Origin of the sequence: Mesorhizobium sp. M0217 (genome assembly GCF_040321955.1) — a bacterium.
GTDB lineage: Bacteria > Pseudomonadota > Alphaproteobacteria > Rhizobiales > Rhizobiaceae > Mesorhizobium.
Genome location: NZ_JAMYSN010000005.1, coordinates 110,663 through 167,351, shown reverse-complemented (window position 1 = coordinate 167,351; position 56,689 = coordinate 110,663). Strand labels below are relative to the sequence as shown.

Annotated in this window: 53 protein-coding genes (1 of these 53 only partly in view); 18 read left to right on the top strand and 35 right to left on the bottom strand. The window is 62.3% G+C overall.

All coding sequences use genetic code 11. The features are described 5' to 3' along the window. Positions 1–37: 37 nt before the first annotated feature. A complete protein-coding gene (locus NKJ18_RS11735; RefSeq protein ID WP_352758268.1) occupies positions 38–868 on the top strand; it encodes a hormone-sensitive lipase in 831 nt (276 codons plus the stop codon). Between the two features lie 46 nt (positions 869–914). Here the strand turns inward: NKJ18_RS11735 and NKJ18_RS11730 are convergent, their stop codons facing one another. From NKJ18_RS11730 to NKJ18_RS11710, 5 genes are read right to left on the bottom strand one after another with little or no spacing between them, the layout of a single operon-like run. After that, a complete protein-coding gene (locus NKJ18_RS11730; protein ID WP_352758267.1) occupies positions 915–2,120 on the bottom strand; it encodes a molybdopterin molybdotransferase MoeA in 1,206 nt (401 codons plus the stop codon). Beyond that, positions 2,121–2,603, bottom strand: coding sequence for a cyclic pyranopterin monophosphate synthase MoaC (gene moaC, locus NKJ18_RS11725; protein ID WP_352758266.1), 483 nt, complete (start codon positions 2,601–2,603; stop codon positions 2,121–2,123). Between the two features lie 2 nt (positions 2,604–2,605). Beyond that, positions 2,606–3,418 (bottom strand): indole-3-glycerol phosphate synthase TrpC, encoded by an 813-nt coding sequence (gene trpC, locus NKJ18_RS11720; protein ID WP_352758265.1) that lies wholly within the window; start codon positions 3,416–3,418, stop codon positions 2,606–2,608. Between the two features lie 3 nt (positions 3,419–3,421). Next, positions 3,422–4,432, bottom strand: coding sequence for an anthranilate phosphoribosyltransferase (gene trpD / locus NKJ18_RS11715; protein WP_023712346.1), 1,011 nt, complete (start codon positions 4,430–4,432; stop codon positions 3,422–3,424). A 31-nt stretch (positions 4,433–4,463) separates the two neighbouring features. Next, positions 4,464–6,359, bottom strand: coding sequence for a peptidylprolyl isomerase (locus NKJ18_RS11710; protein ID WP_352758264.1), 1,896 nt, complete (start codon positions 6,357–6,359; stop codon positions 4,464–4,466). Between the two features lie 147 nt (positions 6,360–6,506). Between NKJ18_RS11710 and tpiA the strand changes: the two genes are divergently transcribed. From tpiA to NKJ18_RS11685, 5 genes are all read left to right on the top strand, one after another. Then, entirely contained in the window at positions 6,507–7,277 is a 771-nt protein-coding gene (tpiA, locus tag NKJ18_RS11705; RefSeq protein WP_023671052.1) for a triose-phosphate isomerase, read from the top strand. Between the two features lie 181 nt (positions 7,278–7,458). Next, a complete protein-coding gene (gene secG / locus NKJ18_RS11700) occupies positions 7,459–7,959 on the top strand; it encodes a preprotein translocase subunit SecG (RefSeq protein ID WP_023688558.1) in 501 nt (166 codons plus the stop codon). A gap of 201 nt (positions 7,960–8,160) precedes the next feature. Next, positions 8,161–9,279: a L,D-transpeptidase gene (locus tag NKJ18_RS11695; protein WP_352758263.1), complete on the top strand. Its 1,119-nt coding sequence runs from the start codon at positions 8,161–8,163 to the stop codon at positions 9,277–9,279. A gap of 154 nt (positions 9,280–9,433) precedes the next feature. Beyond that, complete coding sequence (pyrG, locus tag NKJ18_RS11690; protein WP_081725397.1) at positions 9,434–11,071, top strand: CTP synthase; 1,638 nt, start codon at positions 9,434–9,436, stop codon at positions 11,069–11,071. A gap of 24 nt (positions 11,072–11,095) precedes the next feature. Next, positions 11,096–11,632 carry a DUF1697 domain-containing protein gene (locus NKJ18_RS11685; RefSeq protein WP_352758262.1) on the top strand — a complete coding sequence of 179 codons (537 nt, stop codon included), beginning with the start codon at positions 11,096–11,098 and terminating at the stop codon, positions 11,630–11,632. 110 nt (positions 11,633–11,742) lie between these two features. On the opposite strand, the gene NKJ18_RS11680 is transcribed toward NKJ18_RS11685, so the two are convergent. From NKJ18_RS11680 to NKJ18_RS11660, 5 genes are all read right to left on the bottom strand, one after another. Beyond that, on the bottom strand, positions 11,743–13,200 hold the full coding sequence (locus tag NKJ18_RS11680; protein WP_023688556.1) for an NCS1 family nucleobase:cation symporter-1: 1,458 nt from the start codon (positions 13,198–13,200) through the stop codon (positions 11,743–11,745). Positions 13,201–13,400: 200 nt separating this feature from the next. Next, positions 13,401–14,189 (bottom strand): trehalose-phosphatase, encoded by a 789-nt coding sequence (otsB, locus tag NKJ18_RS11675; protein ID WP_023702849.1) that lies wholly within the window; start codon positions 14,187–14,189, stop codon positions 13,401–13,403. Continuing rightward, positions 14,186–15,967: an alpha,alpha-trehalose-phosphate synthase (UDP-forming) gene (locus NKJ18_RS11670; RefSeq protein ID WP_352758261.1), complete on the bottom strand. Its 1,782-nt coding sequence runs from the start codon at positions 15,965–15,967 to the stop codon at positions 14,186–14,188. Before NKJ18_RS11670 ends, otsB begins: the two co-directional genes overlap by 4 nt. 143 nt (positions 15,968–16,110) lie before the next feature. Further along, entirely contained in the window at positions 16,111–18,273 is a 2,163-nt protein-coding gene (locus tag NKJ18_RS11665; protein WP_352758260.1) for an amylo-alpha-1,6-glucosidase, read from the bottom strand. 43 nt (positions 18,274–18,316) lie between these two features. After that, complete coding sequence (locus NKJ18_RS11660) at positions 18,317–19,378, bottom strand: glycosyltransferase family 4 protein (protein ID WP_023672687.1); 1,062 nt, start codon at positions 19,376–19,378, stop codon at positions 18,317–18,319. Here NKJ18_RS11660 and NKJ18_RS33000 point away from each other — a divergent pair. Both NKJ18_RS33000 and NKJ18_RS11650 read left to right on the top strand, forming a co-directional pair. Further along, on the top strand, positions 19,364–19,870 hold the full coding sequence (locus NKJ18_RS33000) for a DUF982 domain-containing protein (RefSeq protein ID WP_373432840.1): 507 nt from the start codon (positions 19,364–19,366) through the stop codon (positions 19,868–19,870). The two genes, NKJ18_RS11660 and NKJ18_RS33000, sit on opposite strands and share 15 nt — an antisense overlap. A 185-nt stretch (positions 19,871–20,055) precedes the next feature. Continuing rightward, positions 20,056–20,214, top strand: coding sequence for a hypothetical protein (locus NKJ18_RS11650; RefSeq protein WP_023672685.1), 159 nt, complete (start codon positions 20,056–20,058; stop codon positions 20,212–20,214). 600 nt (positions 20,215–20,814) lie between these two features. Here NKJ18_RS11650 and NKJ18_RS11645 read toward each other — a convergent pair. From NKJ18_RS11645 to NKJ18_RS11620, 6 genes are all read right to left on the bottom strand, one after another. Continuing rightward, positions 20,815–21,015 carry a hypothetical protein gene (locus NKJ18_RS11645; RefSeq protein WP_081725396.1) on the bottom strand — a complete coding sequence of 67 codons (201 nt, stop codon included), beginning with the start codon at positions 21,013–21,015 and terminating at the stop codon, positions 20,815–20,817. A gap of 2 nt (positions 21,016–21,017) precedes the next feature. Further along, positions 21,018–21,203, bottom strand: coding sequence for a hypothetical protein (locus NKJ18_RS11640; RefSeq protein WP_023688550.1), 186 nt, complete (start codon positions 21,201–21,203; stop codon positions 21,018–21,020). A gap of 657 nt (positions 21,204–21,860) precedes the next feature. Then, on the bottom strand, positions 21,861–23,333 hold the full coding sequence (locus tag NKJ18_RS11635; protein ID WP_352758259.1) for a protein adenylyltransferase SelO: 1,473 nt from the start codon (positions 23,331–23,333) through the stop codon (positions 21,861–21,863). Between the two features lie 285 nt (positions 23,334–23,618). Further along, a complete protein-coding gene (locus NKJ18_RS11630; RefSeq protein WP_352758258.1) occupies positions 23,619–24,995 on the bottom strand; it encodes an NAD(P)/FAD-dependent oxidoreductase in 1,377 nt (458 codons plus the stop codon). 30 nt (positions 24,996–25,025) lie between these two features. Continuing rightward, complete coding sequence (locus NKJ18_RS11625) at positions 25,026–25,853, bottom strand: DUF2243 domain-containing protein (RefSeq protein WP_352758257.1); 828 nt, start codon at positions 25,851–25,853, stop codon at positions 25,026–25,028. A gap of 1 nt (position 25,854) precedes the next feature. Further along, positions 25,855–26,016, bottom strand: coding sequence for a hypothetical protein (locus tag NKJ18_RS11620; protein ID WP_023710465.1), 162 nt, complete (start codon positions 26,014–26,016; stop codon positions 25,855–25,857). 149 nt (positions 26,017–26,165) lie between these two features. Here NKJ18_RS11620 and ctaD point away from each other — a divergent pair, with 149 nt between their 5' ends. Continuing rightward, the gene (gene ctaD / locus NKJ18_RS11615) at positions 26,166–27,824 is read left to right on the top strand and encodes a cytochrome c oxidase subunit I (protein ID WP_023710466.1); all 1,659 of its coding nucleotides are present in this window, start codon (positions 26,166–26,168) and stop codon (positions 27,822–27,824) included. Positions 27,825–27,927: 103 nt separating this feature from the next. Here ctaD and sdhD read toward each other — a convergent pair whose 3' ends face one another. Next, complete coding sequence (gene sdhD / locus NKJ18_RS11610; protein ID WP_027050929.1) at positions 27,928–28,317, bottom strand: succinate dehydrogenase, hydrophobic membrane anchor protein; 390 nt, start codon at positions 28,315–28,317, stop codon at positions 27,928–27,930. A 657-nt stretch (positions 28,318–28,974) separates the two neighbouring features. On the opposite strand from sdhD, the gene cphA reads away from it, so the two are divergent. The 3 genes from cphA to NKJ18_RS11595 are packed head-to-tail and all read left to right on the top strand — an operon-like array spanning position 28,975 to position 33,472. Then, positions 28,975–31,752 (top strand): cyanophycin synthetase, encoded by a 2,778-nt coding sequence (gene cphA / locus NKJ18_RS11605; RefSeq protein WP_352758256.1) that lies wholly within the window; start codon positions 28,975–28,977, stop codon positions 31,750–31,752. Next, complete coding sequence (locus NKJ18_RS11600) at positions 31,752–32,651, top strand: isoaspartyl peptidase/L-asparaginase family protein (protein ID WP_352670573.1); 900 nt, start codon at positions 31,752–31,754, stop codon at positions 32,649–32,651. The genes cphA and NKJ18_RS11600 overlap by 1 nt, the downstream gene beginning before the upstream one ends. Next, complete coding sequence (locus tag NKJ18_RS11595) at positions 32,648–33,472, top strand: cyanophycinase (protein WP_023696171.1); 825 nt, start codon at positions 32,648–32,650, stop codon at positions 33,470–33,472. Before NKJ18_RS11600 ends, NKJ18_RS11595 begins: the two co-directional genes overlap by 4 nt. A gap of 196 nt (positions 33,473–33,668) precedes the next feature. Here the strand turns inward: NKJ18_RS11595 and NKJ18_RS11590 are convergent, their stop codons facing one another. Next, positions 33,669–34,166 carry a metallophosphoesterase family protein gene (locus NKJ18_RS11590; protein ID WP_352546245.1) on the bottom strand — a complete coding sequence of 166 codons (498 nt, stop codon included), beginning with the start codon at positions 34,164–34,166 and terminating at the stop codon, positions 33,669–33,671. 39 nt (positions 34,167–34,205) lie between these two features. Beyond that, positions 34,206–34,376, bottom strand: a complete 171-nt coding sequence (locus tag NKJ18_RS11585) for a hypothetical protein (protein ID WP_023672674.1) — start codon at positions 34,374–34,376, stop codon at positions 34,206–34,208. A gap of 937 nt (positions 34,377–35,313) precedes the next feature. Here NKJ18_RS11585 and NKJ18_RS11580 point away from each other — a divergent pair. Further along, positions 35,314–36,138: an SIR2 family NAD-dependent protein deacylase gene (locus tag NKJ18_RS11580; protein ID WP_023672672.1), complete on the top strand. Its 825-nt coding sequence runs from the start codon at positions 35,314–35,316 to the stop codon at positions 36,136–36,138. Between the two features lie 128 nt (positions 36,139–36,266). Here NKJ18_RS11580 and NKJ18_RS11575 read toward each other — a convergent pair whose 3' ends face one another. The 3 genes from NKJ18_RS11575 to NKJ18_RS11565 form a co-directional block, all read right to left on the bottom strand. Then, positions 36,267–37,337 carry a M42 family metallopeptidase gene (locus NKJ18_RS11575; RefSeq protein WP_352758255.1) on the bottom strand — a complete coding sequence of 357 codons (1,071 nt, stop codon included), beginning with the start codon at positions 37,335–37,337 and terminating at the stop codon, positions 36,267–36,269. Between the two features lie 44 nt (positions 37,338–37,381). Further along, positions 37,382–37,810, bottom strand: coding sequence for a GFA family protein (locus tag NKJ18_RS11570; protein ID WP_050588073.1), 429 nt, complete (start codon positions 37,808–37,810; stop codon positions 37,382–37,384). A 69-nt stretch (positions 37,811–37,879) separates the two neighbouring features. Beyond that, positions 37,880–38,491 carry an ATP-dependent Clp protease proteolytic subunit gene (locus NKJ18_RS11565; protein ID WP_023672669.1) on the bottom strand — a complete coding sequence of 204 codons (612 nt, stop codon included), beginning with the start codon at positions 38,489–38,491 and terminating at the stop codon, positions 37,880–37,882. Positions 38,492–38,936: 445 nt separating this feature from the next. Here NKJ18_RS11565 and NKJ18_RS11560 point away from each other — a divergent pair, with 445 nt between their 5' ends. Continuing rightward, complete coding sequence (locus NKJ18_RS11560; protein ID WP_023815752.1) at positions 38,937–40,337, top strand: Do family serine endopeptidase; 1,401 nt, start codon at positions 38,937–38,939, stop codon at positions 40,335–40,337. A gap of 182 nt (positions 40,338–40,519) precedes the next feature. On the opposite strand, the gene NKJ18_RS11555 is transcribed toward NKJ18_RS11560, so the two are convergent. From NKJ18_RS11555 to NKJ18_RS11530, 6 genes are all read right to left on the bottom strand, one after another. Next, positions 40,520–41,485 carry an ABC transporter permease gene (locus tag NKJ18_RS11555; protein WP_023682464.1) on the bottom strand — a complete coding sequence of 322 codons (966 nt, stop codon included), beginning with the start codon at positions 41,483–41,485 and terminating at the stop codon, positions 40,520–40,522. 3 nt (positions 41,486–41,488) lie between these two features. Continuing rightward, positions 41,489–42,493 carry an ABC transporter permease gene (locus NKJ18_RS11550; RefSeq protein ID WP_023693472.1) on the bottom strand — a complete coding sequence of 335 codons (1,005 nt, stop codon included), beginning with the start codon at positions 42,491–42,493 and terminating at the stop codon, positions 41,489–41,491. Beyond that, positions 42,490–44,034: a sugar ABC transporter ATP-binding protein gene (locus NKJ18_RS11545; protein WP_023707501.1), complete on the bottom strand. Its 1,545-nt coding sequence runs from the start codon at positions 44,032–44,034 to the stop codon at positions 42,490–42,492. The genes NKJ18_RS11550 and NKJ18_RS11545 overlap by 4 nt, the downstream gene beginning before the upstream one ends. A 60-nt stretch (positions 44,035–44,094) precedes the next feature. Continuing rightward, positions 44,095–45,075 carry an ABC transporter substrate-binding protein gene (locus tag NKJ18_RS11540; RefSeq protein ID WP_023672664.1) on the bottom strand — a complete coding sequence of 327 codons (981 nt, stop codon included), beginning with the start codon at positions 45,073–45,075 and terminating at the stop codon, positions 44,095–44,097. A gap of 103 nt (positions 45,076–45,178) precedes the next feature. Then, the gene (locus NKJ18_RS11535) at positions 45,179–46,798 is read right to left on the bottom strand and encodes a GMC family oxidoreductase (protein ID WP_023672663.1); all 1,620 of its coding nucleotides are present in this window, start codon (positions 46,796–46,798) and stop codon (positions 45,179–45,181) included. Then, on the bottom strand, positions 46,795–47,544 hold the full coding sequence (locus NKJ18_RS11530; RefSeq protein WP_023682469.1) for an FCD domain-containing protein: 750 nt from the start codon (positions 47,542–47,544) through the stop codon (positions 46,795–46,797). Before NKJ18_RS11530 ends, NKJ18_RS11535 begins: the two co-directional genes overlap by 4 nt. 187 nt (positions 47,545–47,731) lie before the next feature. Between NKJ18_RS11530 and NKJ18_RS11525 the strand changes: the two genes are divergently transcribed. Both NKJ18_RS11525 and NKJ18_RS11520 read left to right on the top strand, forming a co-directional pair. Beyond that, entirely contained in the window at positions 47,732–48,826 is a 1,095-nt protein-coding gene (locus tag NKJ18_RS11525; protein ID WP_023745094.1) for a mandelate racemase/muconate lactonizing enzyme family protein, read from the top strand. A 289-nt stretch (positions 48,827–49,115) separates the two neighbouring features. After that, complete coding sequence (locus NKJ18_RS11520; protein WP_196814988.1) at positions 49,116–49,688, top strand: hypothetical protein; 573 nt, start codon at positions 49,116–49,118, stop codon at positions 49,686–49,688. Positions 49,689–50,145: 457 nt separating this feature from the next. On the opposite strand, the gene NKJ18_RS11515 is transcribed toward NKJ18_RS11520, so the two are convergent. The 7 genes from NKJ18_RS11515 to NKJ18_RS11480 form a co-directional block, all read right to left on the bottom strand. Beyond that, positions 50,146–50,883: an SDR family oxidoreductase gene (locus tag NKJ18_RS11515; RefSeq protein ID WP_245262639.1), complete on the bottom strand. Its 738-nt coding sequence runs from the start codon at positions 50,881–50,883 to the stop codon at positions 50,146–50,148. Positions 50,884–50,953: 70 nt separating this feature from the next. Then, on the bottom strand, positions 50,954–51,451 hold the full coding sequence (locus NKJ18_RS11510; protein WP_352758301.1) for a 2,4'-dihydroxyacetophenone dioxygenase family protein: 498 nt from the start codon (positions 51,449–51,451) through the stop codon (positions 50,954–50,956). Positions 51,452–51,656: 205 nt separating this feature from the next. After that, the gene (locus NKJ18_RS11505) at positions 51,657–52,313 is read right to left on the bottom strand and encodes an NADH dehydrogenase ubiquinone Fe-S protein 4 (RefSeq protein WP_352758254.1); all 657 of its coding nucleotides are present in this window, start codon (positions 52,311–52,313) and stop codon (positions 51,657–51,659) included. Positions 52,314–52,494: 181 nt separating this feature from the next. Then, positions 52,495–53,004, bottom strand: a complete 510-nt coding sequence (locus NKJ18_RS11500; RefSeq protein ID WP_023696160.1) for an Hsp20/alpha crystallin family protein — start codon at positions 53,002–53,004, stop codon at positions 52,495–52,497. Between the two features lie 74 nt (positions 53,005–53,078). Then, complete coding sequence (locus NKJ18_RS11495) at positions 53,079–53,555, bottom strand: Hsp20 family protein (RefSeq protein WP_352758300.1); 477 nt, start codon at positions 53,553–53,555, stop codon at positions 53,079–53,081. A gap of 1,565 nt (positions 53,556–55,120) precedes the next feature. Continuing rightward, the gene (locus NKJ18_RS11485; RefSeq protein WP_023706890.1) at positions 55,121–55,324 is read right to left on the bottom strand and encodes a hypothetical protein; all 204 of its coding nucleotides are present in this window, start codon (positions 55,322–55,324) and stop codon (positions 55,121–55,123) included. Between the two features lie 59 nt (positions 55,325–55,383). Next, positions 55,384–55,725, bottom strand: a complete 342-nt coding sequence (locus NKJ18_RS11480; RefSeq protein WP_352758253.1) for a hypothetical protein — start codon at positions 55,723–55,725, stop codon at positions 55,384–55,386. An 86-nt stretch (positions 55,726–55,811) separates the two neighbouring features. On the opposite strand from NKJ18_RS11480, the gene NKJ18_RS11475 reads away from it, so the two are divergent. Both NKJ18_RS11475 and NKJ18_RS11470 read left to right on the top strand, forming a co-directional pair. Beyond that, a complete protein-coding gene (locus NKJ18_RS11475; protein WP_023707506.1) occupies positions 55,812–56,009 on the top strand; it encodes a hypothetical protein in 198 nt (65 codons plus the stop codon). Between the two features lie 99 nt (positions 56,010–56,108). Beyond that, a protein-coding gene (locus tag NKJ18_RS11470; RefSeq protein ID WP_352758252.1) for a hypothetical protein crosses the window boundary here: on the top strand, positions 56,109–56,689 show its 5' portion. Its footprint extends 244 nt past the window's final position; 581 of the gene's 825 nt are visible here — the first part of the coding sequence; the start codon lies at positions 56,109–56,111; its stop codon lies beyond the right edge, outside the window.

Here is a 56,689-nt window from a genome sequence, read left to right as displayed (position 1 = left end):
CTGTTGACTGAACTGAAGCCATCCGGGAGGGATGCAGATGCTCGAACATCGTGTTGCCGATTGGGACAATGCCTACGCCAACGGCGACAACATTGCCGGCAGCAATCGCTGGCCGGCCGCATGGGACACACCGGCACAGGCTTTTCGCGACACAATGTCGGCGTCCGGTCGGGCCAAGCTCGACATCACCTATGGCGACAGCCCGCGCAACAGGCTCGATCTGTTCCTTCCCAATGCCATGCCCAAAGGGCTCGTCGTCTTCATCCATGGCGGTTACTGGAAGGCGTTCGACAACAAGCCATGGTCGCATCTGGCCAACGGCGCGGTTGCCAATGGCTTTGCCGTGGCAATGCCGACTTACACGCTTTGTCCCGACATACGCATTTCCGGCATCGTCAGGGAAATCGCGGCGGCGGTCGGCAAGGCGGCGACGATGGTCGGCGGGCCGGTGATGCTGACCGGGCATTCCGCCGGCGGCCATCTCGCCTCCAGGATGGTGACGACAACGACACCCCTGGCCGCCGATGTGGCGGGCCGCGTGCGCAATGTCGTCTCGATCTCCGGCGTCCATGACCTGCGGCCAATCATGCGCACCGGGATGAATGGGACACTGGCCATCGATGAAGCGGAAGCACTGGCCGAAAGCCCGGCGCTGCTGCGCCCCATGCAGGGCGCGCGCATCACCTGCTGGGCCGGCGGCGGCGAGCGGGCGGAGTTCCTGCGCCAGAATGCGCTGCTTGCCAACATCTGGATCGGCCTCGGCGCCACGACCAGCACAGTGGTCGAGCCGGACCGGCATCATTTCAGCATCGTCGACGGGCTTGCCGATCCGACACATCCGCTGACGCGGACATTGCTGGCGGAGTAACAACCAGTCTTTATCTCTTGGAATTAACGGCTTGGATCCGCGACCTTCAGCGCAACATCAGAACGCTGCAAGCGGCGCCTGCTTCTGCCGCCGGAGCGAAGGGCTCGCGCACGATCAGGCCGGTGGCGTCGGCCAGCATTCTCAGCATCGAGGAATCCTGGATGCCGAACGGCGTCGCCACCAATGCGCCGGCTTCTTCCCGGACCACGGCGCGCACATAGTCTTGCCTTAGATCATTGGCCGGCATCGCGGCGCCAAGCTGAGCCTGGCGGATGTCCTGCCGGTGGGGACGGCCGCCGAGCTGCGCCAACAGCGGCTTCAGGAACAATTGCGAGCAGACCAGGCTCGCCACCGGATTGCCGGGCAGGCCGATGCACCTGATATCGCCCAGCCGCCCGAACATCAGCGGCTTGCCCGGGCGCATGGCGAGCTTCCAGAAGTCGAGCTTCATGCCTTCGCCGGTCAGCACGTCATGGACGAGATCATGGTCGCCGACCGAGGCGCCGCCGAGCGTGACGATGACGTCGGCTTTCGCATCGACCGCCTTTTTCACCAGCGCCGCGATCGCTTCCTTGCGATCGGCCGCTATACCGAGATCGAGCGCGCGAGCGCCGACCGACTGCGCCACAGCAGCGACGCCATAGGCGTTGGACGAGATGATCTGGTCGGGGCCAGGTTCGCTGCCCGGTGGCAGCAATTCGTCGCCGGTGGCGATGATGGCGACCAGCGGCCGTTGCACCACGTTCAACCGGGGATGATTGGCCGATGCCGCCAGGGACAATGCAGCCGGATCGAGCACGCGGCCTTTTTCCAGCAGCACGTCGCCTTGCGCAAAATCCAGTCCAAGGCGGCGGATATTGCGGTTCTTCGCCGTCGGCTCGGTGACCTCGATCCGGCCACCGCCGAGATCGCGGACATTTTCCTGGATGACGATGGTGTCTGCGCCTTCCGGCAGCGGCGCGCCGGTGAAGATGCGCACGGCTTCCGCCTTGCCGACAGCGCCGTCAAAGCCGCGCCCTGCAGGCGCCGTGCCGATCACCGAAAGCCGCGCCGGGGCCGACGCCACATCCTGCGCCCGTGCGGCATAGCCGTCCATGGCAGATGCATTGAAAGGCGGCTGGGTACGCAGCGCCACGACCGGCTCCGCCAGCACCCGGCCGGCCGCATCCGCCAGCGCAACCCTTTCACCGGGCAACGCCACAGCGCCGTCGAGTAGGCGTTGAAGCGCCTCGGCGACCGGAACCAGCGCCATTTACGAACCCGCCTTGTAGTCGCCGGACTTGCCGCCGGTCTTTTCCACCAGCCTGATGCCGGAAATCACCATGGCGCGGTCGACCGCCTTGGCCATGTCGTAAATGGTCAGGCACGCCACCGACGCCGCGGTCAGCGCCTCCATCTCGACCCCGGTCTTGCCGGTGACGCGGGCAAGCGCGGTGACCCTGAGGCCGGGCAGCGTGGTGTCCGGCTCGATGTCGACCGACACCTTGGTCAAAAGCAGCGGATGGCAGAGCGGAATCAGCTCATGCGTTTTCTTGGCAGCCATGATGCCGGCAATGCGCGCGGTGCCCAGCACATCGCCCTTCTTGGCGTTGCCGTCGAGGATCATTTTCAGCGTTTCGGCCCGCATCGAGACAAAGCCCTCGGCGACCGCCGTGCGCGTCGTCTCCGCCTTGTCGCCGACATCGACCATGTTGGCCTCGCCCTTGGCGCCGAGATGGGTGAGGGCGGCTGCCATCCTCAGATGGCCTCTGCCTTCGCCTTGCCTGTCAAAAGCAGCCGCGTTGCCGCAGCCACATCCTCTTGCCGCATCAGGCTCTCGCCGACGAGGAAGGTGCTGATGCCGGTCTTTTGCATCCTGAAGCAATCGTCGTGGGTGAAAATTCCGCTCTCGCTGACCAGCAATCGGCCGCCCGGCACCATCGATGCCAGCCGTTCCGAGGTCTCGAGGCTGGTCTCGAATGTTCTGAGATTGCGGTTGTTGATGCCGATCAGCTGCGACGAGAGTTTTACCGCGCGCTGCGTCTCGGCCTCGTCATGCACCTCGATCAGCGCGTCCATGCCGAGTTCGAACGCGGTCGCTTCCAATTCGCTCGCCAAGGCATCATCGACGCTGGCCATGATGATCAGGATGGCATCGGCGCCCCATGCGCGAGCCTCGTAGACTTGATAAGGGTCGAACAGGAAATCCTTGCGCAGCGCGGGCAGGGATACTGCCTTGCGTGCATTGATGAGAAATTCCGGCGCGCCCTGGAAGGATGGCGCATCGGTCAGCACCGAAAGACAGGCGGCACCGCCTTTCTCATAGGCCTGCGCCAGTGCGGGCGGGTCGAAATCGGCACGGATCAAGCCTTTGGATGGACTTGCCTTTTTGATCTCGGCGATCAGGCCGAAGCTGCCCGATCTGCGCTTCGCCTCAAGCGCCCTCAGAAAGCCACGCGGTGCGTCGGCATCCTTGGCTCGCGCCTTGATCTCGGCCAACGGTATCCGCGCCTTCGCCGCCGCGATCTCGTCGCGCTTGTAGGCCTCGATCTTGCGCAGAATGTCAGCCACGGCTCATCCGTTCGAAATCTCGACCAGCCTGTCGAGCACGCCCAGCGCCCGGCCGCTGTCGATGGCCTGTGTGGCCGCGGCCATGCCGTCGGCAAGCGTCGTCGCCTTGCCGGCCACCACCATGCCGGCGCCGGCGTTCATAAGCACCGTATCGCGATAGGCCCCGGCAGCACCTCTCAGCATGTCGCGCAACGCCGTGGCATTGTAGGCGGCGTCGCCGCCGCGCAACTCGTCCTTGGTGTGGCGCTGCAGGCCGACGGCTTCCGGGGTGAGCGTGAAATGGCGGATCTCGCCGCCGGCCAATTCCGCCACCTGCGTTTCGCCGGTGGTGGTGATTTCGTCATAGCCATCCCCATGGACCACCCAGGCATGCTCGGTGCCCAACGCCTTCAATGTCTCGGCCACCGGCACGATCCATTCCGGCAGGAACACGCCGACCATCTGCCTGCTGACGCCGGCCGGATTGGACAGCGGTCCGAGCAGGTTGAAGATGGTGCGCGTGCCGAGCTCGACGCGGGTCGGGCCGACATGCTTCATCGCCGGGTGGTGCGCCGGCGCGAACATGAAGCCGACGCCGGCCTCCTGGATGCAGCGGCCGATCACCTCTGGCGGGATATCGATCTTGACGCCGAGCGCGACCAGCACATCGGCAGCGCCCGTCAGCGACGACAGGCCGCGATTGCCGTGCTTGGCGACCGGCACGCCGCAGCCGGCAATGACGAAGGCCGAAGCGGTCGAGATGTTGACTGAATGCGAATTGTCGCCGCCCGTGCCGACAATGTCGATGGCGCCCTCAGGAGCTTCGACGCGCAGCATCTTGGCACGCATGGTGGCGACGGCGCCGGAAATCTCGCTCACGGTCTCCCCGCGCACGCGCAACGCCATCAGGAAGCCGCCGATCTGGCCCGGCGTCGCGTCGCCAGACATGATGATGTCGAAAGCTTCGCGCGCTTCCTCGAAGGTAAGCCCGGTTCCCGTGGCGACCTTGGCGATATGGGTCTTCAAGGCGCTCATTGGGCCAAGACGTTCATTGGGCTAAGGCCATTCATTGGGCGAGGGCTTGGGCAACGGCGGCCTGGTCGACGCTGACGGCGAACTGCGTCTGCAACTGCGCCACCAGCTGGTCGAGCAGATCGTCGGACAGGCCTTGCGTGAAGGATTTTTGCGCATCGTCGGGTACCGAGCTGGCGTCGGATCCGGCCGGCTCGAACACTTCGGCGACCTTGAACAGGATCTGGCCGTCGCCGGTGGGCGAGGGGATCAGCCCGGTGCCGCCTTCGCCGACGCCGAACATCGCAGCAGCACCCTCCTTGCCGAAATCGACATCGTCGGCCTCGCGCTTGACGCCGCGCTTGGTCTGCTTTTCAAGCTTCAGTTCGCCGGCGATGACGTCGAGTGTGGTGCCAGCCTTGAGGCGCTTGTCGAGTTCGTCTGCTTTCGCGGTCAGCCGCTTGGTCGTTTCCTCTGTCGTCCAGTCCGCCACCACGCGCTGGCGGACTTCGTCCAGCGTGCGGTCGCGAGCCGGCGTGATCGATGTCAGTTCATAGAACACGAAGCCGTTGTTAGGCGTGGTCAGGGCTTGATTCTCGGTGTTGGGCTCGGCCTCGAACACCGCCTTGATGAGGTCCGGCGATGCCGGCAGGTCCTTGATGATGGTGCCGTCCGGCTTGAGGCCGGTGCGGTCTATGGCCTCGACGGTAACGTCCTTGAGCTTGAGTTTGGCGGCGGCTTCGGCCAGCGTGCTGCCGGCGGCGCGGGTGTCTTCGTAATTGTCGTGCACGTCGAGCAGGATGCGGCTTGCTTCGCCAAGCGCCAGATCCTTGCGGATCTGGTCTGAGACTTCCGCCAGCGGCTTCACCGTTTCCGGTTTGATCTCGGTAACGCGCAAAAGCACCGGACCGAACGCGCCCTGGACGACCGGGCTGACTTCGTTGACGGCAAGCGCGAATGCGGCATCGGCGACCGCCTTGTCGGTGATCTTATCCTTGGAGAGCGTGCCGAGCAGCGTGTCGGCCGGGGTCTTGCCCTGCGCGGTGACGATCTTGTCGAAAGTGGCGCCCGTCTTCAGCGAATCGGATGCCGCCTTGGCGGCGTCCGCGGAAGGAAACACCAGCTGTTCGATGGTGCGCATTTCCGGCGTGGTGTAGCGGCCCTTGTTCTTGTTGTAGTCGTCGCTGACCTGCTGGTCCGTTACGGCGCTGACATCCATGATGTCTTCGGGCTCGAGCCGGACATAGGAGAATTTGCGGTATTCTGGCGCCGCGTAGGTTTTCTTGTTGGCCTCGAAATAAGCCTGAAGCACGCTGTCGGATGGCGCCTCGATGGGCTCCACCAACGCCTTTGGCAAGATCAGATAGTCGATGGTGCGGTCTTCGCCCCGATAGAGCGCAACTGCCTTGAAGAAGGTGTCCGGAGCCTTGAGGCCGTCCGAAACCGCTTCGACGATCTGCTGGCGCACCGCCACCTGAGCCCGGTTCTTCAGATAATCCTCCGGCCGCATTCCCAGTTCGCGCAGGCGGGATTCGAACAGCCGGCGGTCGAACTGGCCATTCGGGCCCTGGAAGGCGGGTTCCTGCCGCGTCAGTTCGGCCAGCCTGTCCTTGGAGAAGCCAAGCCCGAGCTTGCGCGCCTGTTCGTCAAGGACGGCGCCGGACACCAACTGAGCCAGCACCTGGTTGTCGATGCCATAGGCCTTGGCCTGGTCGCGGCTGATGCGCTGGCCGATCTGCTGCTGCAGCATGGCGATCTGGCGATCATAGGCGAGGCGGTACTCGGTGATCGACACGGTGGTGCTGCCGGCGGTGATCACCGCATGATGGCCGGCCAGGAAGCCGCCCGTCATCCGCGTGGTGACGCCCCAGGCAAGGAAACTCAACACCAGCAGCGACAGCAGGGCTTTCGCGACCCAGGTCCCTGCCGCGCTTCTCAATATACCAAGCATTGTTACTTCCGATTTTTGCGCAGTTTTGCGTGCGCCCGAGTCTGAAACAAGCGCAATAGCGCCCTTCCGGCTCACTGTCGATTGCTTTGTGGCCTGATTTTGATAGGGAGGGCGAGACCCCAATGTCGCCCGGAGAACCAGATCCCCATGACGCCAGGAATTCGACCGCTCGTTGCCGGCAACTGGAAAATGAACGGCACCAGCGCTTCGCTGAACGAGCTCAGGATGATCGGCAACGGCTTCATGAGCGGGCTCGACGCAGAGACCGAAGCATTGGTCTGCGTGCCGGCGACCTTGCTGTCGCGCGCCGTCGAAATCCTGTCGCGCACGCCGGTGCGGGCCGGTGGCGAGGACTGCCACATCAAGGAAAGCGGCGCCTTCACCGGCTGTGTCTCAGCCGAGATGCTGAAGGATGCGGGCGCCAGCCACGTCATTGTCGGCCATTCCGAGTGCCGCGAACAGCGCAGCGAGGACGATGCCATCGTCCTCGCCAAGGCCTCGGCGGCGTGGCGGGCAGGGCTCGTCGCCATCATCTGCATCGGCGAGACCAAGGCCGAGCGCGAAGCGGGCACAGCACTCGACGTATTATCGCGGCAGGTCGCCGGCTCGGTGCCACCGAGCGCAACGCCCGCCAACACCGTTATCGCCTACGAGCCGGTATGGGCTATCGGCACCGGCCTGACGCCGACCGCCGAAGACGTGGCGGAGGCGCACGCACATATCCGCCAAAAACTGGCGGAAGCGCTCGGCGCAGCCGTGGCCGGCAAGATGCGCATCCTCTATGGCGGCTCGGTCAAGGCGTCCAACGCTGTCGAACTGCTGGGCGTCAAAAACGTCGATGGCGCGCTGGTTGGCGGCGCCAGCTTGAAGGCGTCCGACTTTCTCGCCATCGCCGAGGCATACCAGAATATCGCGTAGGCCCCGGAATTTCGGTCATCGACTTATGAACGCAGCAGTTCGGCGGAAATCGTTGCAAAGGGCGCATTGCTTCCCATATTCCGGCCACGGGCTTGGAAATGCCGTTAAAGCATTGTATGGAGCCGCCTCCAAATCACCGGCCCTGATCGCCAGGGAGCGGCAGGGCTTGCCAGGATAAAATATGGAAACCGTACTGATCGTCATCCACCTCATGGTCGTGCTCGCCCTTGTCGGCGTCGTGCTGCTGCAACGCTCCGAAGGCGGTGGTCTCGGCATTGGCGGCGGTTCCGGTTTCATGACCGCGCGTGGCGCCGCCAATGCGCTGACGCGGGCGACAGCGATCCTGGCCGCGGCCTTCTTCGTGACGTCGCTGACACTCTCGATCGTTGCCCGCTATGGCGAAAAACCGATCGACATTCTCGACCGCGTGCCGGCCGACAGCGGCAACGGCGTGCTCAATCAGTTGCCCGGCACGACGGCGCCGACGCCGCCTTCGGGCAACACCGCACCGGCCGCGCCCGCGGCCAACGGCGCCGCTACGACGCCGCCCGCGACGGCTCCCGCCACCACAGCCCCGGCGACGGCTCCATCTCCGGCGACGCCACCTGCAACCGATTCGGCTGCGCCGCCGGCTACCAATGGCGTTACCTTGCCGGTCACGCCGCAGGTTCCGAACCAGTAGTCGGTACGGTCAGATGCCGCGATCTGTTGTTGTTTCAACACAGTCGCGGCAAATGGCACACGATCACGAAGATTCGACCGCACCCCGTGCTTGAGGCCCGTACGCCACTTCGATTATAGATTGCCGGCGGCACTTTCTGCGCCCTTGGGGGGCGCCGGGCGACGCCGTGGGCAACAAGCATTGAACGATCGGATCTTCGCCATGCAGCTTCGCAGCTTCATTTTCATGGGGTTTTGTGCCGTATTCGGCATGAGCTCCGCGGCCTTCGCCGGCACTCCGGCAATGACCTCACCGCAGGCGGTTGGCAAAACCGCTGTCATCAACGTCGCCGCCAAGAGCGATGCGACGCAGCTGAAGCTTCTCAAGAAGAAGAAAAACCCGAGCCCGGACGATCTGGCTCAGATCAGCAAGCTCGAAGACAAGATCGCCGCCGACAGGGATCTCGCCCGCGTCAAGGTGCTCGAGGCCCGCAAGGTGGCGATGCGCGATGCGGCGAAAGCCAGGGCCGACGCCCAGCGCCAGGCGTTCCTGGCCAGCAAGGGCAAGCCGGTGGTGATCGCTGACGCCAAGCCAGGCAAGAAGATCACCAAGATCATCGCTCCGGTTGACCCGATCGCGCCGGTCGAGCCGATCGAATCGGCCGAACCGCTTCCGGCCGAAGCGATGAATATCGCGCTGACCGGCAACAATGGCGAATTGCGCAGCGAGGCCCCGGGCCAGAAGCCGACGAGTGGCGGACTGTTCGCCGGCCTGTTCGGCGGCACGTCCTCTGCCTCGTCGATTGCCTATCTCCCCGAAACGCGCGCGCTCGACCAGGCTCTCGCCAAGCGGCAAGCCAAGAAGCAGTTCAAGGTGAAGCCGGAATTCGTGCCGCAGGACGTCGAATTCAGCGGCTATGAGCCGGGTACGATCGTCATCGATACCAGCGCGCGCCGCCTCTACCTCGTCGAATCGGCTTTCACCGCCCGCCGCTATGCGATCGCGGTCGGCCGCGAAGGCCTGCAGTTCAAGGGCAAGGTTGCCGTTGGCGACAAGCAGGAATGGCCGCGCTGGATCCCGACGCTCGACATGCAGAAGCGCGAACCCAAGCATTATGGCCAGTACAAGGACGGCATGCCCGGCGGCGGCCAGAACCCGCTCGGCGCCCGCGCCATCTATCTCTACGACGGCAAGAAGGACACGCATCTGCGCATCCACGGCACCATCGCGCCGCAGTCGATCGGAACCAGCGCCTCCAATGGCTGCTTCCGCATGATCAACGAGCACGTCATGGACCTCTATAGCCGCGTCAGGGTCGGCACCAAGGTCGTCATCATCTGACGCTTTCACAAACCTGGCGAAAGGGCCGGCTTTTGCCGGCCCTTTTGTTTTGACCAAAACACCGGTCTCGAACCTCGGGACTATCGCGCCTTCTCTGGAAAAAGCCTCAGCGGCGGTTTTTTCTCTGGCGGAATCAATTCGGCCGCGTTAAGCGATGACTCCCATGGCGCGATATGTATTCATCACAGGCGGCGTGGTTTCCTCACTTGGAAAAGGCATCGCTGCAGCGGCCCTTGGGGCTCTCTTGCAGGCGCGAGGCTATCGCGCACGCATCAAAAAGCTCGATCCCTATCTCAATGTCGATCCCGGAACGATGTCGCCTTACCAGCATGGCGAGGTTTTCGTCACCGATGACGGCGCCGAGACCGATCTCGATCTTGGCCATTACGAGCGCTTCACCGGCCGCTCGGCCAACCAGCAGGACAACATCACCACCGGCCGCATCTACAAGAACATCATCGAGCGCGAACGGCGCGGTGACTATCTCGGCGCCACCGTGCAGGTCATTCCGCACGTCACCGACGAGATCAAGAATTTCGTCCTCGACGGCAATGACGACTATGATTTCGTGCTGTGCGAGATCGGCGGCACGGTTGGCGATATCGAGGCGATGCCGTTTCTCGAGGCTATCCGCCAGCTCGGCAACGATCTGCCGCGCAACAACGCCGTCTATGTCCACCTGACCTTGATGCCTTACATCCCGACGGCCGGCGAGCTGAAGACCAAGCCGACCCAGCATTCGGTCAAGGAACTGCGCGGCATCGGCATCGCGCCCGATATCCTGCTGGTCCGCGCCGACCGCGCCATCCCCAAGGAAGAGCGCAGAAAACTGTCGCTGTTCTGCAATGTGCGCGAAAGTGCCGTCATCCAGGCGCTCGACGTGCCCCACATCTATGACGTGCCGATGGCTTACCACAAGGAAGGGCTCGATTCGGAAGTGCTGGCCGCCTTCGGTATCGATCCGGCGCCGAAGCCGCGCATGGAGCCCTGGCAGGCCGTGTCCAACCGCATCCACAATCCGGAAGGCGAGGTGACGATTGCCATTGTCGGCAAATACACCGGCCTCAAGGATGCCTACAAATCGCTGATCGAGGCTTTGTCGCATGGCGGCATGGCCAACCGCGTCAAGGTCAAGCTCGACTGGATCGAGAGCGAGATTTTCGAGAAGGAAGACCCCACGCCGTGGCTGGAAAAGGTGCACGGCATCCTGGTGCCCGGCGGCTTCGGCGAGCGCGGCTCGGAAGGCAAGATCCTGGCGGCGAAATTCGCCCGCGAGCGCAAGGTGCCGTATTTCGGAATCTGCTTCGGCATGCAGATGGCCTGCATCGAGGCGGCGCGCTCGCTGGCGGGCGTCGAACACGCCTCGTCGACCGAATTCGGTCCGACCGACGAGCCGGTCGTCGGCCTGATGACCGAATGGCTGAAAGGCAACATGCTGGAGAAGCGCCGCGAAACCGGCGATCTCGGCGGCACCATGCGGCTCGGCGCCTATCAGGCTGAACTCGCCAAGGGTTCGAAGATCGCCGACATCTATGGCGACACCCAGATTTCCGAGCGCCATCGCCACCGCTACGAGGTCAACATCGACTACAAGGAGCGGCTTGAGGATTGCGGCTTGGTGTTTGCCGGCATGTCGCCCGACGGTGTGCTGCCGGAAACCGTCGAATATCCCGACCATCCCTGGTTTATCGGCGTCCAGTATCACCCGGAGCTGAAGAGCCGGCCGCTCGAGCCGCATCCCCTGTTCGCCAGCTTCATCTCGGCCGCGGTGGACCAGTCGCGACTGGTCTAGGGCCACGGTGAGGTTCCGCATCTGATGCAGACCTATGTTGCGCTGCTCTACAGCATCATCCTGGGCGAAGGCCGCCGGGTCGTTATGGCCGACCTCAAGGCGATGGCTGAACAGCTTGGGCTTAAGAACCCGCGCACCCTGGTGGCGACCGGTAATCTGGTCTTCGAGACACGGGCGACTGGCATCGCCAAGCTGGAACAGCGGCTGGAAACGGCCTTCGAAAAAACCTTCGGCCGCAATGTCGTCATCATCGTGCGCACTGCCGAGGATTGGCTGAAACTTGCCGCCGGCAACCCATTCCCGGCCGACTCTGCCGAGGCAGGCAATCAGGTGGCTGTGCGGGTGATGCGCAAGCTAGCGCCAGCGGATGGTGTGGCCGCGCTCCAGGCCTATGCCGCCGAGGACGAGAGGGTGGCTTCGGTCGACGGCGACATCTGGGTCGTCTTTTCGCGCGAGCGGCCAAGCTCGCGGCTGCTCGCTGCCATGAACCACAAGCGCATGGGCATCGGCACCGCACGCAACTGGAACACGGTGCGGAGGTTGGCTGAGATGGTGGAGTAGGGAGTAGGGAGTAGGGAGTAGGGAGTAGGGAGTAGGGAGTAGGGAGTAGGGATTATACTATTCCCACTGACTACTGACTACTGACTACTGACTACTCCCTATCCCTCATTTCACGCCTTGGCCGTCCTGGCCCCTGCGCCAAGGGCGGCGGTGCGAAGGACGTAGTAGATGACCCCTGCAATGCCGACGCCGAAGAACCAGCCATAAACGCCCCACCATGCCGGCAGCAAGTTGGTGAAGTTCGGCAGGACCGAGGAGAAGATGGCGCCGATGCCGGCGGCTATGAAGGCGTTGACGTGCCAGCCGCCCTGGAAGCGGAACTCGCCATCTTCGCGGTACAGTGCCTCGACGTCGACCTCGCCCTTCCGGATCAGATAGTAGTCGACCATCATCACCCCGAAGATCGGCCCCATCGTCGCGCCGATGACGTTGACGAAAGACGCGGCACTGCCTTCCCACGGCGCGAAGGGATAAAGCACCAGCGCGATCACGGCCGCGATATAGCCGCCCTTCTTGAAGTCGATCTGCCGGGGAAAGACGTTGGAGAAGTCGAAGGCCGGCGAGACGAAGTTTGCCACCACATTGATGCCGAGCGTTGCCACGGCAAAAGTCAGGGCTGCAAGCGCTGCCAGGAACCAGCTGTCGAATTTCGCCGAGATCTGGTCGGGATGCAGAAGCACTTCGCCATAGACGTCGAAGGCAGCGATGGTGGTCACGCCGGCGACCAGCGAGAACAGGATGAGATTGATCGGCAGGCCCCAGATGTTGCCCTTGCGCAGCGATGCCTTGTCTGGGGCATAGCGGGCGAAATCGCAGAAATTGAGATAGAGCGCTGAGAAATAGGTGACCCAGATCGCCGCCACCGCAAACAGCGACGTCCAGGAGCCAGGGGTTCCGGGTACGCCGGCATCCTTTGTCTTGTCGAGCAGCACATCCATCGGGATGTCGCTGGTGAAGGCAAATCTCCCGGATTTTACACAGAGATAGATCGCCAGGATCAACATCATCACCCACACCGCCGGTCCGGCCCAATCCTGGAAGCGGCGCACCGTTTCCATGCCGTTCTGGATGATCAGCAATTGCAGTGCCCAGATGACCACAAAACAGATCACTTCCAGACCCGTATGGCCGAGGAAATGCGTGTTGGCGTTGAAATCGGCGAACCATTGCGAGCGGATCAGCAACGCCACGATCGCGCCCGATGCCGCTGCCGTCTGCGCGCCGTACCAGAAGCAGGCGACGATGGCGCGCACCAGGGCCGGAATGTTGGCGCCCCAGATGCCGAAGGACGCGCGCGCCAGCACGGGATAGGGCACGCCGGTCTTCACGCCGGCATAGCCGACCATGTTCATCAGCGCGTAGATGATCAGCGAACCGATGCCGATGGCGATGATGAAATTGACGAAGCCGCCGCAAAACAGGAACAGGCTTGCGGCGAGATAATAGCCCCAGAGGCTGTGGACGTCCGACGTCCAGACGTTGAAGATCGAGAACGGCCCCCAGTTTCGGACTTTGGCCGGAGCCAGATCCTCATTGTATAGATCAGGTGATGCGCCTTGTATGGTCACTGCGATGTCCTCCCCTTGATGCCGCACGCGCCCTCACGCGTCGACTGCGCAGGTTATGCCTGACGCAGGGGAACCGGCAAGCAATCCATTTGCCGGCTTTGGCCTTAAAGATATTCAATGAGAACAGCGCTTATCGATCGGCTTTTGGCGAAGGTCGGCGCAATCGCGGCGATCTTGATTCGACCCGCAGACGGCAGGGATCAGGACGCTTTGCGGTTGAGGGCCGGTGATGCGTCGAAATTGGCGGCAAGCCAGGCTATCGCGCAGGTGACATCATCGAGCCTGTATTGGGCCACGGTCGGCCCACGCGGCTTGACCCGGATCGAGATGCCGCCGGCCTCGTTGATCGCCTCGAAACCGTTTTCGTCGGCGGTGTCGTCGCCGAGAAACACCGGCCGGCGTCCGGCAAAGGGCGGGATTGCCATGAAACGCCGCACGGCAGCGCCCTTGGCCGCTTCGAGCGGCATGAGTTCGACGCCGGCGTTGCCCGGGATAACCCGATAGCCCTTGGGAAGCTCGGTCAAAGCCTGTTCGACAAGATGCGTTGCCCTGGCCAGCAGATGCGGCGCCGCACGCGTATGGATGGCGAGGATCGGACCCTTGCGCTCGATATGAACAAGGCCGTCATCCAGTTCGGCCTCGATGGCGTCGGCAAGGGCAGCGATATCGGCGGGAGCATCGGCGGTAACGACCGGGCCGTCCGGCGTCAGCCGGTGTTCCAGCCCATAGAGACCGGCAACACGCAGCTTCAACGGATGAAACAGGCGGTCGGCGCCCTCGACCGAGCGGCCGGTGATAAAGGCGACGGCGCCGTCCAGCCGTTTGTCGACGGCGCCGAGGAGGTTGCGCAGTTCGTCGCTCACGGACACGGCGTCGGGGTGCGCGGCGTGCTCCAGCAACGTGCCGTCGATGTCGAGGAAAAGCGCCCATTGTCCTTCCGGCAGGTCGGGTGCGGTTGGCAGGCCCGGTGCTTTCGACAGGCTATTCATGACGCCACCTTCCGCATGCGGTCGAACAGTGAGACGATGTTGCTGCCGGTGTTTGCGGGCCGCTCGGCGACACTTGTCGCTCTTTCGAGGTCGCCGCGTTTGCGCAGGCGCGCCGCATCGAGCAGCATGCTGCCGGCCCAGCGAAAGACATTGTTGTCGCGCACTATTTCGCGCATCGGGCGCATGCGCTCGCGTTGTTCGTCCGGTGACATGGTCAGCGCCTGCAGCAGCACCTGGCTCATCATCGCCGCGTCGTAAGGATTGACGATCAGTGCTTCCAGCAGTTCGCGCGACGCGCCGGCAAACGTGCTGAGCAACAGCACGCCCTGTTCGTCGTCACGCGCGGCGACGAATTCCTTGGCTACGAGGTTCATGCCGTCATGCAGGCTGGTGACCATGCAGATGTCGGCGGCGCGATAGATCTCATAGACCTGTTGCTGCGAATGGTGCTCAGCCACCATGACCACGGGCTTGTAGCCGTCATGACCGTAGCGCTGGTTGAGCTCGTTGGCATAACGCAGGCATTCATCGTGCAATTGCTGGTACGCCGGCAGCGTGCCGCGGCTTGGGGCAGCAATCTGCAGGAACACTACCTTGCCGATCCACTCGGGGTGGCGCGTAAACAATTCGTCCAGCGCATGGAAGCGATCGAGGATGCCCTTGGTGTAGTCCAGGCGCTCGACGCCGACGCACAGCTTGACGTCCGCCGACAGGCCGAACTGCTCACGCAGGCGGGCGCGGCTTTCCTCGACCGGTGGCAGTTTGGCCAGGAGTTCGGCCGGCCATTCGATGGAGATGGGATAGGCGTGCACCAGTGTCGTCCGCCCGCCATACGAGATCGCGGCGTCGGCGCGCTCGATCCGGCTTTCCAGGAACCTGTCTACGCTTTCAGTGAAATTATTGGCATGAAACTGGGTGTGAAAGCCGATGATCGAGCTCCCGAGCAGTCCATCAAGAACGCGTTCGCGCCATGGGCAGATGCTGAACACTTCGGAGTTCGGCCACGGGATGTGCCAGAAGGTGATGATGATCGCCTCCGGCAGGCGCTCGCGGATCATGCGCGGCAGGAGCGCGAAATGGTAATCCTGAACCAGCACGATCGGCCGCTCATTGCGCGCCTCGGCAACCACCATATCGGCGAATTTGCGGTTGACGACCTCATAGGCCTCCCAGTCCGAGGCACGGAAGACCGGCCGGGTGAAGGCGATATGGCAGAGCGGCCAAAGCCCTTCATTGGCAAAGCCGAGATAGTAGCCCTGATATTCGTCGTCGCTCAGCCACACGCGGCGCAGCGTATAGGACGGATTGTCCGGCGGCACCTGAACCCGATCGTTGCTATCGACCGTCAGACGATCCGCCGTTCCGCCGCCATAGGCGATCCAGGTGCCGCTGCAGGCGCGGGTGATAGGCTCAAGCGCCGACACCAGGCCGCTGGCCGGCACCAGAAGCTCGACGCCGTCGTCCTTGATGTTGTGGATATAGGGTTCTCGGTTCGAGACGACGATGACCTGCGCGTCCGGCAGGTCGTCGGCAAGTATCTTGCGCAAGGTGTCGGGCGACCAGTTCACCAGCGCCGCGTCGGGAGATTGTCCATTCTTCTCGAACTCCCGCAAAACCTTGCGCGTCGCTTCCGATGCGACGTCCTCGCCGGCAGTCGGTGCAACCGTCAAGCTATGGCTACGACGTTGCCTGGAGATCGATAACAGAACGGCTAGAATCGAAAGGCCAAGGCTTGCAAGGATCAAGACCCAGAGCAGGGCCATGCCATAATCAGTCATTCCAATTCAACTCAATTTTGGCCGTCAGGGCCTTTTTCTTCATGGTTCAATTTGAGTGTTCGCAGCCGACGATCGCCCGTGAGAACCTGTGTTTTTTGCAACGCACAAACCCTGGGATCGGTTCCCGTTGAAAGCCGTTCCGATCATGTCCGCACGATCAGCGGAACCAGCCCCTCATGGCGGTCGGCGAGAAAGGCGACGACGCGGTCGCCGACGCGCTGAAAGGTAAGATCGACCCTCTTTTCGCCGACACCCAGATGCCTGAGCGTCAGCGTATCGATGCCGATCGGCAAACGGGGTCGGGTCACATGGATTTCGCCGTTCCAGCCGTCGATTTCCAGACCGAGGCACGCCTGCATCAGCATGAAGGCCGAGCCTGCGGACCAGGCTTGCGGCAGGCAGGCGACGGGGTAGGCGATCGGTGCTTCACCCGGCGAGCGGGTAAAGCCGCAGAACAGTTCCGGCAGCCGCATGTTGAAGTGCACGGCGGATTCGAACGTGCCGCTCATCAGCCGCACCACGCTGTCACGCTCGCCGAACCGCGCCAGGCCGGCGCCGCACATCGCCGTATCATGCGGCCAGATGGAACCATTGTGGTACGACATCGGGTTGAACAGCACAGCATCGTCGGAAAGCGTTCGCACCCCCCAGCCGGAGTGGAAGGAAGCCGAAAGCAACTGGTCGGCGACCATCTTCGCCCGCGACGGTTCGGGCAGGCCGACATAGAGCAGGTGTCCGGCATTCGACGTGCGCACCTTGCACGGCTCGCCGGCGCCGTCGATCGCCAGCGCATAGAAGCCGAGATCATCCAGCCAGAAATCACGCTCGACGGCGATCCGCATCTCTTCGGCGCGATTTTCCCAGTGCTCGGCCTGCGCGAACTCGCCCCGGCGGCGGGCGAGAGCGGCAAGCCCCCTGAAGGCGGCGAAGACATAACCCTGTACTTCGACCAGCGCGATCGGCCCCTTGGGAATGCGGCCGTCGGCGTGGAAGACCGAGTCGAAGCTGTCCTTCCAGCCCTGGTTCGCAAGGCCGGATTCGGCGGCGCGCTGATAGGTGACGAAGCCGGTTGCGCGGCTCGCCTCTTCCGTCCACTTGGCGGCGGCGCAGAGAGACGGCCACAGGCTGGCGATGAAGTCCATGTCGCCGGTGCGCTCGGCATAGGCGCAAGCGAGGTGGATGTAGAGCGGCGTGGTATCGACGCCGCCATAGTAGCGGCCGAAAGGCAATTCCTGCAGAGCCACCATCTCGCCCTTGCGCGTCTCGTGCATGATCTTGCCGGGCTGCGAGTCGCTGAAAGGCGATGTCTCGGTCGCCTGGTGCTGGGCGAGGAAGGCAAGCACGCCGCGCGCCAGGCCGGGGTTGAGCCATAGCATCTGCAGCGCCGAGATGACGCCGTCACGGCCGAAGGCCGTCGAAAACCAGGGGATGCCGGCATAGGGGTAGGGGCCGGTCGACAACTCGGTGGTCAGCAAGGCGACATCCGCGCGGGCGCGTTCGACCCAATCGTTGAAGACGCGACCCGAACTGTGCACCGTCGCGCCATGGCGGCGCTTGGCCCGCATGCCGAAACGGGCGCGCGCCGCGGCCGCCCGGAAGCGGTCGCGGTCGGGCGTTTCGGTCAGTTCCGCGCCGACCTCGACGTAAAGCATCTTGCTGCTGCGCTTGGTCACTGCGATGAGGAAATCCGCGCGCTCGGCGCTCAACTGGTCTGGCGGCTGCGAGAACGAGATCGCCGACACCCGCGCCAGCCCGTCCAGTCCGTCATAGCGCAGCAGCACCGAGGCAGGCGCGATCTCCGCTGCATGCGCCATTCCGCGCTTCGGCCGGGTCGAACCGCGCACCTCGAACATGTCGCGGAAATCGGCGGCAAAATGCAGCGAGACGCGGATTGCCGAATGCTCCTGGCTGTAGTTGGAAAGGGTGATGCGCTCGAACAGCCGGTCCTGCCACAACAGCCTGACGCGCTCGATATGGATGGCGCCCTGCGGGATGTCGCGGCCACCGACGCTTTGCATCGGCAAATTGGTCATATTGCTGGTGAACAGCACATTGTCCTGGCTGAGCGAGGCGCCGAGCAGCGATGTCTGCCGGCCGCCGACGGTGAGCCTGAACTCCGACAGCACCCGGGTGTCGTCACGGAAGAAACCGTCGCCCGCACCCCTGATATCGCCGTAGGCATCGGCCACGGCAAAACAGTCGCCTTGCTTTAGGGCAAACAGCCGGTGCGGCTCGCGCGGCGCGGTTTCGTCCAGGGAGGCAAGGGCCACGGCAGGGTCGAGCTTGCGCTCGTCAAGTTCGGTCATCAGTCACAAATCTCTGTTTCGGGCTCGGAACGTCCGCCGTCGTTCACGACGCTTTCGATTCAGCCGGGGCGCCGATGAGACGCGCATAGGCAGTGAGATAGTCGCGCGCCATCCTGTTGGCGGAGAACCGACTTTCGAAGACGGCGCGCACCTTTCGCCGGTCGAGTTGCAGCAAGGCCGGCACCGCGGCGACCGCGGCGTCGAGAGAATCGACGACAAATCCGGTAACGCCATGGTCGATGACTTCCGGCAACGCACCGCAGTTCCAGCCGATGGTTGGCGTACCGCACGCCATCGCCTCGATCGCGGCAAGGCCGAACGGCTCGGGCCAGTCTATCGGAAACAGCAGACCAGCGGCATTGCCGAGGAATTCAGTCTTCTCACTCTCGGCGATCTCGCCGACATAGTCGATGCGGTCGCCATCGATCAACGGCTCGATCGTCTCATGGAAATAGGCGCGATCATCGTCGCCGATCTTGGCCGCCAGCTTGAGTTTCATGCCCGAGCGCAAGGCGATGTCGATGGCCCGGTCCGGCCGCTTGTCGCGCGAAAGCCGGCCGAGAAAGGCGAGGTATGGTTCGCCTGCCGCCGTCTCGAAGGTCGGCTGATAGAGACCCGTCGGCAGCCCGTGATGGATGGTGGCCAGCCAATTGGCATTCGCAAGCCCGGTCTTCTGGCTATGCGAGATCGAGATCAGCGGAAAGCGCGGAAAACGCTCATAGGCTGGCGCCAGATCGACATAATCGAGCCGGCCATGAGGCGTTGTCACCGTCTTGTCCGGCATGGTCTCGAAGAACGAGAAATGCAGGAAATGGCTGAGATGAAAATGAATGATATCAAAGTCGTGGGCTCGGTTCCTCACATCGGCAAGCATCGCAAGATGCGCCGCCGTGTCCGATTTCAGCGGGCGCGGATCGAGGCGTAGCGCGCGTTCGCGACCTGGTATCAGTCTGGCCGACGTCCGGCTGTCGCCGCTGGCGAACAGCGTCACCTCATGGCCGAGTTCGACCAGCCCTTCGGTCAGATAGGAAACGATGCGCTCGGTGCCGCCATAGAGAAGGGGTGGCACCGATTCGTGCAAAGGGGCGACATGGGCTATGCGCATGGTTTGAACGTGTCCCTCAAGGCAATCACGAGAGCGAAATGCATCAGCCGGCCTAACGTTCCGGACAAAAGCGGGCGTCGGCAACCCAAGCCCACCAGCGCAGATTTTTTTGCAATAAGCGGAACAAACGCGCCATCCGCGAATTTAGTAGGGTTGGTTCGCGCTGCGGCCGACCAGGGAGAGAACAAAATGGACCGCTTGCATTTCTTTACGCCCGTGCGCATTGCGCGCGGGCAGGGACACCCCGTCGAGGAAGTCGATAGCGTTGCCGAAGCGATGGTCTTTTTGCAGAAATGGCCATTGGGACGGCGTGGGCCTGTGTATCAGTGCGCCGTGAATTGCTGCTCCGCGGCCCTGTCGGGCAGAATGTCGGCCGAAGCAGCCAGGAAGGCGTTTACGGGCTTTGCCCGCATCACCCGGCTGCTCGATGATGACATGGCCCTGCCGATGGGCGGCGAAAGCATGGCGGAAGTCCACGCGCTGAGGCGCTAGGCGCCGGTCCAGCCATTTGGCTATTGAACACCCGGGCTTTGGCGGCGCGGGCATCATCTTTTCCGCACCGGAGTATTCCGGCGCGGCCCTTCACCTCATGGGCCACACTGTGCTTTCATGCGGCGTTTCGCATGACCGGTGGGTGACGACCATCCACAGGCGGCCCGAACGTGGAGGGGTAGACAATGCCGAGACTGATCCTGGGAACACTCGGCGCTATCGTCATCGCCCTCATCTGGGCGGTCTTTGCCAGTTTGATGGGCGCGCCATCGATCGTGATCACGGTCGGCGCGGTCGCCATTGGGGCCGGCGTCTACACCTACGTCGACCGACGCTCGACTTGACGCGTCCCCGGTCTGCCGCGCGCTCGACCAATTGCACGCCGGTGTTTGACGCGCGCGGCAGTCGCGGCGGGCATTCTTCAAGGATGAGCTTGCTGGCCGCATAGAGAGCCAAGGCGCAGACAGGGCGCCACACGTCGGACCGGGCTCCGCGAGAACTTGGGAGAGATCGTCAAAGATCTTTCAATCCGGCCAATGTAGATCGAAACGGCGAATCTGTGGATTTCCGGTGGAACATCGTCGCCTCGAAACACTTCGGGCGTTGCACTGCCCCATCAGTGCACGTTCCCTTGTTCTGTTGGAACTGGCCGGCTGCCGAAAGGTGGCCGGCTTTTTTGTATATTAGCGGAACCTGAAATTACGGGGCTTGTTCTGCATGCGGCAGCGAGCCCCTCGCTGCTGGTCGAGGGCCGTAACCCTTGGCCGGGCCCGCATCGCTCCGCCAGTGGTGCGGGCCCACGGCCTCCGGTTTTTCCGGGCGTCTCGACTCGCTGATCCTCACCCTGGTCCGGCTATGCATGTCACTCAAAAAAAGGCTCGGTTGTGAGACAATGACATGCACACGCGGCGCGCTTTAGCACAATCATTCACAAAGCCGTGGGTTCAACTGTTGCTACCCTTCTTGGCTGGATTGTGCGAATGATGACTGTCCTTTTCACCGCCACCCCCTGAAACTCGGCTTTTGGATCGACGGTCTTCATCCGCCGGGGGTTTGTTGACCTGCAGGGGTTTTCTGGCGTTCTCGTGCGATGCGCCTGGCCCGCCCTGCCGGATCGTGTTCGGGTGTTTCTTCGATGTGGACATGATCACCGATCCTGCTGACGGCCCTGATGAGTGGTGTTGACCTTGGTGTTGGCTTGCTGCCCTTGGCGCTCCGGATCCGGCGCTCCGTGAGTGCCGTGCTGGGCATCATCGTGGCTAACCTGTCGCCCTTCTCCTCGACCCTTCTGGCTCTGGTTCTCAGGCGGCACGGGCGGCATTTTGCTCGACATCTGCATCTCCTTGGGTTGGTATCGTGACTCAAAACCGTGATCGTGGGGGGAAGTTCCGTCTGCTTCGTCAGCACCTGTGATTTCGGTGCCGACGGAATCTGACTCCCAACGCGGATTTCAACGAACGGCAGCGGCCCGCCCGCGTCGCCCCGCCAGTGGTGCGGGCCCGCAATATAAATCCTAAGCCTGGGCTGCTATCGCAGTTTATTTCGAGCTTCCGGCGACTTGCGTAGCGGCCACAGTGGCTTTCAGGAGAGCAGCGTGTTGTATCCGGTCGATTTGGAGCGACCGAAATACAGTGCTTGACCACGTTGCTGACATGATCGGTGACGAGCGCGGTGTCGCGCCTGGATCGCGGCAGCAGCCTCTGGTCCGCTCTCCCCGCAGCTGGTGGCAGCTAAAACGACGTCAAAAGACCTAAGTCTCTTTGATCGCCCTCGCTGCTCGCACGAGCGATGACCAGTCAGCTCCCATGGCTGCGACAAGGTCTCGAGCATCTTCGTCTGATATTCCGGTACGGTCTACGAGCTTCCGTGCCAGCAATTCGAATGCCAATTCTATGATCGTCATAGCTCAGCCCTTACGAGAGTACCCGTGACGATAGCTTGCAAATGGGTCTTCCGCATTTGCACATGTTAAGCGACCATCACGAATGTCTCAGGTACCGCAGAATGTCTGCAGGACGCGCTCATCCGGGCGTGGCGGCTCAGCATAGCGTTCCATTCCCGGCTGCTCATCGAAGGGACGGCTGACGACTGCCAGGATCTCCTCGAACGGTGTGAAGTCGCCGCCCAACGCCGCCTGGATCATCGCCTCGATGCGATGATTGCGGGGGATGAATTTGGGATTGACGGATTGCATGGCCGCCCGGCGCGTGGCCGTGTCGGCTGCTTCGCTTGCAATGCGCTGGCGCCACCGCGCCGACCAGGCATCGAATGAGCCTGGATCCTTAAACAACTGCCGCGCCGTGCCTTGGCCGTCCGCAGCGTCGAGGTCATCGCCCAGGCGCCGGAAGCCGAGCGTAAAGTCCGCTTCGCCGCGAGCCAGCACATCCAGACAGTCGGCAGCGAGCTGCAAGTCGCCTTCCGCTTCGGTCAGCAGTCCGAGTTTTCTGCGGAAGCCGCGCTGCAACACAGCCTCATAAGAGGCCTGGAACGACCTCAGCACCTCTTCCGCTTCAGACACTGCTTCATTCTCGTCCGTGCTCATGAGCGGCAGCAGGGTCTCGGCAAAGCGCGCAAGGTTCCATGTGGCGACACGAGGCTGGTTGGCATAGGCATAGCGGCCGGCGCGGTCTATCGAACTGAACACCGCGCTGGGGTCATAGGCGTCCATAAAGGCGCATGGGCCATAGTCGATCGTCTCGCCCGAGATCGACATGTTGTCGGTGTTCATGACGCCATGGATGAAGCCGACCAGCATCCAGCGCGCCACCAGATCCGCCTGTGCGGCGACAACGGCCTCCAGCAAAGCCCGGTACGGCCGTGCTTCCCCCGCCAGCTGTGGGAAGTGACGCTGAATGGCATAGTCGGCCAGGATCTTGAGCGCCTCGGTGTCGTGGCGCGCGGCGAAATATTGGAACGTGCCGATCCTGATATGGCTTGCCGCCACCCGTGTCAGGACGGCGCCGGGCAGCCGGACCTCGCGATAGACCGGGTCGCCGGTGAGCACCGCCGCAAGGCTTCGCGTCGTCGGAATGCCGAGCGCCGCCATCGCTTCGCTGACGACATATTCGCGCAGGACAGGGCCGAGTGCGGCGCGGCCGTCGCCGTTGCGCGAGAACCGCGTTGGTCCGGATCCCTTCAGCTGGATGTCACGGCGAATGCCGTTGACGTCCACCACTTCGCCAAGCAGCAGAGCGCGCCCGTCGCCGAGCTGAGGCACGAAGCTTCCGAACTGGTGGCCCGCATAAGCCAGGGCGATTGCCTGCAAGCCTTCCGGAAATTTGTTGCCGGCCAGCATCGCCACTCCATCCGGGCTGGTAAGCAGGTCGGCATCGAGCCCGAGTTCCTCGGCGAGGGGCCGGTTGAACCGGATCAGCCGCGGTTCGGACACCGGCTTCGGATGTGTTTGCGCGAAGAAGCGCTCCGGCAGTTGCGCATAGCTGTTGCTCAGGGCGGGAAGCCCCATCTGAATGACCGGGGTTTGTTCAGCAGTCGCAGGTGACGTCATGACGAGCTGTCTCTGAAGAGGAGGGGTTCAACAGATCCCGTTTCGAGGAGCCTGTGTTCATTTGTTCATATAGGGACGCAACGTCGTTGGTGCCATCCGGATCCATCAGGCCGGCACCGGATACAAGCTGGGAACCACCCGCCTCGATTTTCGAGGTTCGGGCTGCCGTGGGACGACGGGCCGTGGCGGAATCCAGAGCTGACCCCCGCATCGCCACTGTCTCCGAACTGAGCACCCGGCAATCTAGTCAGTGCGGGCGTGCAATGCCGGGGCGGCGTCTGCCTTGGTTGGCAGCGGCTCTCTCGGGGCCGCTCCCGGCGACGATGTTGAACCCGGTTCGACTCGTTCCTCGGCGATAAGCCGGGCGCCACGCTCATAGGTCAGGTAGCGCCAGAGCCACTGGATCGAGACCTGAACGCGGTGCTGAAAACCGACGAGCAGATAAACATGGATGAGCGCCCAGGCAGACCAGGCGAACCAGCCTTTCAGTTTCAGCCTGCCCGATTCGAACACGGCAGCGTGGCGGCCGACAATGGCCGTGTTGCCTCGATTGCTGAAGGCAAAAGCCGGCAGCGTGTCGCCAGTATCTATCCGGCGTGCCAGTGCCATGCCGAGGTGCTCGCCCTGCTGCTTGGCGACCTGGGCAAGACCTGGCAATGGCTGGCCGTTCCCATCGAGGACCAGTGCGACGTCGCCAAGCGCGAAGACATCGGGATGGCCGACGACCTGCAGGTCGGATTCGACCTTCACTCGACCGCCGCGGTCGAGCCCGACACCAAGCTGGGCGACCAGCGGAGAAGCCGCCACCCCGGCGGCCCAGAGCGTCAAGGCCACCGGGATCACCTGGCCGCCGACGGTGATCTGATGCGCTTCGATCGCCTCGACCCGGTTGCCGAGCGCGACCTCGACGCCAAGGCTTTCAAGGCGCAGACGTGCATATCTGGAAAGCTCCGCGGCGAATCCGGCGAGCAGACGCTCGCCGGCTTCTACCAGTATGATCCTTGTCTTCTCGGGCCGGATGTTGCGGAAGTCGCGCGCCAGTGTGTGCCGGCTGAGTTCGGCGATCGAGCCCGCCAGTTCGACACCGGTCGGGCCGCCGCCGATAATGGCGATCGTCATCAGCCGGGATTGCTCGACTGGATCGGTGGTCCGTTCCGCGTGCTCGAACGATAGCAGCAGCCGTGACCGGATCGTGCGCGCGTCCTCGATGGTCTTCAAACCGGGACAAACCCGAGCCCAGCTCTCCTGGCCGAAATAGAATGGCTGCGAACCGGTGGCCAAGACCAGGATGTCGTAGGGGACCGTGGTCCCATCGGCCAGCACCAGTATCCTGGCCTCGGTGCCGATCTCGGTGACATCGCCGAAGAGGACCTGAACCGAGGGATAGCGGCCCAGGATCTTGCGGATGGGCTCGGCGATATCAGGCGCCGACAAGGCGGCGGTTGCAACCTGATAGAGCAAGGGCTGGAACAGGTGGTGATTGTGGCGGTCGATGATCGTCACTCCGATTTCCGCCTTGCCGAGCGCCTTGGCAACCTCCAGACCGGCAAAGCCTCCGCCGACCACGACGATACGCGGTGTCAGGCTCCGGCCGTGGCTGCTCTCGGTGGCGAACTGCATGCTTGATACTCCCCTATCCCTGTCCGGAAGTCATAGCCTGGCAGGAGTGCCTCGCTGCTGGCTGGAGCTACTGCTCATTCCGGCGGCATCGGTCCAGGCGAGGCATCCGGCAATGACAGGCGTCGTGCTGACCACAAGGGCGCCGCGCGCGTGAAGGGATACCAACCCGCGCCATGAGACGCGGTCGACCGCCCAGATGGCGCCGCTGGCGTCGACCCATTTGAGATGGGCGTCGGCGACTTCAACGGCCCGCATCATCGCCGCCGGTTCCATCCCGGCCCGAAAGACGATGATGGAATTGGCGGCACCGTTGAAGAACGGGCCGGCGCCGGCTGCCAATCCCGCGAGCAGGACGATGCTGGTAAGCGCTGCCGAAGCACCGCGTGCCGGTCCGCCGCGGTTGGGCAGCACCAGCACCAACACAAGCGGCACGATGCCGAAGATGACCAGCCACGCAATATCCCAGGCGAGCGGCAAGTCGCTGTTCATCTTGATCCGGTGCAGACCCAGCAGCCAGTGAAACACGACGGCATCGACGACATGCCAGACGCCGAACCCGGCGAAGGCGAGCCGCAGGATCTCCGTGGTGGTCCCGGGCCGCGTGCCGGCCGCCCTCGCGGCCACCAGCAGCACCGTGCCGGCGACGGCGAGCACATACATGAAAAGATGGAAGAGGCCGTCGGCCATGATCTGGAAGCGCAGGTCGGAACCCACCGGATCGGCGACGCCCGAGAGAAGATGATGCCATTGCAGGATCTGATGCAGGACGATGCCGTCGAAGAAACCGCCGAGCGCGAAGCCGAGCAGCAGCCAGCCGGCTCGCGTTCTCGGGTCGAGTGTCGCGGTGATCGCGTCCATGTCAGGACCACCGGCTCCAGGCCGGGGCGTTCAGTTGCCTGCGCACCGACATGTCCGGCGGCATGGGGTCATGGAGACCATGACGCGCCTCGAGCCAGAAGGCGGATATCAGCCCACCAACCACCGTCGTCAGAACCAGTGTCGCAGCAATTATCGCCAGCATGGACGTCGATCCTCAGCCGCGCAGGGTCGGCCGCGCGGAACCTAACAGCGGCTTCCGTGGAATGTTCCTGGCTGTCGGTTCGGTGGAGGGAACAATCAAGTTCCAGCACGGTTCGATGCTGGCGACGGACGGCTCAAGCGGAGAAGGTCATGAACGAATATACGGCGGCAGATCCGGGCGGTCTCGACGGCCATCAGCCGAGCGGCATCACCCGATGGCTGTTTTCGACCAACCACAAGGACATCGGCACACTCTATCTGGTCTTCGCTTTCATCGCGGGGGTGATCGGCATGCTCTTGTCGGTGAGCATGCGAATCGAGCTGCAGCAACCCGGGATCCAGTTTTTCCCCGGACTGGCGTCGATGATCTACGGTTACCAGGGCGACGCGGCGATCGACGCCGGCAAGCAGCTTTACAACGTCTTCACCACGGCCCACGCGCTGATCATGATCTTCTACACTGTGATGCCCGCCCTGATCGGCGGCTTCGCCAACTGGATGGTTCCGATCATGATCGGCGCCCCCGACATGGCCTTCCCGCGCATGAACAACATCTCGTTCTGGCTGCTGCCGCCGGCATTGATGTTGCTTTTATTGTCGATCTTCATGCCCAGCGTCCCCGGCGGCTATGGCCCTGGGACCGGCTGGTTCCTGTACCCGCCGCTGTCGACCTCCGGCCATCCCGGTCCCGCCGTGGATCTGGTCATCCTGTCTCTGCACATTGCGGGCGCCTCCTCGATCCTGGGAGCCATCAACTTCATCACCACCATCTTCAACATGCGCGCGCCGGGGATGACCCTGCACAAGATGCCCCTGTTTGTGTGGTCGATCCTCATCACCGCCTTCCTGCTGCTGCTGGCTCTGCCGGTGCTGGCCGGCGCCATCACCATGCTCCTGACTGATCGCAATTTCGGAACCACGTTCTTCGCGCCGGACGGCGGAGGCGACCCGCTGCTGTACCAGCATCTCTTCTGGTTCTTCGGCCACCCGGAAGTCTACATCATGATCCTGCCGGCGTTCGGCATCGTCAGCCAGGTGATCTCGACCTTCTCGCGAAAGCCGATCTTCGGGTATCTCGGGATGGTCTACGCAATCGTGGCGATCGGGGTGATCGGCTTCGTCGTCTGGGCCCACCATATGTACACCAGCGGGATAGGCCTCGACACGCAGCGCTACTTCACCTTCGCCACGATGGTGATCGCAGTGCCAACCGGGATAAAAGTGTTCTCCTGGATTGCAACCATGTGGGGCGGCTCGGTCGGCCTGCGGACGCCGATGCTCTGGGCCCTCGGCTTCATATTCCTGTTCACCGTAGGCGGGGTGACGGGCGTTCAACTCGCAAATGCCGGCCTCGACCGTGAACTGCACGACACATACTTCGTCGTCGCGCATTTCCACTACATACTTTCACTGGGAGCGATCTTCGGCATCTTCGCGGGCTGGTATTACTGGTTTCCGAAAATGACGGGATATCTCTACAATCCGCTTCTGGCTGGGGTCCATTTCTGGACGACCTTCGTCGGCGTGAACCTCGTCTTCTTCCCCCATCACTTCCTTGGATTGGCGGGCATGCCGCGTCGCTATGTCGACTATCCCGACGCATTCGCCGGCTGGAACATGGTGTCCTCGTATGGATCGTACCTGTCGGCCGCGAGTGTCGTGATTTTCCTCTTCGGCATCTTGGAAGCTTTCTACCGGCAAAGAGCCGCCGGCATGAACCCATGGGGGCCAGGAGCTACCACATTGGAGTGGGAGCTGACCTCTCCACCCCCTTTCCATCAATGGGACAGGCTGCCGCAAATCAGATGAGGCCGGGTTGTCGAACTCCTGTGCGCAAGCCAGCCCGGTTCGCCGCTGAGGCGAACTTCAGCCTGCCGGTGGCAGACGTTGGCTGCAGCTGAGAACCGGATCGCTATCTGAAGCTGATTAACAGCACAGCGAACAAGCTTGCGAGCGCGACTGCCCAGCAGAATAACCAATTGGCGATCAGAAGAAGCGATTTGAGCACGGTGGCATGGCAGTAATCTTCGATGATCGATTGCATTCCAAGCCGCATGTGAACGCAGCTTACGAGAATGAAGCCAATAAGGGCTGGCGCGACATAGATCGATCCTACGACGCTGAGGACGGCGTCTCGAGGCTCACCGACCAGCATTATAACGACCGCGACGATGTAAATGACAAGGATCAACAGGGCAGCAGATGTCAGCCGCTCCAGCATGAACGTTTCGGTTCCGTGTTTCGCCGATCCAAGGCCCCGCACTCGAGCTAGCGGAGTTCTGATTGAGGGTCTGTCAGCCATGGCGTTTCCCCAAAATTACTTGGTTGCCTTGCGCGCAACTCAAGCTGTTGCTGTTTCGATGCCCGGGCCGTCGGTGCCGACGGATAGTGGGCAAGCACGGTCTCCAGTCGAGCAAGGCGGGCTTTGTGGGCGTTCAGTTCGTATCCTGAACGCCATCCAATTTGCCTGGGTCTGCCATCTCTGCATAGCTCGCTTTCAAGCAGCGAGATACGAAGGCGGACCGCGTCGATCTCCTTGACGAGCGCGGCCTTCACCGATTTTCGACTCTGCATGGCTGTAGTTCCGGTGCAAGGATGGTTCCAAACCTGACGCGTCTGGAAATGTTCCCGGGTGCCGAAGGCGTGCTGAAGATTAATGCCTCAGTGCTGGACCCGCACAATGGGTCGCCATGAGCTAAAGCCGGGCACTAGCTCAACGGCCGCGATGTGCCCGGCGAATGCTTGTGAAAACGAGCGAATGCCTGGCCCGCCTCGTCCCGAGAGATAAGTAGCCCTCAGAACAGCGACCGCACGTGGCCGAGATGACCAGAGGGTGTTCTTGGTCCAACATATGTTAACGGCCACTTTTGTTTCTCTCTCCTGCAAAAATATTTGGGCTGAAAGGCCGGGAACTAACCGATCCTCCGGATGTTGCGGAGTTAGTCAGGAGAAACGGACTATGTCGGACCAAGAAATTCATCGGGGCGCCTCGCGTTTTCGCCCTATCCGCGTCGTGGACGCCCGCGTGTTTCGCGGGCCGCACCTCTATAGCATGACGCCAATGGTCCAGATTCGGATCGACCTCGGAGCCCTTGAGGCGTTCCCGACAGACAAACTGCCCGGGTTTTCCGAACAAATCGTCCGACTGTTGCCCGGCCTTGCGGGCCATGGCTGCAGCTATGGCGCCGCCGGCGGCTTCGTCCGCCGCATGCAGGAAGGAACCTGGCTCGGCCACGTCGTCGAGCATGTCGCCCTGGAACTGCAGAGCATGCTCGGTCACCGGGTGACACGAGGAAAGACACGGTCGGTCAAAGGCAGTCCGGGCACTTATAACGTCATGTTCGCCTACAAGGACGAGCTTGTCGGGCTGCTCGCCGGGCGCGTCGCGCTCGAACTGGTGGACAGCCTGCTGCCGGCCAATCTCCATGGTGTCGAGGGGCTCGGCGACATTGCGGAAACGCAGGGGCCATTCGAGTTCGCAGCCAGGCTGCAGCAGCTCAAGCTTCTGGCCGCCGAGCGTGCCTTGGGGCCTACGACTGCTTCCTTGGTGCGCGAGGCCGAGAGGCGAGGCATTCCGGCGGCGCGGATCGACGACAGCAGCCTCGTGCTGTTTGGTCACGGAAAGCATCAGAAGCGCATCCGCGCCAGTTGCAGCGACCTCACTTCCGAGATTGCGACCGAGATCGCCTCGGATAAGGACCTGACCAAATTCCTGCTGCAACAGGCCGGCCTGCCGGTGCCACGCGGGGAGCTGGTGCGATCGGCGCAGGACGCAGTCGCGGCGGCAGCACGGCTGGGCTACCCCGTGGTCACCAAACCACTCGATGGCAATCATGGAAGCGGCGTCAACATCGGTCTGGCAACAGAAGACGAGGTCCGCTGGGGCTTCGAACAGGCGCGAGAACACAGCCGTAGCGTTATCGTCGAGCAGCATTTCGTCGGCTCGGACCACAGGATCCTGGTGATCGGCGGAAAGGTGGTGGCGCTCGCCGAGAGGGTTCCGGCCCATGTGGTCGGCGATGGCCGGAGTTCTGTCGCCGAGCTCGTCGAGGAGACGAACCGCGACCCGCGGAGGGGAGAGGGCCATTCCTCGGTATTGACCCGCATCGAAATCGACGAATGCGTCGAGCATTTCCTGTCAAAATCGCAGCTCGCCCTGGCGAGCGTTCCAGCGCCGGGCCAAAAGGTGCTCTTGCGGCCCACCGCCAATCTCTCCACCGGTGGGACCGCGATCGACCGGACGGAAGAAATCCATCCCGAAAACGCGCTGATCGCCAGGCGGGCGGCACAGATCGTCGGTCTCGACATTGCCGGGATCGACTTCGTCTGTCCCGACATCTCACGGCCGGTCAGCGAGACCGGCGGCGGCATCATAGAGGTGAATGCCGGTCCTGGCTTCCGCATGCATCTCGAACCCTCGTCGGGGCGCGCCCGCAACGTCGCACGGCCCGTGCTCGATCTTCTCTTCAAAGGCGGCAAGGACGGCCGGATTCCGATCTTCGCGATCACCGGGACCAACGGCAAGTCGACCACTGCCCGGATGCTGGCGCACATCCTGCAGGCGAATGGCGCAACCGTCGGGCTCACCTCGACCACCGGCGTCTACTTGAACGGTGAACGAATCATGACGGGGGACTGCTCCGGTCCGCAGAGCGCCAGGATCGTGCTGCGCGAGCCGGGTGTCGATGTCGCGGTGCTGGAATGTGCGCGCGGCGGCATCCTGCGCGAAGGGCTTGCCTTCGATGCATGCGATGTTGGCGCGGTTCTGAACGTCCACGGCGACCATCTCGGGCTGAGGGGCATCGACACGATCGAGGACCTGGCGGAGGTGAAATCGGTCGTGGTCGAGTCCGTCCGCCGCGGCGGATGGAGCATTCTTAATGCCGACGACGTCCACACGTCCGCAATGTCGCGAGATGCCGGAGGCAGGATCTGCTACTTCTCGCTGGCGAGCAGGAGCGAGTGGCCCGGCTTCTTGCGCAACCACCTGGCGGAAGGCGGCCGCGCCGTGACGCGGGAGCCCAGCAGCGACGGCTGGGACATTTTCATCCACGAGGATGGGGAATCGATGTTCTTGATGAGCGTCGACGAAATTCCCGCGACCTTCGAGGGTTCGGCCGAATTCAACGTTGCCAACAGCCTGGCAGCCGTCGCCATGGCGCATTGCCACGATGTTCCGGCGGCAACGATCCGGGCGGCGCTGGCCGAGTTTGGCACCTCGTTCGAGCAATCTCCCGGTCGCCTCAACGTCTTCGACGGGCATGGTTTCCGCACCATCGTCGACTATGCGCACAATCCGGAGGGGCTGAAGGCGCTCGGAAAGCTCGTTTCCCACATGAGGCGCGGCTATCAGCGCACGATCGGCCTTGTCGCCATACCCGGTGACCGCCGCGATTGTGACATACGCGAGATGGGCGCGATCGCTTCGCGGATATTCGACGTCATCGTCTTCAAGGAGGATGAGCAGGAGCTGCGCGGCCGAGCCCCCGGAGCGATCGCCGGCTTGCTGCGGGAAGGTGCCTTGAACGCCGGCTGCGCCCCAGGCCGCATACACGCCGTCTGTCCCGAGAAGGAGGCCGTCGACGTGTGTCTCCGGCTTGCTCGGGAGAACGACCTTGTCGTGCTCACCGTCGACGACGTTGAAGCCGTGTGGCGGCAGGTAACCGGCTTCGGAGGCGCGACGCCTTCGAGGGGAGGGCCCGATCAGACCCATATTCGCCATCTGAGGGCTGGCTGATGTGGTCGCTGATCCTGCACGGCGGCGCCAAGGAGATCCATCCGCAAGAGGAGGAGGCGCATCGCAACGGATGCATCGAGGCGCTCGAGGCAGGTCGGGCCGTCCTGGCCGGCGGCGGAACGGCGGTCGATGCCGTGGAAGCTGCCGGTCGCGTCCTCGAGGCCGACCCGACATTCAATGCGGGATATGGAAGTGCCCTCAATTCGGACGGCGAGGTCGAGATGTGCGCTGGCCTGATGGAGGGCAGGGACTTCAATGTAGGTGCCGTCGCAGTGATCAAGGGCGTGCGCCATCCAATCAGTGTCGCCAAGGCCATGCTGCATGAGGAGCCGATCCTGCTGGCGTCGGAGGGGGCCCGGCGTTTCGCCGCCGACAAGCAGCTGGAACTTTGCGATCCGGCGGATTTGATCACGTCGCAGCAGCGCGACGCCTCCAGCAAGTCTGAGGCGAAGGATACGATCGGTGTGGTTGCCCTGGATCAATACGGGGACATCGCCGTGGGCACTTCGACCGGCGGACTGGACGGCAGTGCTCCCGGTCGTGTGGGGGATTCTCCGCAACCCGGCTGCGGCTATTATGCCGACAACCGGTTGGGAGCCGTCGCCTTCTCGGGAGACGGTGAGCATATCGCGCGAAAGGCTCTCGCGGCCCGTGTCATGCAGGCACTCTCGGCGCGGCAGGCATTGTCTTCGGGACAGGCTGAAGGCGGCCTGGAGCAGGTGCTGAATCCCGCGCTCAAGGAAGTCGAGGCGATCGGCGGCGAAGCCGGAGCCATCGTGCTTACCGCGACCGGCGTGTCTGGATGGGCGCATAACAGCAAGGAGTTCGCAGTCGCATTCATGACCAGCGAGGACAACCACCCACACGTTTTCCTGCGCAAGAAAGACGTGGACAAATGACCGACAAGAAGAAAAAGCGATCCTCGAACGGTAAAGCCGGAACGCTCGTCATCATCGGCGGCCACGAGGACCATGATGGCGATCGTGTCATCTTGAAGGAGGTGGCGAGCCTGGTTCCGAACGGCCGCCTGGTGCTTGCCACCATCGCGTCTCATGAGCCGGATGGCTATCTCGAGAAGTATCAGAGGTCCTTCGGTGAGCTGGGCATCAAGGATGTCATCGAGCTCTACGTCAACGACCGCCTCGAGGCAGCTCATGAAAAGAAAATAAGTGCGCTCGCAGACGTGAGTGCGGTGTTCTTCTCCGGCGGCGACCAGCTCCGGATCACCAGCCAGATCGGCGACACGCCCATCGACGAGCGGGTGCACGAAATCTATGAAGCCGGAGGCGTCATTGCCGGCACCTCCGCGGGCGCGTCGGTCATGAGCGACACGATGATGGTGAAGGGGCCGAACGCAGCGTCCTTTCGGATCGGCCACATTCGCATGGCGCCGGGACTGGGCCTGCTGCCGAACGTCATTATCGACCAGCACTTTGCGGAACGGGGCCGCATTGGGCGGCTCATCGGGGCGGTGTCGCAGAACCCGCGCGTCCTCGGCATCGGCATCGATGAAGACACGGCGATCGTGGTGAAAGGCGAGATGTTCAAGGTCATCGGCAGCGGCGCTGTCTATCTGGTCGATGCAGCCGGCGTGACGCATTCCAACATCGCGGAAGGTGAGCCTGATGCCGCCCTTTCCATCCATGATCTGAGGGTTCACGTGCTGAGCTCAGGCGATGCGTTCGATCTCGCGCTGCGACGACCGGTGGGGATTTCTTAAGACTTCGCCGCACTCAAGCTGATGGTGTGGCGCGGTCCGCGTACCGCGAAAACCGCATATATGAAGCAGTTCTCCTATTTGAAGTCGCCCAACCAGGATTGTTGCGTTGTGGCAGGCCCGGCAGGATTACGGACGGCCTCTCGTCGGCTCGAATCCCGCAAAGCTGACACCTTCGCTCGCCCGGCGTTCTGCCGGGCTAGCCCCGCCGGCGACTGGCCCGAATGGCAGCAAAGGTTACCGGACGAAACCCCCATGCGTCGACGCCGACATCATGCTGGCGCGTCATCGGCTTCAGACGACCGTGCGAATGACCGTGCAGGTTTACCGATCTCTTGCCGATCTGGTTCCAGGTGCGAAAAGGATAGTGGCACAGAACCAGCAAGCGGCCCTCGACAAGAAGCTCCATGTAGTGGTGCACGCTCGCCCAGGCCGGGTCGCCAACGGTGGCAGCGCTGTCATTGTTGCCAATTATCAGGTGCTTGGACCCGTTAAGAGACGACAGCAGTGAAGACACGGTCTCGGCTGGACCCTTGGCGAAATCGCCGAGGTGCCAGACCTCGTCGTTCGGGCCAACGGTTTCGTTCCAAAACGCAACCAGCGCCTGGTCATGCTCTACCAACGAGGCGAAGGGACGCCGGTCGAGGCGCAGAATGCGCGGATCGTTGAAATGCGTATCGGAAGTGAAGAAGATCATGCGCCGCGGCCGGCTGCGATGCGCGTTTGGCGGTCACCTCTAACTGCCGGAGCGCTCTTCGGCTTCATCATCGATCCCGATCGGGGCTTCCCTGAGCATCTTGAGTGCCTCTTCCTTCGTAAGGCCGCACTTGCGCGCGAAGTAGAGCGCCTCGATCGCCTTTTCGCGATCCGCCGTAGATTTTGCGTGCTGTTTGGGCTTTTTGCCCATCGTTCTCTGCCACCTTCCGAGGCCACCAAACCATCACAATGCCGCGTTGTTCCCGTGCATGGGCTGACCTGACGGACTGCGCGAATGCCGATGTCGCCGACACCGCGCGAGCCCCCCGGACAGCGCGTATATCAGCCGGCTCGCGACAACGGTGGAGCGACTCCAACCCCGACAGCGTGAATTCAAACGAAAGCCCGCGCCGTGGGAGGGGCCGGCGCGGGCGATCGGGCTACCGATCTTGCAGCGCGGGGGTCGACCGCTGCATGGCTCGAACTGTGCAAGCGAGCATTTGTTCCGGGCCGCATGCAAAGCATCGGCGTTTCATTTGCATCCTGGGGGACACAACCAGCATTTCGCTTCAGTCCGCCGCCGATGTGGGAGGATGAATACCGCCTTGCGCTAATTCGTCCGCCCTGGACACGAAACCAACCGCGCATTGAGCGCGTAGCTTCGGCGATTTAAAAGCACCTGCACTGGAATATTTCCGGGCGCATGGAACATCTCCGGCCGCTGATGTTTAGGCCAGAATGACGATGATCTCTGTTCTTACAATGATTTACTCTCTCGCCATCTTTATCGGCGCGAAGCGGCGCAACCTCTTGGTGAATGCGAAACTCGATAGAGTTTTGCGCAATATGGCTGGCGCAGAACTGAATCAACGTGGCCAGTAAACCGCAACAGCGCCGGTTCCAGTTCACAGCCAGTGTCCTCGCGGCCGCTACTTCAGTTCGGGTGGCAAGCGGCTCGGCAGGACTGCAAGGACCGCCCCCTCTGGGCTGGCTGGTGCACGGCCGATCCGATTTAGTCGATGACGGCGGGGCACGATGCTCCCGCAGTGCGACGTGCTGGCTCGAATTGCGGGGCCGCGTCCAAGATCCGCGCACGGGGCACGCACCTTTAGGTCCGGCCCACGCGAGTGGCTTCGGAGGACCTATCCATGAACGATGATGATCCTATAGATTCGCTCGCCAACGCAATTCGTCATCGCAGCGCAATTTTGTTTGTGGGGGCGGGGGTATCGATCAGCGTCGGACTTCCGTCTTGGGAGAAGCTCATCGAGCGAATGGCAAAGGAGCTCGGCGTCGACGATGAATTTTCCACGCGACGCGATCGTTTTCAGACCTTGGCCGAATACTATCGGATCAAGCATGGCAGCATCGGACCACTTCGCAGTTGGATGGACAGAAACTGGTCTGTCGCCAAGGAACGGATCGAGAAATCGGAATTGCACCGTCTCATCGTGACGCTCGATTTTCCCGTCATCTATACGACGAACTATGACCGGAACCTGGAACTCGCTTTTGAAATCCACGGTCGAGAGTACGTGAAAGTGGCCAACGCACGGCACGTTGCGCAGGCCCGTCGAGGCGTAACGCACATCGTGAAATTTCACGGCGACTTTGACGAGGACTCTTCCCTTGTCCTCACCGAAACCGACTATCTTGACCGCCTGTCCTTCAATTCTCCCCTTGATGTCCGCTTTCGTTCCGATGCTCTCGGCAGCACGATCCTGTTCATTGGCTATAGCCTCTCCGATCCAAACATTCGGCTGCTGTTGCACCGGCTTTGGCAGACCTGGCACCGGTCTGGATATGAGAAAGATCGTCCCCCTTCGTTCATCTTCATGCCCAGCCGCAACCCTGTGGAGGAGGCCGTGCTTGGGCGCTGGGGTATTTCGGTGCTCGTTGGCGCAGGTGATGATCCTGAAGCCGGTCTGACGGACTTCCTCAGGCGTTTGGTGGAAGCGGTGGCGGTGACCTGAGGCGCGCTCCCCAGTGGACTGCAGTCGGGTTTTCTCAGGTGCGCGGTGACCGACGCACCAGGCGGTAGCCGACAGGCGCCAGATCGGCGACTGTTGGAGCCACGACTTCCACAATCAATCCCGCCGCCTCATCTTGGCGTGAAGTCGATCTCCGGCGTCAATTGCCGGCAATATGCACAAACCAGGTCAATCGTCGTTTGCACATCATCCAAGCAAACAACTTCGGACGGGGTATGCATGTAACGCAAAGGCACGGAGAGCACCCCACTTGCGACGCCGCCGCGGTTCTGCTGCATGACACGCGCGTCGGTAGGGCTTGAGCTGCCCACCGCCTGAAGCTGATAAGGTAGGCCCTCTTTCTCGGCCACCGACTTCAGCAGTTTGAACACCACCGGGTTGGTGTTCGCGCCTTGAGTGATTGCCGGCCCTTTCCCAAGGTCCAGTTTGCCCTGATCCTCGGCGCGAGCGCGCGGATAGTCCATTGCCACGCCCATATCGATTGCGAGGCCGGTTCGAGGCGCGATATTGAACGCCGAGGTCATCGCGCCTCGGGACCCAATTTCCTCTTGAACCGTACCCAGGATATAGAGGCCCACGCCGGGGTGAACGCCTCCCTCCTCGGAGAGGCAGCGCAGGACCTCGGCGCCGATGAGGAGGCCAACCTTGTTGTCGAACGCTCGTCCGACAGCAAGGTTGCCCTGTAGCGCCGCAAACTCGCCGTGGATAGTGACCGCGCTGCCGACCTCTACGACCTTCAACGCTTCCTCTCGCGAACTCGCGCCGATATCGATCCATAGTTCCATCAGCGAGGGAGTTTGAGACGTGTCAGAGGCTTTGAAGGTCTGGATTGCTTTGCGACCTACGACGCCCAGGATCGGCTCCTTGCCGTGCACCCAGACACGCTGGCCGATTTCAGTGGCAACGTCCGTTCCACCTATGGTGCTGAAGAAAAGAAAGCCGTCATCGTCGATGTAATGGACGATGAAGCCGACCTCATCCATGTGCCCGGCATACATGAAGCGCATAGACGCCTCAGGATTGATGATCGCCGTGACATTGCCCATGACGTCCGTCGTCAACCTGTGGGCATACGGACGAACATACTCGCGGAAAAGCTCCGCTACGGGTTGCTCAAAGCCGCTCGGCGACGGGGTCGCCACAATTTCCTTCAAGAACTTGAGTGATTCATCGCGCATCATGCTGACTTTCACGGTTCAAGGGGTGGAGGGCCATTCGAGCATGGTCATACTCGTCGGGCTTCGCGCCAATTTTGGCCTTCTTCGGTGCGATCGCCCGCGAATTGGTCAGCCCAAGGCAGGTTGTGGAGCCAGGCTTCGCGCCGGGGGGTCCAAAGCTCGTATGTCGGGAGAAGGTCGTTTGGCGCATCGTCGAGAGTGCCGATCATGATCTCGGCTTCGTCGTCGCGGAGATTCACCACGCGCGACCCGCATGCCGGACAAAAACCTCTGCCGTTGAACGCCGCAAGCTCGCCCTTGCACTGGTAAGCCGACCGTGGCCACACGGCAAAGGCACTGTAGGTGCTGCCGCTGGTTCGCTTGCAATCCTGGCAATGACACAAGCCAACGCGCAACGGCGCGCCGGCAACAACATACCTCACAGACCCGCAAAGACAGCCGCCGGTCCGCTCTATCTTGTCAACCTCGTCGTTCATGGTCGCCGCCGACATGAGTGAGGGGAAACGTGTTGGACTCCGCTCTGCCGTTTCCATCGAGGCATCAAGTTAATGGGCAATGTCTTCAACAAGGCCTAGCTCCAAAGCTCTTGCTGCCATCAGGTAGCAGCTGTTCAGGGCATGGTCGCGCAGCTCTTCCAGCGATGTTCGAGAACCTTGGACGAGATCGGCGAACCCTTCATTCTCGAGTCGCTCTGCCGTTTCCAACAGCGCAAGTTGTTCGCGAACGATCTGAAGACAGCTTCGAATTGGTCCATTCAGAACCAAGTCTTTCTCAAGCCTTCTTTCATGAATCAGCAGGACTGCTTGCGGGCAAAGGAACCTGCAGGCTTTCGGGAAAGCGGCAAGGACCGTTACCCCGGCAGAGTAAACCGTATTCTTGCCAATGATGTAGCCGTTGCGGCCCGAGTGTTTCAGAAAAAGTTTGAACTCTAGAGCTAGACGTCGCGCGCCGTCGGCGTCGCCTCCGGGCGTGTCGATTTCAACGTAGAGATCGTCTTCCCCGGAACGCACGGCTTTCAAATCGTCCAAGGCTTTGGTGACGACAGTGTCATCAATCAAGCCGTGTATACGCAAGTTTGGATCGAACAAAAGCCGGTGAAGGTCTGGAGCGGGCGGCGGGGAGACGGTGTGTTCGGCTGACTGGGGCAACAGGTCCATATAGGCATCCTCATTATGGGGCCGAACTTAGTTGGTACCCTTTTGTTCCCTTGAGGGAGTTCGAGCGGTGGTGATCACAGCCGCGTCTCTCAGCGGCTGTGGAGCTCCCTCTTTCATTGCAGATCCTTTTCGCACCAGGCCCGGTAGAGGCACCTCAGCCGCTAGGTTGGCTCCATGGGCATATCGGGCATTTGCCGGAGCTGACGCAGTCGCTTTGCTGATTTCTGCTACGTCCGGGACCAGTCCTGTGGACGGTTGAACTCGACGGCCTCAATGGTTCCCGGCTGCTGCCTTCCGGACCCCCCGCGGTCGGGCTATTTTTCCTGGCCGTGCCATTTTTCCGGGGGGCTGAAACAAACAGCTTTGTTGGCAGTTCTAGCGTCCGGAGCACCGGCTCCGCGCGGCGCGGCCGAGCGGCCGGGGCTGTCCGGCAGGAGGTCCAGCAATGTCTCACGATATGCAAAGACGATTTGCAACGCGCTTGATCGCGGTTGCGCTGATGCTCTCGGCCAGTGGCGTGGCGCCTGTCCTGGCCCAGGATACCCCGACCGACTTCACAGCGATCATCCAGCAGAAATTGCCGGCCGTGGTCGCGATCACGACCCGGGAGGTTGTCCAGGACCAGACGACGGCGGGCGACTTTACAAGTCCGTTCGACGGCCAGGGCCTCGGACCCGTTCAGCCGCAGGTGAGGGAGGCGCTTGGCTCCGGATTTGTGATCAGTGCCGACGGCTACATCGTCACCAACAACCATGTCGTTGCCGATGCGACAGAGATCCATGTCGTATTTTCCGACAAGGAAACGGCGCCGGCGCAATTGGTCGGCCGTGACCCCGCCACCGATATAGCGGTGCTGAAGGTCGACCCGCGGCCCAACATGACCACGACCAAATGGGGTGACTCGGATGCAATGCAGCCGGGCGCATGGACAATCGCGATCGGCAGTCCCTTCGGGCTCGGAGGGACTGTCACTGTCGGCGTTCTTTCGGCCCGCTCGCGAGACATTCAAGCCGGGCCGTACGACGATTTTCTCCAGACGGACGCGTCGATCAACCGAGGCAACTCGGGCGGTCCGCTGTTCAACGCACGTGGCGAGGTGATCGGCGTCAACACCGCCATCGTCTCGCCGTCCGGCGGCAGCATCGGGATCGGGTTTGCGGTGCCATCGCGCACCGCCCAAAGCATCGCCGACCAGTTGATCAGAACCGGCCGGATCGAGCGTGGCTTCATCGGGGTCCGCCTGCAGGACATCACGCCGTCGCTGGCTGAGGCCCTCGAGATGAAGGATGACAAGGGCGCGCTGGTTGCTTCGGTCGAGCCCGGCAGCCCGGCGGAGAAAGCCGGCTTGAAGCCGGGTGACGTGATCACCCGGTTCAACGGCAAGGGCATTGAGGGTGTCCATGACCTCACGCTTGCGACGGCTAGCCAGAAGCCTGGCAGCAAGGCCACTCTGACACGGAGTAACGGCGGCAAGGACCAGGAGATCGCGCTTGTCATCGGTGAGCGCAAGGATGCGGAGGTGAAGACCGGCGCTGTTCCCGACAAGAAGTCGGCGGCCGAAGGCCTCGGCCTATCCCTCAGCCCGATTCCGGATCAGGCGCGTCAGCAGCTAGGCATCAAATCAGGAACAACCGGCGTCTTCGTCGTGGAAGTGGTTCCCGATGGCCTTGCCGCCCGGAGCGGATTGCAGCCCGGCGATGTCATCATATCGGCCAACAATCGCCGCGTGACGGAGCCTTCGGATATCGTCGAGGAGTGGGCGAACTCTCGCCGGCAGAGCAAGCCCATCCTGTTTCGGCTGGAAAGGCAGGGGCAGTCCGTGTTCGTGGCGGTCGCCGGGAAATGACCGTCTCCAGGACGGCCATGTGACTGCACCAGGATCCGCTTGCGGATCCCGCTCCAAGGGTGTCGGACCCCAGGTGCACCGGGGAAGCATCGCCGCAGAAAGTCTGCGGGATGCGCTCATCGGCCGGGTGCGCACGCGCACTGATTCTGCAGCGCCATCGTGCTCGAAGGCGCTCGCCATCCTCAGGCAGTTTCGCGCCTTGCCGTAAGCCGTGCCTGGAGAAGGACGACGACGAGCAAAAACAGCCCGCGGATCACCGACTGCCAGTAGGCTGACAGCGAAATCCAGCCCATGCCGTTTTCGAAGTTCAGGACGTTGAAAAGGATGCCGAGCAACAGCACGCCGGCCAGCGTGGTCAACACCGAGCCAGAGCCGCCGGTCAGCAGCGTCCCGCCCACGACGACCGCTGCGATGGCAAACAGTTCCCAGCCGACGCCCTCGATCGGCTGGCCTGCGCCGAACTGAGAAGCGAGGACGACGCCGGCGAGCCCGGCCAGGCACCCGCTTGCGACATAGACGAGAAATTTGACGCCGTCCGTGCGCAGCCCCATCAGCCGCGAGGCATCCTCGCCGCCGCCGATGGCCAGCACCGTCCGTCCCGTGCTGGTGTAGTTCAGGACCACTGAGCCGACGGCATAGGCAACCAGGGCGATGACTGCCGGAATCGGGAAAATCCAGAAATTCCCTTGGCCGATGGCGGTGAAACCCGAATCGTAAGACACCGAAACGGTCTGGTTGCCGGCCAGAAGCAGCGCCGAGCCGCTTGCGGCCAGCATGGTGGCAAGCGTGGCGATGAAAGGCATCAGGTTGCCGCGCGTAACCAGGAGCGCGTTGATCAGCCCGGCTGCCAGGCCGGCGCCAACGCCCGCTGCAAGGCCTGCCACGATGCCGTGCGGGCTCGCCAGGGCTGACGCGACGCTGCCCAAGGCGGCGACGGAGCCGACGGACAGGTCTATGCCGCCGGTCATGATCACGAAGCACATGCCGAGCGCGACGAGCGCGAACATCGAGTTGTAGCGCAGAACGCTCATCACGTTGAAGAGGCCGAGGAAGCGGTCGTAGCGCAGGAATCCGAACAGGACGAGGGCTGCAAGCGCGATGACGACACCGTAAGTGCCGATGATGCGAACCAGTCTGGCGCTGTTCATGGATTACACCCGGTGTTGCTGCTGCAGCCAGACGGCGAATGCGATGATGCCGGCCTTGACGACGAGCGCAGCGGCGTCGGGTACGCCATTGGCGAGCAGCGTGTAGCGCACCAACTGGATGGTCAGTGCGCCCAGCAGGGTGCCGATGATTGTGGCCTTTCCGCCACTCAACAGCGTGCCGCCCACCGCGACCGCCGCGATGGCGTCGAGTTCCATGCCCAGCCCCACGAGATTGGCGTCGCTGGAGGAGTTGATCGCAATGACGACGAGACCGGCTAGCCCCGCGCACAGGCCGCTGATCGCATAGACAGCGAGCTTGATCCTCGATACGGCGATGCCGGCGAGTTCAGAGGCCTTTTCATTGCCGCCGACCGCCAGGATGCTTCGCCCGAACACCGTGCGGTGAAGGGCCCAAGCGGCCACCGCAACCAGCACGGCCATGATGATGACCTGCGCGGGAATGCCGAGCGGGCGGGCAAGTCCGATCCACTGGAATTGCGGCACGCGGAAGGTCTGCAGATTGCCGTTGGTCATGACCTGCGCGATCCCGCGCCCGGCGATGAACAGCACGAGCGTTGCAACAATAGGTTGGATGCGGAAACGCGAGACCAACCAGCCATTGAACAGCCCGAACAGGCCGGCGACGAGGATCGAGGCAATCATCGCGACGGCTACCGCCAGATAGATGTTTCCGACCGGGAAGATCGTGCCCATGAAGATCATCGGCGCCAATGCGCCGGAGATCGCCATCAGCGAACCAACCGACAGGTCGATGCCGCCGGTGGCGATCACCAGGGTCATCCCCACCGCGACGATCACAATCGTGCAGACCTGGGTTAGGTTGACGTTGAGTGTCTGCAGCGTCGCGAAATTGCGCGTATAGGCAAGGTTGAAGACCACCAGCAGCACAAGCGCGATCACCGTGCCGTAGCGCGCCAGGAAACCGAACACATCAAAGCGGCGGTTTCCAGCGTCGTTGGCTGCGGATGGTGTGGCCAGATCGCTCACGCTGCCTCCTTCGCCGCGCCGCCATGCGCCATCGCCGCGAGCACGTCCTCCTCGTCGGCTGCCTGGCCTTCCAGTTCGGCCACCCTCACTCCTTCGCGCAGCACGAATATGCGGTCGGCTCCTTCCATCACTTCCTCGAGTTCTGAGGAGATCATCAGCACGCCGAGCCCGTCATCGGCAAGCTTGCGGATGAGGCGCTGGATCTCGGCCTTGGCCCCGACATCGATGCCGCGCGTCGGCTCATCGAGAATGAGCAGCTTCGGGTTCATTGCCAGCCAGCGGGCAAGCAGCACCTTTTGCTGGTTGCCGCCCGACAACTCGCGGACCTTCTGGTTAGGCCCCGAGCATTTGATGTCGAGTTCACGAATGAAGCGCTCGACGATCTCCTTCTGCCGGGCCTCGTTCAGGATGCCATTGCGGCTGATTTTCGGCAGCAGTGCCAGTGTTATGTTCTCCGCGACGGTCATTTCCGGCACGATGCCCTCGGCCTTGCGGTCCTCAGTGCAGAAGCCCATCCCTGCGGCGATGGCATCGGCGGCACGTGCGGGATGGTAGGACGCGCCCTCCATCGTCATCTCGCCTGCGCTCCGGCGGTCGGCGCCGAATACGAGGCGGGCTGTTTCGGTGCGGCCGGCGCCGAGCAAGCCGGCAAAGCCGGCGATCTCGCCGCGGCGCAGGTCGAAGCTCACGTCACGCACCAACTGGCCGGCCGCCAGCCCTTGCGCGGTAAACAGCACATCACCGATCCTCGACCGATCGCGCTCGCCGAACGCGGTCGCGTGGCCTTCGACGGCTGCGACGTCGCGGCCGAGCATGGCCGCGACCAGCTCCAGCTTGCCGATGTCGCTCATCGCCGCGCTTCGCACCGTGCGGCCGTCACGCATGATCGTGACCCGGTCGCAGACCTCGTACAACTCGTCGAGCTTGTGGCTGACGAACAGAACGGAGACGCCGTCGGCCTTGAGCTGACGGATAACGCTGAACAAGACCGAGACTTCACGCTCGTCCAGCGAGGAGGTCGGCTCATCCATGATCACGAGGCGGGCGGAAAAGCCGATGGCGCGGGCGATCGCCACCATCTGCTGCGTGGCGGTGTTGAAATCGCTGAGCGGGCGGCGCACGTCGATGCCGATCGAGAAGCGGCTGAGCAGGCGCTCGGCTTCCGCATGCATCGCGCTCCAGTCGAGCAGGCCGCGGCGGCGCTTCTCGCGTCCAAGGCAGATGTTCTCGGTGACCGAGCGCAGCGGTACGAGATTGATCTCCTGGTAGATGGTGCTGATGCCGCTGACCTGGGCCTGATGCGGAGACCCAACCTCGAACGGCTTCCGTTCGAACAGCACCTGGCCCGCATCCCGGCGGTAATAGCCGGTGAGCACCTTGATAAGTGTCGATTTGCCCGCACCGTTCTGGCCGATGAGTGCGTGGATCTCGCCCGGAAGAACCTGGAGCGAGGCATCGGCCAGGGCAGGGATGCCGGCAAAACGCTTCTGGATGTCACGCATGTCCAGGAGCAGCGCGGCTTGGTCCGGCTGAGCGGTCATCGTCAAACTCCCAAACCCTACCCGCCGGAGCGGGTAGGGCAGCTGGAAAGAGAGTGGATATCAGAACGCAATATCGAAGTCTTTCTTCGCGTTCGTGGCGTCGAAGAAGGCATCCTCGTTCTTGATGAACGGCGGGATCTTCTTGCCGGCCGCATAGTCGGCCATCGTAGCGAAGGCCTTCGGCCCGAACAGCGGGCTGCAAGCGCAGATAGCGCCGATCTTGCCGTCAATGATCGCCTGGACGCCTTCCTTCTCGCCGTCGATCGACAAGATCAGCACATCCTTGCCCGGGGTCTTGCCGGCTGCTTCCAAAGCGGCGATGGCGCCCAGCGCCATCTCATCATTGTGCGCGTAGATGATATCCGCATCAGGGTGCGCCTGAAGCAGCGTCTCGGCGACCTGCCGGCCCTTGTCACGGGCGAAGTCGCCGGACTGCGATGCCAGGATGGTGAACTGCGAGTGCTTGGCGATGAAATCGTCGAAGCCTTTCTTGCGGTCGGTAGCGGCCGAGGCTCCGGTCGTGCCTTCCAGCTCGATGATTTTCGACTTGCCATTGGCGTTCTTGACCAGCCATTCGCCGACGCGGGTCGCCTCCTCGATGAAATCCGAACCGATGAAGCAGACATAATCCTCGCCCGGCTTGGCCATGGTGTGATCAACGTCGCGGTCGACCAGAAACACCGGTATGCCGGCATCGCGCGCGGCAAGAATGACCGGCACCAGGGGCTTGTCTTCGCGGGGCGGCAGGAAGATTGCGTCGACGCCCTGCGCGATCATCGAGTTCACGTCGGAGGCCTGCTTGGCCGACGAACCGGCGGCATCCGTGTAGACCAGCTGATGGCCGAGCTTGGCGGCTTCGTCCTGCATGCTCTTGGTCTCGGCAAGGCGCCACGGATTGTTGCTTTCCGTCTGGGCGAAACCGACCTTGTACTTGTCCTTCTTGGCGAGTGGCGGGAGCGCCGCGAAGGCGCGTGAGCCGAGTGTCAGCGCGACCGCGCCGGCGGCGGAGCCAACCAGTAGTTTTCGACGGGTAATGATCATGCTCTTTCCTCCTTTATTGTCGCTTTCAGCGACTGTGTAATTTCCTCACGATATCGGCCCAGACGGCTTCGGCGATGACGCCGTCGGCAAGCTGGATCCGGCGCTATGCCGCCTCCAAAATAAAGTCGGCGCAGCGGTCGCCCAGCATCATGGCGGGCGCCGCCGTATTGCCGGCATTGATGTTGGGGCAGGCCGACATGTCGGCAACCCGCAGATTGTCTATTCCGCGCACGCGAAGCGCCGCGTCCAGCACCGCCATCCGGTCGCTGTCCGAGCCCATCCGGCATGTCCCGGCCGGATGGTAGTTGGTCTTCACAAAGCGCTTGCAATGCTTTGTCATGGCTTCGTCGCTGAGATCATCCTGGCTTGGCACGGCAATGGCCTTGACCCGATCGGCGAGCGGCTTGGTCTGAAAAACCTGCAGGAAATAACGCTGGCCGGAGATCATTTCCCTCATGTCGTCGGGATGTTTAAGGAGGTTCGGCGAAACGATCGGCATGTCCTTCGGATCCGCCGAACGCAGCCTCACGAAACCGCGCGACTTTGGCTTCACCACCACTGTCGTCACGGTAAGCCCATAGGTGTTCTCGACCAAGGTCAGGATATCGCGGTCCAGATAGACGTGCGGTACGCAGAAGGCCTGGATCGTCGGTTCGCCCTCGGGATCGGCCGGATTGACGAAGGCTCCGGCCTCCACCCCCGCTGACAGGATCGTGCCGGTGCCGAAGAGCTTGAAATGCAGGCCGTTCCTGATCATCCTCCAGCCTTGGCCCTGCCTGAAATAGCCGTATGGGCCGTTTGCGGTGGCGATGATCGGCACCTCCGGATGGTCGATCAGGTTTTCGCCGACCCCGGGCAGGTCGGCGACGCAGGAAATGCCGTGCCCGGCAAGCGCCTCGGCGGGGCCGATGCCGGACAGCATGAGCAGTTTCGGCGAGACGAGGGCACCGGACGAGACGATCACGTCGGCATCCGCATGGACGGTATGCTCGGCGCCCGACGCATCCGAATAGACGACGCCGGTGACCCGACCGTTTTCGATCAGCAGCCGGCTGACTGTGCAATTGAGTTTCAGCGTCAGCTTGGGATCATTCGTCAGCGGCTCGATGAAGGCATAGGCGGCGCTGCTGCGCTTTCCCCGCCGGTTCATGAACTGGTAGAAGCCGACCCCGCGCTGCGACGGTCCGTTGAAGTCATGGTTGTACGGCAATCCAAGGCCTTGGACGGCCTGGACGAACCAACGGGAAACATCATCGATGTGGCCTGGATCCGAGACCAGCAGCGGACCTTCGCTGCCATGCAGTTCGCCGCCGAGGCGGTTGTTTCCCTCCATGCCGGTGAAATGCGGCAGCACCGCCTGCCAGTTCCAGCGCACGCCGGCATTGTTGCCGCGCAGCAGTTCGTCCCACTCCTCATAATCGGCCGAGCGGCCTCGCATGTAGACCTGGGCGTTGACCGAGGTGCCGCCGCCCAGCACGTTGCCTTGCGAGATTTCATGGACGCGGCCGTCGAGATGGGCCTGCGGCTCGGTGCGGTGATAGCGCATGAATTTCGAGCCGTTGATCATCTTGAAGATGCCGGGCGGCATGTCGAGCAAGGGATGATGATGGGAATGGCCGGCCTCCAGCAGCAGGGTTCGCCGTCCCGCTTTGACAAGCCTTGCCGCCGCGACGCAGCCGGCTGCTCCGCCGCCCACCACGATATGGTCGTAGGACTGCGTCATGCTTCCGGCGCCTCACGGCTTTCGAATGTACCGCGGACATACTCCCAGGCCGCCGAGAGGTGGTTGAGCAGCGCCCGCTCGGCGCCGTCAGGATCTCGCTCAATGATGGCCGTGCAGATTTCACGATGGCTGAGGAAATTCACGCGGTTGCGCTCGGGCGACCGTGGCATGCGCATCCAATGCGGCGACAGCCATGCGGTAAATGCCTTGTGCACGACAGGCAGCACCGGGTTGCGCGCGATGTCATAGAGCGCTGCGTGGAACGCCACGTCCGTCGCATAGAATTTCTCGGAATCCGGGATGGCCGCCTCGTTCATCGCCAGCGCCGCCCTCAGGGCTGTGACGTCATCCTTGCGGGCATGGATGGCGGCGTTGCGCGCCAGCGACGCCTCGAGGAAGACGCGCATGTCGTAGAGGTTCTTCACGCCCGCCTGGTCGCTCAGCAGATGTCCTACAATGCCGTCGAGGGCGCCGAGCGCGGCATCCAGGCCAGGCCGGCGCGCCACGGGCCGGAACCGCGGACGCGCTTCCACCAGGCCGCGGCTGGCCAGGCGCGCAATCGCCTCACGCACAACGCCCCGGCCGACACCATACTCGATCATCAGTTCGCGCTCGGCCGGCAGGTAGCTGCCGTCGCCAAGCCTTCCGGACGTGATGTCGGCCTCTATGCCGGCCACCATCGCGTCGGCCGCGCGGGCGGCGAGAATAGCCGCGGGCATCTCAGGACGCTCTTCCGTATCCAGCAAGCCTTTTCCTCCCAGATGGTCCTGTTATTAGAAGGTAAATCGGACCAAAGCACAAGCGGTTTGATGCTTTTGTAGGACCAAAAATGACAGACTGGCTTCAGAATCGCTGAAAGATCAACCACATTGTTGCTAGTCAGCGCTGCCGGTGCAATTATGGTCCGATGAAAAAACCTGAATGGAGCGCAGCATGAGCCGCACCGAAATCAAGGAAGTCGAGACCCGGCTGTTCCGGGTCCCACTGCGTGAGGTGATGACCGATGCCAAGCACGGCGCGCACACGCATTTCGAGCTGGTCACCGTCACGCTGAGGCTTGCCGACGGCACCGAGGGCACAGGCTACACCTACACCGGCGGCAGGGGCGGCTATGCGATCAAGGCAATGATCGATCACGACCTCGCGCCGTTCCTCAAGGCTCGCGACACGACGCAGATCGACACGATTTACGACGGCATGCTCTGGCACATCCACTATGTCGGGCGCGGCGGCATCGCTTCTTTCGCGATTTCGGCGATCGACATCGCGTTGTGGGACCTCAAGGGCCGGCGTAGCGGCCTGCCGCTTTGGCAGATGGCGGGCGGGGCCGGGAAGAGCGCCAAGGCCTATCGCGGCGGCATCGACCTAAACTTTACCCTCGATCAGCTTTTGGCCAGCATCGATTCCTATCTCAATGGCGGCTTCACCGGGGTGAAGATCAAGGTCGGCAAGGACGACCTGGCCGAGGATGTGGCCCGGGTGAAGGCAGTTCGCGAGCGCATAGGACCTCATGTCACCTTTATGGTTGACGCTAACTACGCGCTCGACGTCCCGCGAGCGATCGAGGCAGCGAGAGCATTCGCCGCCTACGATCTGCTGTGGTTCGAGGAGCCCATCATACCCGACGACTATGAGGGTTACGCCAGCATTGCCAAGGCGACCGGAATGCCCCTGGCAATGGGAGAAAACCTGCATGTCATCGAGGAGTTCGAGCATGCCTTCGCTTGGTCGAATCTCAGCTACATCCAACCCGACGCCTCCAACTGCGGCGGGGTCACAGGCTGGCTGCGCGTGGCGGCGCTCTCACGCAAGGCTGGCATTCCGGTCTGCAGTCACGGGATGCAGGAACTTCATGTCAGTCTCGTTGCAGGTCAGACAAATGCCGGCTGGGTGGAGGCGCATAGTTTCGATATTGACCTTTACACCACCGAGCCGCTTAGGCTTCAGGATGGTTTGGCGATAGCACCCGACGAGCCTGGAGTGGGCGTTGTCTTCGACTGGCGCAAATTGGCGGATTTTCGCCAATAGCGCCCCCTGAACGGCGGCACGGCCGCATGCATTTTGTCCGGATCCTGATTCCTCGTTCCGGCAACGCGGAGAGCCCTTCGACAGGAAGACTTCGACCGTCTGAAGAACGAATTCGCCGCCGCCGCAGCCAGCGGGCATACCGCTTATCGGATGCCACACTTACATTTGTAATTGCAGCGACGCTTCACCGGCTTTAACTCACGCGATCATAGCAGCGACACGAATGCAGGCGGCCGCCCGAACACCGGCAGAAGCTGCAAGCATTGGGTGCGCCTGCAGGGAGGCGGCGATGGTTGCAACGCGTACGGACACTGCGCATGCGGTTATGGAGGACTTCATTCTATCGCGGCACCGCTCACTGGTCCGCGAAGTTGGATTTTACGAGGCTATGAGTCAAACCCGACAAGCGATCGCCGCATCGCGCGAGGTGCTGAGGCGCTTTCGCGAACGTCAGGGCGACGACACTGCTCGAGCAAAGAATGCAGACCGTGGTCCTGTCGCCGTGTCAGCCTTCGATGCCGACATCATACGCGCTGCATGCCGAGATCTGATCGCGGAGATGAACGTGCCCGAGTGTCAATGGCGCGAGCTGGCGCGAAGTCTGGTGCGCGAATTCGTGGCCTGCGAGGAGACCGAAGCCGGTTTGGTGGATTGGATCGTCCGCCGGCCAGCGATGACGAAGACGGACGAGGCCGGCCGACCGGAGCCAGCCGGCGAGGCGGCGAATGAGCCAGGAGTCAGTCGACCGCAATCAACGCGAGCAAGCAGATCTCCCGGCGACTTGTTGCGCCGAACTGCGGTGGTCCCAGGATCGGAAACTTTGGCGAGCGGCTTGGACACATCTGATCCTCCTCGTTTTTAGGCGTCCGGCCCCGTGTCCGCATTCGGAGACGAATGCGTCCAGCCGACTGTCTAAGGCAGACGGCGACGGCCATGTCGCGTTGCTCCCGGCCTTCGCTCACAAAGGAGCCCAAGCCGGACGCCAACCAGGCTGCATTAGGCCAATGGGAACAATTTGCGCGGGCCGAGCTTGGGCTAGCGTCGTACAGAGGTGCAAGTATGCAAGATAATTTTGACCGAGCTTCATCCGTCGCGGAGGTTGCGGAATCATTCGTGAGATCCCGGAGGCCGTTCTCTGTCGTATCGACCCGGGATGCGGTCACGATTGTCAGGAAACAGGCAGCTTTTTGCGAGCATACGGATGGCGAGCTTGCGGAGTTGGTGGCGGCAATTGCGGTCAGGCATGGTCGATTGGTCGCGTTCGATCTTGATCTCGACGACACAGGCTTGGAGATCGGTCGCGCAGCATAGCCAACGCCTCACGCAATGAGATAGCCACCGTCAACCGGCAAAATTGCCCCAGTGATGAATCCCGCGAGCGGCGAACACAAGAACAAGGCGGGGCCGGTCAGGTCGCCCGGCGTACCCCAGCGACCCATCGGAGTGCGTTTCATCAATTCCGCGTTGCGAGCTGGATCGGCCCGTGGCGCGGCGGTCATGGCGGTCTCGATCCAGCCAGGCGCCAATGCGTTTACGCGGATGCCATCCCCGGCATAGGCGATGGCGAGCGACTTGGTAAGTTGCACGATGGCGCCCTTGGATGCGGCGTAAGCCGGCGCATGAGCCGCGCCGAAAAACGCGAACATCGAGGCGATGTTGACGATGGCGCCCCCGTTCGAGAGTGCCCCTCGGAACGCGCTCGCACTCCGCATGGAGCCGGTGAGATTGATATCGACCACCGTTTCGAAACCCTGGACAGTGAATTCGGCGGCGCGCAGGTTTACCCCTGCGCAATTTACGAGCGCTGCAACGGATGTGAACTGACTGGAATATCCTTCGACCGCAGTCATGTCCCGGACGTCGAGTACTGAATACGAGACGGCGGTGCCGTATGCACGAGCGGCCGCTACCTCGGCGGCCGTGGCCCCCGTCGCGTGGACAATTGCCCCGGCCTCGGCGAACGCCATGGCGATGCCGTTTCCGATACCTGTCGTGCCTCCGGTAATGACGACGGTCTTGCCCGCGAAGAAGGGCATGGCCCATATGGAGTCGGTCACCAATATCTCCTCGTTTCGCCTCTGTGGCGGACCGCGAACTCACCGCAGCGGAAGGCAAACGGGCGGATGTCTACCGTACGAATTGATCGACGAAATCGTCACCGAGACCCACGCTCGCATAGTGATTTCTGCACATGTCGATCTTGGTGAAAACGTCCTCGAAACCAATCTGCTTGTTATCCTTGTCCAGGTAAACCATGCAGCCGGAGATGTTGAAGAAGGTGATCATCTCGGGCACGTCGCTTGGAACCGTGAGCGTGTGGATTTCACCGGGCGGCTCGAAAACGTAAGATCCGGTCTCTGCCGTCCAGTCGTGTTCAAGATAGTGCCAACGCCCCTTGATCACATAGCCATGCACGGGGGCCGGATGCAGATGACGGCTTAATATCCCGGCCCGGCGTACGCGGAGCAGATTGCACCACTGCCCTTGCATTGTGTTGAGCATAAGTGGTCGGAACCACACGCCCTCCGCCTGTGGGACCCAGACACGCTCGTCTTCGGGGACGGCAGCGATCGCGATCTCTTTCGGTGCCAGGGGATGGGCGGAGCCGTTGAAGGATTGATACATAGGAACCTCTGTCGCCAATTCATTGGAACGTCCATATCGGCGCGATCCTAACAACTGGGCCGAGTTCTGCCGAGGCGCAATCGGGCGCCCACCCATTGGGAATGTTGTAGGCGCGCACCCGCCCGCTGCCGCGACCGCAAGCGGGAAGGGATTCAGAACGGTCCGTTGGGCGTCGAAGACGATCAGTGGGTTCATTCTTGCCTCATCATGCGGCTATCCGGGAGTGCACCGGGCTGGTACTGGTCTGGAAGCCCCGGTTTCGGGCTTCCAAGGCCAGCAAAGCGAGTTGGACCTCGTCCAATCGCGATGGGCGTGCATTTTCCGGCATGCCTTCGGCGGTGGCCATGTCGATCAGATACTCGTTCCAGGCCCAGTTCTTGAGCACGGCGCGTTTCTCGTCGGGTGCTAGCACTGGGTTATCCACAACCTCCATCGGAGAGGCGTAGAATGTCTCGGGCTCCGACAGCGCCGTCTGTATGTGCGCTGCCTGTGCACCGGCGCCATAGCCGTGGCTTGCCTGGAGCCAAGCCAACTGCAGCCGCTGCCAAACCAGGTCGGAAAAGGCCTGTTTCTCCTCCGATGCATGCTGGCGCGTGACCTTGGCCTGGGAAGCAGGAGGTGCAGCCTGCACGACATAGTTGAGGCCTTGACGCTCGGCATAACGGATCGCCGCTTCCAGCGTCGGAAAGTTCAGTTCAACCTGGGTCAGGGTGTCCCGGCCACCGGTATAGCCCATCAGCGGCTCGATGAACGGGGCTGTGCGGCGTTCGAAGACCAATCGCCAGGCCTTGCGGGGCTTTGCCGAGGTCATGGCCGGGCGGCATGGCTGGTAGATCCGCGCCGTTGCGCCGTCCGGAAACACTGACCGTCCCATTGACAAAGCCGGCCCGTCTAGACGAGGCCGATTGTCATTGTCCGGCCGGACGGACGTCTTGGTTAGGTTTCTGTTGTCGCTGCTTTGAACTGTCTCCATTGCCTGTCCCTCCCGTTATGAAGGGTCGCACGGGCAGCGGCCGTAAGGGCCGCCACCCATACTGCATCCGTCAGTTCTTCCCGTTGATTGCGATCCGCTTGGCCTTCGCCTGCGCCCGCTCGGTCTTGGGCAACGTCACGGTCAGCACCCCGTTCTTGAAGGCGGCGTTGACCTTGTCTTCTTCAACCTCGTAGCCGAGCGGAATGAGGCGCTCGAAGCGACCGTAGAAGCGCTCGGAGAACTGCCGGTCCTTGTCCTCGGTCTCGGAACGCTTCTCGCCTTTAAGCTTGAGCGCCCCATTTTCCAGCAGGACTTCTATGTCGCTCTCGTCCAGGCCAGGTATTTCCGCCGTGACGCGGACTTCCTTGTCCGTGTCGGAGATTTCGACACTCGGCCAACTGGCGGCGAAAGAGGGACCGAAGGCCGGCAGTCTGGCGCCAAAGCTGCGGAAGGCGTCATCGAACAGCCGGTTTACCTCCCGGTGGAGGGAGACGAAGGGGTCTCGATCTCCGTCGGGGAAGAGACTGGGCGCCGAGTTTCCGTTGCCCCGGCCCCATGGGATCAAGTCACGTACGCTCATTGTCTTTCTCCTTTTGTAGGTCTCTGAGTCGGGCGGGACGCCCGGCTCAAGCGAAAGCCTTCATGGTGGATTGCTCAGGCGGCCAGCTTGTCGGTCTCGACCTTGGGCGCCTCGATCTTCGGCATGGGAGCCCCGCTGGAGATTTCGATCTTGCGCGGTTTCATCTCCTGGGGAACCTCGCGCTTGAGATGGATGCTCAGCAGCCCGTTCTCAAGGCTGGCGCCCTCGACTTTGACATGATCGGCCAGTTCGAACCGACGCTCGAAAGCGCGCCCGTTGATGCCGCGGTACAGATACCGGCCGTTCTCATCGCCGGATTGCGACCCGCTCACAACCAGCATGTTGGGCTGGTGGGTGACGGTCAGCTGGTCCTGCGAGAAACCGGCGACCGCCATCGTGATGCGATACTGATCATCATCAACCTTGGCGATATCGCAGGGCGGCCAGTTGTCGAACGAGGCCACACGGCTCGCACTTTCAAGCATGTCGACCATGCGGTCGAAGCCGATGCTGGACCGGTATAGAGGGGTAAAATCGAGGTTTGTCTTCATAGCCACATCCTCCTTGAGCAACATGGACAACAGAAGGCGCCAAGAGCCTTGCCGCCTCCTGGTGTTGCCGGCCCCATTGGGCGGCCGGCGACCATCATTTAGAATCGCGACCTGCACCTTCAAGAGGAAGAATAGGAAAATTTTCATCGGCAATCTGGGCGAACGCACCGATGCCACACCCCTCCCGCCGGCGGGGTCACTCGCCGACGGGTCCATGGTGCAAGAACAACTACGTCGCCCTTAAATCCGATCGACGAATGGTACGAACGCGGCCACTGCCGCGCTGTCACTGCAGTCAGGACCGGCACGCTCATCCGATTGATCCAACTGTTGCAACGCATCCATGATCGTGTCGAAGCTGACCGGTTCACCCGCTCCCGGCAGCATGCGAAGCGCTGGCACGGATTCTACGGCGCAGGCATCCGACGCCCATGACGAAAGAATGGCGCGCTACTCCTGAACAGCCAGGGCAACGTCGGCCAAAACGTCGTGGGGATGTTTGAAATGCCGCGCCGGATGCAGCAAGCGGTCCAGAAAACGTCGGGGGCCACGGGTTCAATCGATGCAAAATAGGTCGAAATGGGTCCTTCCATGGATGGTCCTCCGCTTCAGACAATCTCATGCGAGTTTGGCGGCTCTCGCCAGCGGCTGTCGCGATCACGACCAGGCAGATCATCCAGGAACGACGCTCAACGACTTTCCCTAGGTGATGTCGATACCGAGACTCATCGTCCGGCACCCTGGGCGGCTCGATCACGACCGAAGCGAACGAGCCGTTCGCGATCGAGGGTGGCGATGCTGCACTTCCCCAGATGTTCGGAGCATAGCGAGGGCTGCGGCCTTGGAGCGGCGAGGGGACTTGCCTACATCGCACATGTCGTCGATATGGAGGTCGATGAGTTCGCCGAAGGCTTCAGGCGCGCTAACAGGGCTTTGTCGGCGTCTCACTGCGATCGACTTGGTGTCGGTGCCCCGGCGCCGCGCATCCTCGCGTTGCAGGAAGGTCTCGCTGACGCAGCGTGTGCGGCAGGTTCTAAGGTTCTGATGTTAAACAGATGCTGAAAAATCAAATCAAATGTTTATGAGGGTTCGTGTGCAAATACTGCACACGCAAGTTCCGCTTCTCTTCTTTTTTCGTTCCTACGAGGGAGCTGCCGAAAGGCCTTTTCGGACCCTCTTTTGCCGACGATACTATCCGCTCCAATGCGAATGCTCACCAGGATGTCCGTGAACCTGATTGTTGTCTGCGGCGTCCAGTTTGCTGGGGTTCCTGGAAGCTTTTCGAACTTTCTGCGTCGCGGGTCAGCCCGAATTGCGCTTGCTTATGGACTCGTTAAGCCTGTGGTCGGGAGGCTCGGACCGCACCGGCCCACGATATCGCGTCGGCGGCGCCGCACCTATTAGATCGCTTATGGCTGGCTGCTGCTCAACAGGGCGAACGTCTACGACGCCCGCCTTCCGCATGAGCCAGGCAGGACACAGTTCCTTCAGTACCGATTTGAGATAGTCGACCATGCAAAGGCAACGCGCGTTGCCGCCTGCCGGTTCCGCCGCCGACTTGGCGCTCACATACCGAGCGTTTGAGTGCTTCCGACAGGTCGAGCCGCCTCAGCGAACAACTCAGCCGCTGCTTGCACCTTATCGGCAGCCTCTTCGACCCGATCGAAGCGCGTCAACACACGACATTGGAGCATCGACAACCGCGCCGCATGGTAAAGCTCGCTACGCTTGTGACCGTCCAAGTCCAAGGATTGAAACAGCATCGTCATGGCGAAACCCCTCCCTCCGGTGCCCGGCTCTCGTCGAAGGCCGGGCGGTTAGACTGCGATCAATAGTCGGTGTCATAATCGCTGTTGTCGTCCTGCTGAATGACGACGTGACGGCGGTGATGCATCGGACGGTTGATCGATCCGGTGACCACAAAGTCGCTGGACCGGTGATGATGCCGGCGCCAGGCGCGCTCGCCATTGTCGTAAAACGCCTGCTCGCCATGATGGCGGCGATGGAGACGGTGTCCGTTCCGATAGATGACCACACGGTCGTTATTGTTGTCGTCCCAATAATGGCGGTAGTGATGTCGCTGGGTCTGGACGACGATGCCTTCTTCTGCGGACGCGACCGCAGGCGCAGCCAAGCAAAGCGCCAATGCGCCAAGGATGATGGTCTTCATTTCGAGTTCTCCAAAAACCTAAAACGCCCTTCGGTAAGGAAACTTTGCTCAACGACTTTGGTTCCGGCATCGGTCGAGACGTGCCCATGAGCACCGTGCGCAAACTCGCAGCGATCAGACGCCAACTCGCGCAAATAGCGGCGCTCGTCGCTGAGATCGAAACGGAGTTCGAGGATCGGAGTTCTGGAGATTGGGTCGAGACGGCGGTTGCCGCCGAGGCTCTCGGCCAGAAGATCGGAAAGGTTTCGGCCGGCGCGTCGGCGGCAGATGGAAAGCCGAGGTAGCGGCTATGCGGGAATATTTTCGGCAAACGTGACATACGCGACGGGACGCATCGCGTTTGCGATGGACATAATGGCAATGAACATCGCTGCCAAGACATCTTGCTCTTCGAAAATGGCCAGCGCGGCTTACTTCAGATCAGCACTGAAGCTCCCGAGACCGACCTCGGATTTCGTCGCGGCGGAAAATGCCTACCGCAAAGAGTCCGGCGCTCGGCGGGGTCTGAGCGGCAGGCTCGAAGCACTGAAGATCGAAGCCAACATCGACAACCCTTCCACGGCGAAGATTCCGACGCCCGGCACCGATTCCTCAAGGACCAGACCGGCGGCGGCCGGCACTTCGAGAAGATTGGGGTCACCAGTGCGCAGCCGGCCTTTACAACTGCAGGTCCAATCAGCCGGACATGCGCCGATTTCAACGGCATCACCAGCCAACTGATAGGCGCGAGCATCTCCAATTTCGTGGGGCTGTCGTCCGGCTTTGTGATCTGTTCGGGCTACATCGATGCCATCAACGCTAACAACACTGGCGCAGGCAACGCCGCTAACAATGACATCCTGTGGGTGACGACGCTGGTTATTTGCAAATGGCACTTCTATCCGGAGGCCCATTGGCCAAGGATCGAATTTCGTGTCGTACCCTTGGCAGGTTCCCAGTACTGCCATCTCGACCGGCGTGCCTG

Excerpts from the sequence above, each read along its gene's own strand:
- NKJ18_RS11735 (WP_352758268.1), top strand. The coding sequence starts at position 38 with ATGCTCGAACATCGTGTTGCCGATTGGGACAATGCCTACGCCAACGGC.
- NKJ18_RS11730 (WP_352758267.1), bottom strand. The coding sequence starts at position 2,120 with ATGGCGCTGGTTCCGGTCGCCGAGGCGCTTCAACGCCTACTCGACGGC.
- moaC (WP_352758266.1), bottom strand. The coding sequence starts at position 2,603 with ATGGCAGCCGCCCTCACCCATCTCGGCGCCAAGGGCGAGGCCAACATG.
- trpD (WP_023712346.1), bottom strand. The coding sequence starts at position 4,432 with ATGAGCGCCTTGAAGACCCATATCGCCAAGGTCGCCACGGGAACCGGG.
- NKJ18_RS11710 (WP_352758264.1), bottom strand. The coding sequence starts at position 6,359 with ATGCTTGGTATATTGAGAAGCGCGGCAGGGACCTGGGTCGCGAAAGCC.
- tpiA (WP_023671052.1), top strand. The coding sequence starts at position 6,507 with ATGACGCCAGGAATTCGACCGCTCGTTGCCGGCAACTGGAAAATGAAC.
- secG (WP_023688558.1), top strand. The coding sequence starts at position 7,459 with ATGGAAACCGTACTGATCGTCATCCACCTCATGGTCGTGCTCGCCCTT.
- NKJ18_RS11695 (WP_352758263.1), top strand. The coding sequence starts at position 8,161 with ATGCAGCTTCGCAGCTTCATTTTCATGGGGTTTTGTGCCGTATTCGGC.
- pyrG (WP_081725397.1), top strand. The coding sequence starts at position 9,434 with ATGACTCCCATGGCGCGATATGTATTCATCACAGGCGGCGTGGTTTCC.
- NKJ18_RS11685 (WP_352758262.1), top strand. The coding sequence starts at position 11,096 with ATGCAGACCTATGTTGCGCTGCTCTACAGCATCATCCTGGGCGAAGGC.
- otsB (WP_023702849.1), bottom strand. The coding sequence starts at position 14,189 with ATGAATAGCCTGTCGAAAGCACCGGGCCTGCCAACCGCACCCGACCTG.
- NKJ18_RS11670 (WP_352758261.1), bottom strand. The coding sequence starts at position 15,967 with ATGACTGATTATGGCATGGCCCTGCTCTGGGTCTTGATCCTTGCAAGC.
- NKJ18_RS11665 (WP_352758260.1), bottom strand. The coding sequence starts at position 18,273 with ATGACCGAACTTGACGAGCGCAAGCTCGACCCTGCCGTGGCCCTTGCC.
- NKJ18_RS33000 (WP_373432840.1), top strand. The coding sequence starts at position 19,364 with ATGGGCTATGCGCATGGTTTGAACGTGTCCCTCAAGGCAATCACGAGA.
- NKJ18_RS11660 (WP_023672687.1), bottom strand. The coding sequence starts at position 19,378 with ATGCGCATAGCCCATGTCGCCCCTTTGCACGAATCGGTGCCACCCCTT.
- NKJ18_RS11650 (WP_023672685.1), top strand. The coding sequence starts at position 20,056 with ATGCCGAGACTGATCCTGGGAACACTCGGCGCTATCGTCATCGCCCTC.
- NKJ18_RS11645 (WP_081725396.1), bottom strand. The coding sequence starts at position 21,015 with ATGTCCACATCGAAGAAACACCCGAACACGATCCGGCAGGGCGGGCCA.
- NKJ18_RS11640 (WP_023688550.1), bottom strand. The coding sequence starts at position 21,203 with ATGTCGAGCAAAATGCCGCCCGTGCCGCCTGAGAACCAGAGCCAGAAG.
- NKJ18_RS11635 (WP_352758259.1), bottom strand. The coding sequence starts at position 23,333 with ATGGGGCTTCCCGCCCTGAGCAACAGCTATGCGCAACTGCCGGAGCGC.
- NKJ18_RS11630 (WP_352758258.1), bottom strand. The coding sequence starts at position 24,995 with ATGCAGTTCGCCACCGAGAGCAGCCACGGCCGGAGCCTGACACCGCGT.
- NKJ18_RS11625 (WP_352758257.1), bottom strand. The coding sequence starts at position 25,853 with ATGGACGCGATCACCGCGACACTCGACCCGAGAACGCGAGCCGGCTGG.
- NKJ18_RS11620 (WP_023710465.1), bottom strand. The coding sequence starts at position 26,016 with ATGCTGGCGATAATTGCTGCGACACTGGTTCTGACGACGGTGGTTGGT.
- ctaD (WP_023710466.1), top strand. The coding sequence starts at position 26,166 with ATGAACGAATATACGGCGGCAGATCCGGGCGGTCTCGACGGCCATCAG.
- sdhD (WP_027050929.1), bottom strand. The coding sequence starts at position 28,317 with ATGGCTGACAGACCCTCAATCAGAACTCCGCTAGCTCGAGTGCGGGGC.
- cphA (WP_352758256.1), top strand. The coding sequence starts at position 28,975 with ATGTCGGACCAAGAAATTCATCGGGGCGCCTCGCGTTTTCGCCCTATC.
- NKJ18_RS11600 (WP_352670573.1), top strand. The coding sequence starts at position 31,752 with ATGTGGTCGCTGATCCTGCACGGCGGCGCCAAGGAGATCCATCCGCAA.
- NKJ18_RS11595 (WP_023696171.1), top strand. The coding sequence starts at position 32,648 with ATGACCGACAAGAAGAAAAAGCGATCCTCGAACGGTAAAGCCGGAACG.
- NKJ18_RS11590 (WP_352546245.1), bottom strand. The coding sequence starts at position 34,166 with ATGATCTTCTTCACTTCCGATACGCATTTCAACGATCCGCGCATTCTG.
- NKJ18_RS11585 (WP_023672674.1), bottom strand. The coding sequence starts at position 34,376 with ATGGGCAAAAAGCCCAAACAGCACGCAAAATCTACGGCGGATCGCGAA.
- NKJ18_RS11580 (WP_023672672.1), top strand. The coding sequence starts at position 35,314 with ATGAACGATGATGATCCTATAGATTCGCTCGCCAACGCAATTCGTCAT.
- NKJ18_RS11575 (WP_352758255.1), bottom strand. The coding sequence starts at position 37,337 with ATGATGCGCGATGAATCACTCAAGTTCTTGAAGGAAATTGTGGCGACC.
- NKJ18_RS11570 (WP_050588073.1), bottom strand. The coding sequence starts at position 37,810 with ATGAACGACGAGGTTGACAAGATAGAGCGGACCGGCGGCTGTCTTTGC.
- NKJ18_RS11565 (WP_023672669.1), bottom strand. The coding sequence starts at position 38,491 with ATGGACCTGTTGCCCCAGTCAGCCGAACACACCGTCTCCCCGCCGCCC.
- NKJ18_RS11560 (WP_023815752.1), top strand. The coding sequence starts at position 38,937 with ATGTCTCACGATATGCAAAGACGATTTGCAACGCGCTTGATCGCGGTT.
- NKJ18_RS11555 (WP_023682464.1), bottom strand. The coding sequence starts at position 41,485 with ATGAACAGCGCCAGACTGGTTCGCATCATCGGCACTTACGGTGTCGTC.
- NKJ18_RS11545 (WP_023707501.1), bottom strand. The coding sequence starts at position 44,034 with ATGACCGCTCAGCCGGACCAAGCCGCGCTGCTCCTGGACATGCGTGAC.
- NKJ18_RS11540 (WP_023672664.1), bottom strand. The coding sequence starts at position 45,075 with ATGATCATTACCCGTCGAAAACTACTGGTTGGCTCCGCCGCCGGCGCG.
- NKJ18_RS11535 (WP_023672663.1), bottom strand. The coding sequence starts at position 46,798 with ATGACGCAGTCCTACGACCATATCGTGGTGGGCGGCGGAGCAGCCGGC.
- NKJ18_RS11525 (WP_023745094.1), top strand. The coding sequence starts at position 47,732 with ATGAGCCGCACCGAAATCAAGGAAGTCGAGACCCGGCTGTTCCGGGTC.
- NKJ18_RS11520 (WP_196814988.1), top strand. The coding sequence starts at position 49,116 with ATGGTTGCAACGCGTACGGACACTGCGCATGCGGTTATGGAGGACTTC.
- NKJ18_RS11510 (WP_352758301.1), bottom strand. The coding sequence starts at position 51,451 with ATGTATCAATCCTTCAACGGCTCCGCCCATCCCCTGGCACCGAAAGAG.
- NKJ18_RS11500 (WP_023696160.1), bottom strand. The coding sequence starts at position 53,004 with ATGAGCGTACGTGACTTGATCCCATGGGGCCGGGGCAACGGAAACTCG.
- NKJ18_RS11495 (WP_352758300.1), bottom strand. The coding sequence starts at position 53,555 with ATGAAGACAAACCTCGATTTTACCCCTCTATACCGGTCCAGCATCGGC.
- NKJ18_RS11485 (WP_023706890.1), bottom strand. The coding sequence starts at position 55,324 with ATGACGATGCTGTTTCAATCCTTGGACTTGGACGGTCACAAGCGTAGC.
- NKJ18_RS11480 (WP_352758253.1), bottom strand. The coding sequence starts at position 55,725 with ATGAAGACCATCATCCTTGGCGCATTGGCGCTTTGCTTGGCTGCGCCT.
- NKJ18_RS11475 (WP_023707506.1), top strand. The coding sequence starts at position 55,812 with ATGAGCACCGTGCGCAAACTCGCAGCGATCAGACGCCAACTCGCGCAA.